This window comes from Kitasatospora sp. NPDC048298 (assembly GCF_043201465.1).
Lineage (GTDB): Bacteria > Actinomycetota > Actinomycetes > Streptomycetales > Streptomycetaceae > Kitasatospora.
Map to the genome: position 1 here is coordinate 53927 of NZ_JBICYZ010000022.1, position 56221 is coordinate 110147.

The window sequence follows — 56221 nt, forward strand, 5'->3', positions numbered from 1 at the left end:
GCCAGACCGGCGGCCGCTACCGCCAGGACTGCTCCGGCCTCGTCTCCATGGCCTGGGAACTGACGAGCAGCCCCACCACGTACGGCATCCCCTCGTACTCGACCGCGATCAGCAAGCTCGACCTGCGCCCCGGCGACGTCCTCAACAGCAGCGAACACGTCGTCATATTCGCCGGCTGGCGCGACAAGGCCGCGGGCACCTTCAACTACTACCAGGAGAGCAGCCGCAGCCGGCCGACGAACTACAACACCGACGGCAACATCTACGGCTCCACGCTCTCCACCCACGCGATGAGCAGCTACACCGCCTACCGGTACAAGAACATCACCGACGACGTCGCGCCCAACCCCACGCCCTCCTCGCCGTCGACGGTCCACGTCAGCGTCGCAGACGCGGACGGCGCCCTGCGCAGCACCGACGGCGACTACGCGGGCCCTGGCTGGTCCGGCTCCTGGGCGCCGCTGGGCGGCTCCGGCCTCAAGGCGCTCACCAGCGCGGTCACCGGCAACACCATGCACGTCTACGCCCTCGGCTCCACCGGGCGGGTGTACACGATGGACGCGGACTACAACACCGGCCAGTGGAGCGGGACTTGGCAGGAGATCCCCGGCAACATCTCCGGCGCCACCGCCCTCACCGCCGCCGCCACCGGCAACCGCGTCCACCTGAGCATCGTGGACGCGGACGGGGGCCTGCGCAGCACGGACGGCGAGTACGGCGGGGCCGGCTGGTCCGGCTCCTGGGCGCCGCTGGGCGGCTCCGGCCTCAAGGCGCTCACCAGCGCGGTCACCGGCAACACCATGCACGTCTACGCCCTCGGCTCCACCGGGCGGGTGTACACGATGGACGCGGACTACAACACCGGCCAGTGGAGCGGGACTTGGCAGGAGATCCCCGGCAACATCTCCGGCGCCACCGCCCTCACCGCCGCCGCCACCGGCAACCGCGTCCACCTGAGCATCGTGGACGCGGACGGGGGCCTGCGCAGCACCGACGGCGACTACGCCGGGCCCGGCTGGTCCGGCTCCTGGGCGCCGCTGGGCGGCTCCGGCCTCACCGCGCTCGCCAGCACGGTGACCGGCAACACCATGCACGTCTACGCCCTCGGCTCCACCGGGCGCGTCTTCACGATGGACGCCGACTACAACACCGGCCAGTGGAGCACCGCCTGGCAGGACGTGCCCGGCGACATCTCCGGCGCCAGGGCCATCACCGCCTCCACCACCCGCTGACCACCGCCCGCTGACCACCGCCCGCTGACCACCACCGCGCCGGGGCGTGTCCGGTCGTCGCTCACCGGACACGCCCCCCCAGCCGCGCGCCCACCCGCCACCCGGCCCCGCCCCCAGCTCCCGGACCCAGGAAGAGCCGCACCCCGTGACCAAGCCGCTCCGCACGCTCCTGCCCACCGTCCTCGCCGCAGCCGTCCTCCTGGCGCCCCTGGCCCTCACCGCCACCCCCGCCCACGCCGCGCTCCAGCCCGACCGCTCCTGCGGCACCGTCACCAACGCCGACACGGCCGCCGCCGCGAGCCTCAACACGGTGCTCACCGGCAAACTCGCCCACGCCATGACCGCCTACCGCGCCTCCTGCGCCCGCGCCATCGTCGCCACGACCCGGGCCCGCGGCCTGCCCGACCAGGCCGCCGTCATCGCCGTCACCACCGCCATCGTCGAGTCCGAACTGCGCAACAACCCGAACGTCCTGGACCACACCAGCGTCGGCCTCTTCCAGCAGCAGACCTGGTGGGGCAGTTTCGAGGAGCGCCTCGACCCGGCCTACTCCACCAACGCCTTCCTCGACGCGATGCTCCGCGCCTACCCCAACGGCGGCTGGAAGACCCAGCCGGTGGGCGTCGTCTGCCAGAAGGTCCAGGTCTCCGCGTTCCCCGGCGCCTACCAGCCCCAGGCCGCCGACGCCCAGCTCATCGTCGCCGCGATGACGCCCGCCCCCGCACCCGCCCCGGCCTCCAGGGTCCACGTCAGCGCCGTCGACGCGAACGGCGCGCTGCGCGCCACCGACGCCGACTACGCCGGGCCCGGCTGGTCCGGCACGTGGGCGCCGCTGGGCGGCTCCGGCCTCAAGGCGCTCACCAGCGCCGTCACCGGCGACACCATGCACGTCTTCGCCCTCGGCTCCACCGGGCGGGTGTACACGATGGACGCCGACTACAACACCGGCCAGTGGAGCAGCGGTTGGCAGGAGGTGCCCGGCGGCGCCGAAGGCGCCACCGCCCTGAGCGCCACCACCATCGGCAACCGAATCCACCTGAACATCGTCGGCTCGGACGGCGCCCTTCACGCCACCGACGGCGACTACGCGGGCCCCGGCTGGTCCGGCTCCTGGGCACCCCTGGGCGGCTCCGGCCTCACCGCCCTCGCCAGCGCGGCCACCGGGGACACCATGCACGTCTTCGCTCTGGGCTCCACCGGGCGCGTCTACACGATGGACGCCGACTACGGCACCGGTCAGTGGAGCACCGGCTGGCAGGACGTCCCCGGCGGCGCCGAAGGCGCCACCGCCCTCACCGCCTCCACCACCGGGAACTGGGTACACCTGAGCATCGTCGGCTCGGACGGCGCCCTGCACGCCACGGACGGGGAGTACGGCGGGGCCGGCTGGTCCGGTACGTGGGTGCCGATGGGCGGCTCCGGCCTCACGGCCCTCGCCAGCACCGTCACCGGAAACACCATGCACGTCTACGCCCTCGGCTCCACCGGGCGGGTGTACACGATGGACGCCGACTACACCACCGGCCGGTGGAACGGCGGTTGGCAGGACGTGCCCGGCGGCCTCGAAGGCGCCACCGCCCTCACCGCCTCCACCACCCGCTGACCACCACCACAGCGAAGCCGGCGCCCCTCTTCCCCTCCCGAGGAAGAGGGGCGCCCACACAACCGGGCACCGGCACCGGCACCGGCACCGGCACCGGCGGCCAAGCGGCCGCCGGCCCGCCGGCGCGTCAGGACGCGTGGATGCCCTGCCCCGGCGTCAGGATCCCCGCCGGGTCCCAGCGCCGCTTGGCCGCCACCACCCGATCCCACAGCCCCCCGTAGTGACGCTGCCAGTCCGCCCGCGTCATCCCCGGCACCGCCCCGATCAGGTACCGCTTGCCGCCCAGCTCCACCGCCAGGTCGTACAGCAGCCGGTTGCGCTCCAGCATCGCCGCCGTGTCCGCCCCCGGCCCCGGGAACGCCAGCAGGTCGAAGTGCCAGCCCACCTCCTCCTGCCCCGGCAGCACCGCCAGCGGCGCCCGCACCTTCGAGCGCAGGTACGGGTAGAACAGCAGCAGCCCCGCCCCCAGGTCCGCCGCCGTCAGCACCTCCGCGGCCCGCGCCATGAACGCCCGCGCCGACGCCGCCGGCAGGAACACGCTCAGCCACGGCTTGGGCAGCGCCCAGAACCCCGCCGCCCGCAGGTACCCGGAGAAGCCGTCCACCCGGTACGCGTACTCCCGCCAGCTCTGCTCCACCACCTCCGTCTCCACCGGGACGAGCCCCGCCAGCAGCGCCGCCCGGTCCACCTGCTGCCCGGCGTCCGCGAACGCCACCAGCTCCGCCTTGTAACGCCAACGCGAACCGTCCGCGCTGCGCACCACGTCACCGACCTGGAAGTCGAAACGCCGCCGGGCCAGCACCTTCTCCTGGTCCGCGAGGTAGGCGTCCAGGTCGTCGTAGTACAGCGAGAACACGTGGGCGCGCTCGCGCACCTTCACCAGGGCGAGGGTGACGCGCACGATCACGCCGACCTGGCCGCCGCCGGCCAGCACCGCCTCGAACAGCTCCCGGTTGCGGGTGGGGGAGGCCGTCACCAGCTCGCCGGTGCCGGTCACCACGTCCAGCTCCAGCACGTTGTCGACCTGCATGCCGTAGCGCTGCACACCGCCGCCGATGCCGCCCACGCTCAGCGTGCCGCCCACCGACAGGTGCAGGTAGTCGGTGAGCACCGGCGGCACCCAGCCCGCCGCCAGGCCCGCCTCGGTCACCTGCGCCCACGTCGCCCCGGCCTCCACCACGGCACGCCCCGCGCTCACCGACACGACCTTGGACAGGCCGCGGGCGTCGATGGCCACGCCGCCGCGCGGGTTGGCCTGGCCGAAGCTGGAGTGCGACTCCAGCCCCTCCTCGCCCAGCTGCGCGAGGTCCCCGCTCTGCCCGTTGACGGCCACCGGGATGCGGTGGCGGCGGGCGAAGGCGACCAACTGCTGCACGTCGCGCACCGAACCGGGGCGCAGCACCGCCCGGGGCGCGGCGGTGACCAGGTGCCCGAAGTCGCCGGAGAAGCGTTCCAGGCCCTGGCCCTGCAGGGTCACCGTGCCGTCCAGGGCGGGCAGTCGGGCGATGTCGGGTACGGCTCCGTCGTCGGCTTCGGTGGCCCACGCGGCGGTGGCGGTGTTCCAGCCGATGACGGCGGTGACGGCCCCGGCGCCGGCGGAGGCGAGGAGGGCGCGGCGCGACAGCCCTGAGCTGCTCATATCAGGTCTTCTCCGATCAGTCGTCAAATAAAGGATTGTCGTTTGTACCGCACCCTCCGGGTGATCACCTACTGCCCTGCACAGATGTTCTGCTGCTCCCTCAGCGCGGCGAGGCCGTGGAACACGGCGTCCACGACCATCGGCGCGTACGGGTCGCGGTCGTTGTCCATCCACGCGGTCGCGGCCGCGGCCTCCTCCAGCAGGGCCAGCCGCGCCGCGGGGAGGTCGGCGACCAGCGGTGAGCGGCCGGCGCCCAGCAGCGTGTGGACGAGCTTGTGGGCGTACACGCGCGGGCTGACCGCGAACAGCGTCCGGTACACCCACAGCGCGTCCTCGCCGCTCAGGATCCACTCGTCGCTCAGCAGCAGCCGCACCCGCGCCCTCGTCACCAGGTCCTCGTGCACGCGCATCGCCCGTCCCCCTCTTTCGTCGTTCCTCCGGCCCCCCTGCGCCCGTGCGCGGGCAGCACGCCGTGCGCGCCGGACGCCCGCAAGGGGCGGCGGCGCGGTGGGCGCAAGGGGGGATGAGCCACGAGTCTGCGGGCGCGCGCCCCCGCGCGGCAAGGCGAAAACGGGGTGTGCTGGGTCCTACCGCGGCCCTTGCGCGAGCTGGCAGGATGGGGGTCGGCACCCTCCCGGCGGGCGCCGCGCGGGCAGGCCCTAGCCTGGGCCCCATGTTCGTACTGGAGCTGACGTACACCGCCGACCTGGAGTCGGTCGAGGCCGTGCTGCCGCAGCACGTGCAGTGGCTGCGGGAGCACTACGCGGCGGGCACCTTCCTCGCCTCCGGGCGCAAGGTGCCGCGCGACGGCGGGGTGATCATCGCGGTGGGCGAGGACCGGGCCTTCGTCGAGGCGCTGGTGGCCACCGACCCGTTCGTGCGGGCCGGGTTGACCGAGTACCGGGTGACGGAGTTCCTCGCCACCACCACCGCCGAGGAGTTGGCGGCCCACCGCCAGCAGCTGCCCGCCTGACGCCCCTTCCGGCGGCCTGCATCGAGCCCGGCCCGGCGCCTGCCTCAAGCCCGTTCCGGCCGCCTGCCTCAAGCCCGTTCCGGCCGCCTGCCTCAAGCCCGCTTCGGCCGCTTGTCCCAAGCCCGTTCCGGCGCCTGCCTCAAGCCCGCCTGAAGGCCGCCTCAAGGCTGTCCGAGGCCGTCCGTCCCCGCCCGTGAGCGGTGTCCCGGGCCGCTCGCGCGGTTCGGGGCACGGTCGCGTTCTGGCTACGATCGGTGAGCGCGGAGCGACGACGTATCGCGAGTACCGACTTTCGGCGGGAGAAGACGGATGGCACACGCACGGGCCGGGCAGCCGGCGCAGCCAGGCGACCTGGTGGACGTGGCAAGGCTGGTGACGGCGTACTACGCGCTGAACCCGGACCCGCAGGAGCCCGGGCAGCGGGTGTCGTTCGGGACCTCGGGGCACCGCGGCTCCTCGCTGGACGCGGCCTTCAACCAGGACCACATCGCCGCGACCACGCAGGCGATCTGCGAGTACCGGGCCGAACAGGGCGTCGCGGGCCCGCTGTTCCTCGGCGCCGACACCCACGCCCTGTCCGAGCCCGCCAAGGTCACCGCCCTGGAGGTGCTGGCCGCCAACGGCGTGCAGGTGCTGATCGACGCCGCCGACGGCTACACCCCCACCCCGGCGGTCTCGCACGCCATCCTCGCCCACAACCGGCGCAGCCCCCGGGCACTGGCCGACGGCATCGTGGTCACCCCCTCGCACAACCCGCCGCGCGACGGCGGCTTCAAGTACAACCCGCCCAGCGGCGGCCCGGCCGGCTCCCAGGCCACCGGCTGGATCCAGGACCGCGCCAACGAACTGATCCGCGAGGGCATGCGCGGCGTCAAGAAGGTCCCCTACGCGCGGGCGCTGGCCGCCGCCACCACCGGGCGCCACGACTACCTCACCGCCTACGTCGAGGACCTGCCCTCCGTCCTGGACCTGGACGCGGTGCGCGACGCGGGCCTGCGCATCGGCGCCGACCCGCTGGGCGGCGCCTCGGTGGCCTACTGGGCGCGCATCGCCGACACCCACCGCCTGGACCTGACCGTCGTCAACCCGGTGACCGACCCGACCTGGCGGTTCATGACGCTGGACCGGGACGGGAAGATCCGCATGGACTGCTCCTCCCCGGCCGCGATGGCCTCCCTCATCGGCCGCAGGGACGAGTACGCCATCGCCACCGGCAACGACGCCGACGCCGACCGGCACGGCATCGTCACCCCCGACGGCGGCCTGATGAACCCCAACCACTACCTGGCCGTCGCCGTCGACTACCTCTACCGCCACCGCACCGACTGGCCCGGCGACGCGGGCGTCGGCAAGACCCTCGTCTCCTCCTCGATGCTCGACCGCGTCGCCGCCGACCTCCACCGCCCCCTGGTCGAGGTCCCGGTCGGCTTCAAGTGGTTCGTCGACGGCCTCCTCGAGGGCTCGATCGGCTTCGGCGGCGAGGAGAGCGCCGGCGCCTCCTTCCTGCGCCGCGACGGCGGGGTGTGGACCACCGACAAGGACGGCATCCTGCTCGCCCTGCTCGCCTCCGAGATCACCGCCGTCACCGGCGCCACCCCCAGCGCCCACTACCGCGAGCTGACCGAGCGCCACGGCGCCCCCTCCTACGCCCGCGTCGACGCCCCCGCCGACCGCGAGCAGAAGGCCCGCCTGGCCCGACTGTCCCCCGAACGGGTCGGCGCCGGCGAGATCGCCGGGGAGAAGATCACCGCCGTCCTCGCCAAGGCCCCCGGCAACGGCGCCCTCATCGGCGGCATCAAGGTCTGCACCGAGAACGCCTGGTTCGCCGCCCGTCCCTCCGGCACCGAGGACGTCTACAAGATCTACGCCGAGTCCTTCCACGGCGACGAACACCTCGCCCGCGTCCAGGACGAGGCCCGCGCCCTGGTCGGCGAGGTCCTGCGCGGCTGACCCCCCCACCGGCACCGCACGGGTGCCACCGCCACGGAGCGCCACCGCGCCCGGTGCCCCGGTCCGTCCGACGGACCGGGGCACCCGCCCCTTCCGGGCCCCGCCCGTTCAGGCCCCCGCCCCTCTCAGGCGCGCACCGCCCCTTGGCCCGGCGCCGCCGCCCGCACCGGCCGCACGTCCCGGGTCGACGCCGCCGCCACCGCACACGCCACCAGCGCCAGCCCCGCCGCCGCGAGGGGGAACCACCGCCCGCCCAGCACCGCGATCGCCGCCGACCCCGCCACACCCCCCGCCGCCGTCCCCAGGTACAGCGCACTGCTGTTCAACGAGATCAGCAGCGGCGCGTTCACCGGATCGATCGACGCCAGCCGGTGCGGCAGCGCCACCGACACCGCCCACCCCGCCAACGGCACCACCAGCGCGTACCCCAGCGCCCCCGGCATGCTGCGCCCCAGCCACGGCAGCGCGGCGAACGCGCCCGCGGCCACCGCCGAGCCGGCCAGCAGCACCCGCCGCACCCCGATCCGGTCCACCAGGCGCCCGCCCAGCCAGCTGCCCGCCACCGACATCACGCCGCAGGTCAGCAGGACGACGCTCAGCCGGTCGGCGTCGCCGCCGGTGGCGCCCGAGACGGCGGTGGCCAGGTAGATGTAGACGCTCTGGAAGGCGAGGAAGAACACCAGCGTGGTGGCCGCGGCGCCCAGCACCCGGGGCCGGCCCAGCGGCGCCAGGCGAGCGCGCAGGGTGGGCGCGGCGGTGGGGGCGGGCAGGTCGCGCAGCAGCAGCGCCAGGCCGGCCAGCGCCGCCAGGCCCAGCGCGGTGACCAGCCACATCGTCATCCGCCAGTCGGCGCGCCCCACCCAGGTGCCCAGCGGCACGCCGAGCGCGGTGGCCACCGTCATCCCGCCGAGCACCGTCGCCAGCGCCCGGCCGCGCCGCTCGGGGGCGACCAGGGTGGTGGCCACCGCGTTGGCGGTCGGCGTGTAGAGGGCGGCGCCGGCCGCGGCCAGCACGCGGGTGGCCAGCAGCAGCCCGTAGGAGGGGGCGAGGGCGCTGAGCGCGTTGGCCGCGCTGAACACCGCCAGCGCGGTCAGCAGCAGACGCCGGCGCGGCCAGCGGGCGGTGAGCGTGGCCAGCACCGGGGCCAGCAGCGCGTAGCCGAGCGCGAAGACGGTGACCAGCTGGCCGGCGGCCGGCACCGACACCCCCAGGTCGGCGGAGATCGGGCCGAGGATGCCGGCGACGACCATCGAGTCGGTGCCCATGGCGAAGGTGCCGAGGGCGAGCAGGAGCAGACGTACGGGCACGGGAGGGCCCCCCGGGGCGCAAGCGAAAGGATTGTTGGATAGACATGCAACAGTTTGACGCTCGCCAAACACTCGGGCATTGGTGGATGATTGTCAAACCGTCCTGTTCCCCCTGCGGCCCCCGAGGAGCGTGCGCCATGAGCGACGACGAGCGGCTTCCCCAGCCCGCCACCGCCGACATCGACCTCGTCACGGTCCTGCACGCCCTCGGCGACCCCGTGCGCATGACCCTGCTGCTCAGCTACGCCGACGACGGCGAACACTCCTGCGACCCGCGCGGCCTGGGCCTGGAACACCTCCACAAGTCGACCGTCTCCCACCACATGCGGGTACTGCGCGAGGCCGGCGTCACCACCACCCGCGTCGCCGGACGCAACCGCTTCGTCAGCCTGCGCCGCGCCGACCTCGACGCCCGCTTCCCCGGACTGCTCGACGCACTGCTGGCCTCAGGCGACACCCGCGGCAACTCCCGTGCCGTAGCCGCCGGTTGACCCCCTAGGGGGAGAGGCCGCGGGGGTGGCGCCGCAGGCGTAGGCCCGCGGACGTAACCGCCCCCGGGCGGCTCCTGCCGCGGGCGGACGCGCCCGGGCCGGCCCACTGGGCACGGTGGACGCGCACCCGCCGCACCCGCCGCCCCGCCCGCCGAAGGAGCCACGCCCATGACCGCACCCCAGCCCGGCCGCCCGCCCTCCCGCCGCCGCGTCCTCGGCGCACTCGCCCTGGGCGCCGCCGGCGCCGCCACCGCCGCCGGGCCCGCACGCGCCGACACTGCACGCGCCGACACTGCACGCGCCGACACCGCGCCCGCCGGCGCTCCCGCCGGCGCGGCGGGGGAGCCCCGCCTGAGGCTGCCCGCGCCCACCGGCCCGCGCCCCGTCGGCACCACCCTGCTCCACCTGACCGACACCGCCCGCACCGACGCCTGGGCCCCCACCCCGCGCCCGCGCGAACTGCGCGCCCGCCTCTGGTACCCCGCCGAGAACGGCGCCCGGGGCCCGTACGCGCCGTGGATGAGCCCCGCCGAGACCGCCCACCTCCAGGCCGCCTACTTCGGCGTCCCCGACGCCCGCCTCACCTGGCCCACCACCCACGCCCGTCCGGACGCCCCCGCCGACCGCACCCGCCGCCACCCCGTCGTCCTCAACTCCCACGGCTCCGGCGCCGACAGCGCCTTCAACACCGCCCTCGCCGAGGAACTCGCCTCCCACGGCCACGTCGTCGCCGCCGTCGACCACACCTACGACGCCGGCGAGGTCGAATTCCCCGGCCGGCGCCTGGAAGTACGCGACAAGGCCCGCGTCCAGGCGATGACCGACGCCGAGATCGTCGCCTACCGCGCCGCCGACGTCCGCTTCCTCCTCGACCACCTCGCAGGCGGCCCGCTGCCCGCCGGCCTGGACACCGCCCTCGACCTCGACGCCGTCGGCATGTTCGGCCACTCCATGGGCGGCGCCACCACCGCCCAAGCCCTCCACGACGACCCGCGCATCCGCGCCGGCGCCATCCTCGACGGCCCCCTGTTCGGCACCAGCGCCACCGCCGACCAGACCCGCCCCCTGCTGCTGATGGCCTCCGCCTGGGACAGCCCCGCCCGCGACACCATGTGGGACACCCTGTGGCCGCACCTGACCGGCTGGCGCCGACGCCTGACCCTCACCCACTCCGGACACCTGTCCTACTGCGACCTCCAACTGCTCGTCCCCCAGGGCCAGCCCGCCTTCGCCTGGCCCCCCGACCAACTGGAGCACTTCCTCGGCACCGGCGACCCCCGCCGCGCCGTCGCCGCCCAACGCGCCTACCTCACCGCCTACTTCGACCTCCACCTGCGCGCCGTCCCCACCCCGCTGCTGGACGGCCCCACCCCGCACTGGCCCGAGATCCGCTTCGACGCCTGAACAAGCACCGACAAAAGGACCCCCACATGCCGATCCGAGGCGTGCTCTTCGACGTCGACGACACCCTGTTCGACTACTCCGGCTCCGAACAGGCCGGCATCCTCGCCCACCTGCACCACCTCGACCTGCTGCGCCGCCTGCCCGGCCCCCAGGCCGCTGTGGCGCTGTGGCGCGAGGTCACGCGGGAGCAGTACGCGCGCTTCCTGTCCGGCGAACTGACCTTCACCGCACAGCAGCACGAACGCACCCGCCACTTCCTCGCCCGCCTCGGCGAGGACACCGCCGCCATGCCCGACGAGAGGGCCGCCGCCTGGTTCGCCGGCTACACCGCCCACCGCGACGCCGCCCAGGCGGCCTTCCCCGACGCCGCACCCGTCCTCGCCGCCCTCGCCCCCACCCACCGCCTCGGCATCGTCTCCAACTCCTCCACCGCCCAGCAGCGCCGCAAACTCCACGCCACCGGCCTGCTGCACCACTTCGAGGACACCGCCATCGTCTGCTCCGACGAACACGGCGAAGCCAAACCCGCCCCCGGCATCTTCCTCACCGCCTGCGCCCGCCTCGGCCTGCCCCCGCACCAGGTCGCCCACGTCGGCGACAACTACACCCTCGACGCCCTCGCTGCCCTGGACGCCGGCCTCCACCCCTTCTGGCTCGACCGCACCGCCACCCACCCCACCCCGGCCGAGCACGACATCCCCGTCCTGCACACCCTCACCGCTCTGCCCGCCGCCCTCCCCACCTGAGACATCCCCCTCCGCGCGCTTCCTGCGCCGAGCCGCGCCGGAAGCCGGCAGGGCCGACTTCCGGCGCGGGGAGCCGATGGTGCCGGGCTCGTGCGGGGCCGTGGCCGCGCGCCGGGGGTGGCCGGGCGAGTCGGCCGCTCGTGCGGGAAGTCAGCCGGGCAGGCCGAACAGGGCGCGGCAGCCGTCGCTCAGGCCGGTGACGGTGACCGGGGTGCGGGCGTGCTCGGCCCAGGCCTCGGGGGTCAGGCGCAGGCGCCGGGAGACCACCACCCGGCCGTCCAGGACGTCGCGGTCGATGCCGTCGTCGCGGTAGCCGAGCTTGCGGGAGACGGCCAGGGAGGAGTGGTTGTCGGCGAAGGACAGCGAGGTCGCCGACTGCGCGCCCAGCTCCGCGAAGGCCAGGTGGAGCATCGCGGCGCGCATCTCGGTGCCCAGGCCCCTGCCCTGGTGCTCCAGGCCGAGCCAGGAACCGGAGACGATCTCGCGCCGCGCGCCGAACTCCTTGGCCCGCATGTCCTGGATGCCCACCGGGCGCCCCTCGTGGAAGGCGACCAGGTTCAGCTCCCAGTGCTCCGCGCTCCAGCGGCCCAGCCGCGCCCAGTGCAACTGCAGTACGTGCCGGGCGCGTTCGGCGGCCGGCAGCTCGCCCCAGGGCGTCAGGAAGGGACGGTCCTGGGGCAGGTGGACGCCGCGGGCGGCGACGTCGGCCACCTCGGCCAGTTCGTCGTCGGCGGGCAGGCGCAGTTCCAGGCGGGGCGAGGTCACGCGCAGCCCCTGCAGGGGCCAGTGGTCGATGATCATCGGATCAGTGTGCCCACCGGGCCCGCGCCGCGCACCGGCATTTCCGCGTCCCGCACGGCACCGGCCCCACCGGGTGTGACGCAGCGTCACGGGTGGGGCCGTGTCAGGGGGGTTGGGCGTCAGCGGCCGTCGGGGCCGGGGCCGGGGTCGGGGCGGCCGGGGTGGTCGAGGGCGGCGACCTCGCGGACGGCGTCGGCGACGGCGCGGAAGTCCTTCTTCAGGATCGTGTCGTGGGTGGAGGGGACCTTCGCGCTGAGCCTGATGTGCGGGTTGCGCTCGGTCACCGCCGGCACGGCCGCGCGGATCAGTTCCTGCTCGTCGCCCTTGCTGCCCAGCGAGGCCCCCGAGGCGAGCACGTACCGGGTCGGCACGGTGACGGCGTCCAGGACCGGGCCCAGCGCGCCGGCGCTGCCGATCATGCCCAGCTCGATGTTGCACTGCGCCATCTGCCGGGGCGTCATCCGCGGGGTCAGGCCGGTGGGGCGCAGCAGCACCATGAGCGGGTACCACAGGCGGAACTGGCGGTGGATGCGCCGTTCCATTTCCTCGTCGAGCCAGTCGTGCGGCTCGGCGCCCTCCACCAGGACCGCGCCGACGGCGCGCTGCGGGTTGCGGGAGGCCCAGTGCGCGGCGACGAACGCGCCGTAGGACCAGCCCACCGCCAGGGCCCGCCGCACGCCGCGGGCGGCGAGGACGGCGTCGACGTCGCGGACGGCGGCTTCGAAGGAGTAGTCCGCGGAGCGCCGGGACCTGCGGCCGCGGGCCCGCTCGTCGTAGGTGATGTGCCGCAGGTGCGGGCCGAGTTCGCCGATGACGTGGCGCCAGTAGCCCTGGGTGGCGAACTGGCCGTTGAGGTAGACCACGGGCAGGCCGTCTCCGCCGGTGTCGGTGACGGCCAGGGCGGTGTCGTCGACCGGGACCATGCCGGTCCAGGCCTTCGCGGTGGTGGTGCGTGCGGTGTCGGCGGTCAAGGCGTTTCCCCCTGGATGGTGTCGGGTCCGGGCGGGTGTCAGAGGCTGCGGGCGGTGATGTCGCCGTGGGCGGTGGTGGCGCGGACGGCGAGCGCGGGGGTGCCGTCGTTGCGCAGGGCGTTGTCGACGCGGCCGTGGCCGGTGCCGGCGTCCAGGGCGGCGCTGACGCCGGCAGCGGCGCCGACGGTGATGTTCCCGGACCGGGTGCTCAGCTCGACGGTGCCGCGTCGGGCCTCGGTGACGCGGATGTCGCCGCGGGTGGTGGTGATCCGGGCGGGGCCGGTGAGGCGGCCGACCTCGACGTCGCCGTCGACGGCGCTCAGTTCCAGGCTCGCGGCCTCGTCGATCTTGGTGCTGCGGTACGCGCCGTCGAAGGCGACGGCGCCGAGGCGGCCGACGGTGCGCAGTTCGGCGGCGGCGGCCGTGCCCCGGACGGCGGAGCCGGCCGGCACCCGGACGGTGACCTCCAGCGAGCCGGTGGGGCCCACGAGCTGGTGCCCGGCCGCGGCGGTGACGATCCGCAGGACGCCGTCGGCCAGGTCGACGGTGGTCCGCTCGGCGGCCCGCGCGTCCCGGCCGCTGCCGGCCTCGGCGGGCCGGACCTCGACGGTGGTGTCGACGCGTTCGGCGGCGATGAGCCGCACGTGCCCGCCGGGGATGTCCAGGACGACGGTGACGGGGGCGGGGGTGTCGAACTTCTGCACGGTGCTCTCCTGTTGCGCTGCGGTCCATCGGTGTTTCCGACATTGGAAACGCTACGTTGCTTTCAATATCTCGGCAACTGATTCGTTGCATCAAAATGCCATTGCTGCAGGTGGATGGTGGGAAACTGTTGCAACGGGCATGTCCGGTAATGCAACGACGATGGTGAAGATCATTGCAATGAGCGGAAGGTGAACGCTATGGTGGGCGCGACGGCGCGGGAACCACCCGCCCACCCACCACCGAGGAGGAACGCGATGCCGGGAGGCAGGCTCACCCAGCAGGAACGCCAGCAGATCGCGCTCGGGCTGGCCGACAGCCTCCCCTACGCCGAGATCGCCCGGCGCCTGGAACGCCCCACCTCGACCGTCACCCGCGAGGTCATGCGCAACGGCGGCCCGCTCGCCTACCGTGCCGACCTGGCCCACCGCGCCACCGAACACCGTGCCCGGCGCCGCCCCACCGCCCCCGGCGGGCCGACCTCCGCCGCACGCCCGCACGGGCGCGACGACGAGGCCGTCGCCGCCTACGAGGAACGGCTCACCACCGTCCTCATGGGCTCGGGCCTGAACCGGATGGCGGCCCGGGTGGTCACCTGCCTGTCCACCACCGACGCGGGCAGTCTCACCGCCGCCGAACTCGCCGGGCGCCTGCAGGTCAGCCCGGCCTCCATCTCCAAGGCCATCGCCTTCCTGGAGAGCCAGAGCCTGGTACGCCGCGAACGCGACGAACGCCGCCGCGACCGCTACATCGTCGACGACGAGCTCTACTACCAGGCGGTCATCGCCAGCGCCCGCGCCAACGACCGGGTCATCGAGGCCGCCCGCGAGGGCGTCGCCGTCCTCGGCCCCGACACCCCCGCCGCCGTCCGCCTGGAGAACATCGCCCGCTTCCTCGACTTCATCAGCGAGAGCATCGTGCGCGCCGCCGAACAGGCCCGCGAGGTCCTCCACACCAAACCCGCCACGGCAGCCGAGGACACCCCGGAGTAGGAAGTCGGCGGGTCCGACTTCCCACTCCGCGCCCGGGGTTCAGGCCGCCCGACGCGGCGCGGCCCTCTCGGCCGTCCGGATCCGCCGCCGGCCGTCCGCGCGGGCCTCCGGCCTCCGGGCGGCGGTGCGCCCGGGCACCGTGCCCAGGCGCGTACGCCGAGCAGCGCGGTATCGATCGCCCCGTGGCCCCCGCCGGGCACCGACTCCCGTACGGCGGCGGCCACATCGGGCACCGGACGCGAACTCCTGGAGGGCGGCTCGTCGGTCCGGTCCGGTCCGGCCTGGCCCGGGCGGCCGTCAGGCCAGGGCGGCGGCCAGGCGTTCGGGCAGGGTGGCGTACGGGCGGCAGTCGACCACGGGCAGGGCGTGGGCGCGGGCCTGGTCGGCGAGCCAGGTGCTGTAGCGGGCGCTGACGGCGGCGCGTTCGGGCTGGGGTCCGCAATCCGGCTCGCGGTCGGCGTAGTTGGCGCCGATGCGCCGCGGGTCGTCCTCGTGCAGGAAGACCGCGCGCACGCGCCGGCCCTGCCCGGCGGCCTCGGCGGCGGCGCGGGCGGCGGCGGCCGGGGTGAGGTAGTCGCCCTCCACGATCGCGGGCACGTCGACGGTGAGCCGGTTGCGCACGACGCCGAGCAGCGCCTCGTCCAGGGCGCGGGCGGTGGCGATCTGCAGTTCCAGGACGCGGTCGGCGGGCAGCGCGTCGGGGTCGGGCACGGCGGCGAAGTGGTGCAGGCCCGGGTGGCCGGCGGGGGTGGTGGCGGCCTGCAGGGCGGCCACGACGTCGTCGAACTCGACCACGAACGCGCCGTGCCGGGCGGACAGCAGGGCGGCGGCGCGGCTCTTGCCGAGGCCGGACGCACCGCCGATCAGCAGGACGTCCCACGGGCTTTCGTCGGTATGCATACCGGCACGGTAGACGGTCCGGGGCGCCGGCCGGCCCCGAGGGGCGGGGGAGACGGCGGGGCCGAGCGGGTCAGGTGCGGTCGCGGGCGGCGCAGCGGCGCACCGCCCAGGGCAGGACGAACCACAGCACGGCGAAGATCAGCGCGATCGCGCAGGTGATCGGCACCGCCGGCACCGGGCCGAGGACGACGTCCAGGACCAGCAGCACGGCCCCGGTCAGCGCGCAGGCGAGCAGCAGCAGGCCCACCTGGGCGATGCGGACCGAGACGGTGACGATCCGTTGCTTGCCGGGGTGGTGGTACAGGCCGCGGTGCAACGCGACCGGGGTGGCCAGCACGGCCGCGGCGACGACCGACAGCAGCAGGGTGGCGACGTAGATGTCCTGCTGGGCGTCGGTGAGCTGGGTGAAGCGCGGGGTGAAGGCGACACCGAGCAGGAAGGCGAAGACGATCTGCACACCGGTCTGGAGCACCCGCAGCTCCTGGAGCATCTCCACCAGGCGCCGGTCGGCCCGCACCTCCGGATTCTCCCAGCCGGGCGGGGGAGCGGGGGAGGGCGTCGGGGCGTCCGGCGGCGGGGGCGGTGCGCTGTTCATGCGTCAGCTTCTCACGGCCCGCCGTCCCCGCCGCGGGTGCCGCCGACGCAACCGCCGCCGTCCCCGGTGTCGCCGCCGGAGCCGTCCAGGCGGTGCTGCCAGGCGGTGAGCAGACCCCGCAGGGCGGCGGCCTCCTGCGGGCTCAGGTGGGCCAGCAGCCGGTGCTCGTTGCGGATGTGGGCGGTGAACGCCTCGTCGAACAGCCGCCGCCCGGCGTCGGTCAGGGCCACCACACGCCCGCGCCGGTCGTCCACGGCGGGACGCCGGGTGACCAGCCCGGCACGCTCCAGACGATCGACCCGCTTGGTCATCGCCCCCGTGGTCACCATCGTGTGCGCGGCCAGCTCGCCCGGGGCCCGCTCGTACGGGGCGCCGGCGCGACGCAGCGCGGCGAGCACGTCGAACTCGCCCTCGCCCAGCCCGTAGCGCTGGTAGACGAGCGTCAGCTCGGCCGTCAGACGGGCGGCGAGGCGGTGCAGACGCCCGATGACGGCCAACGGGGAGACGTCCAGGTCGGGGCGCTCACGCCGCCACGCGGCCTGGATCCGGGCGACGTGGTCCGCGTGCGGCTCCGCGTACGGGGCCTCGCGGGGCTCCGCGTGCCGGTCCTCGTGGGGGTCCTCGTGCTGGTCGGGCTCCATGGACACCACCCTACCCACAATCGCTTCCCAGGAAGCTATATTGCCTTCCATGGAAGCCAACCCTCGGTGGTGGGTGCTGCTCACCGCCCTCGCCCCCGTCGCCTGGGGCGCCAACTACTGGGTCACCCACGCCCACCTGCCCGCCGACCGCCCGCTGTGGGGCGCCGCCCTGCGCGCCCTGCCCGCCGGCCTGCTGCTGCTCGCCCTCGCCCGCCGCCGCCCGCACGGCGCCTGGTGGTGGCGCAGCGCCCTGCTCGGCCTGCTCAACACCGCCGCCTTCTTCGTCCTGCTCTACCTCGCCTCCCAACTGCTGCCCACCAGCGCCGCCGCCACCGTCATGGCCGCCTCCCCACTGGCCATGCTGCTCACCGCCTGGGCCCTGGCCGGCCAGCGCCCGCGCCGGGCGCACCTGGCGGGGTCGGTGGTGGGCCTGGCCGGGGTCGCGCTGGCACTGGCCGGGCCCGGGGAGGGGATCGGCTGGGCCGGGCTGGCGGCCTCCGCGGCGGCGATGCTGGTCTCCTCCGTCGGCTACGTGCTGGCCGCCCGCTGGCGCGAGGGCGCCGACCCGCTCGCCGCCACCGCCTGGCAGCTGACCGCGGGCGCCCTGGTGCTGCTGCCGCTCGCCGCCGCCGTCGAGGGCGCACCCCCGCCCGCGGACGCACCCACCCTGCTCGCCTTCGGCTACAGCACCGTCGTCGCCACCGCGCTCGCCTTCACCTGCTGGTTCGCCGGACTGCGCCACCTGCCGGCCGGCACGGTCGGCCTGCTCGGACTGCTCAACCCGCTCACCGGCGTCCTGCTGGGCGCCGCGCTGGACGGCGATCCCTTCGGGGTGCGCCAGGGCGCGGGACTGGCCCTGGTGGCCGCCGGAATCCTGCTCGGCCGCCCGCGCGCCCGCGCCGCCGGGCCCGAACCCGCACCCGCCGCCGGGCCTGATCCCGCCGAGGGGCGGGACGGGTGCGGGTCCCGAGGCCTTGATCTCAAGTCGACTTGAACTCCTAGTCTCCGTGGTGCGCGGCCGAACCGGCCGCGGCCCGCACCGCGATCCCGGGGAGCCCCGCCATGACCACCGCCATGACCACCGCCACGCCCGGCGCCGCCGCGCCCACCGCCGCGGACTTCGCCGCTCTCGAGCAGCGGGTCCGGGTCCTCACCGACCGAGCCGACATCACCGGCCTCATCGACGGCTACCTGCTCAGCCTCGATGCGGTGCCCGGCGGCGGCGGGCGGTTCGACGAGGCATGGGCGCGGCGCCACTTCACCCCCGACGTGCGGATCACCTCGCCGGTGGGGGAGCACGAGGGGATCGACGGGCTGGCCGAGTCCGAGCAGGCCACCCTCGGCAAGTTCGAGCGGACCCAGCACGTGGGCGCCAACTACATGATCGACCTGGACGGGGACCGGGCCGCGGTGCGCTGGAACGCCGTCATGGCCCACGTCCACCTCGCCTCGACCCAGCGGGCGCGCGGCGAGGAGCCCGGCGGCCACTTCGACGTCGGCGGCACGTTCACCGGCGAGGCGGTGCGCACCCCCGACGGCTGGCGCCTGCGCAGCCTCGACGTGCGGGCCGTGTGGACGACCGGCAAGGGCCCGCTCACCCCGACCCCGAAGGCCGAGGCGACCCTGCGCGACCTCGCCGGCGGGCAGTGACGGCAGGCAGTGACGCCGGGCGGTGACGCCGGCCCGGATACCGGCCCGGATACCGGCCCGGAGACCGGCTGGGCACCGGCACCGCGCTTGCCCGCCGGCCCGGACGCGTGATCGGATGGCGTGAGCATCGCGTGCCGGTGACGGACCGCGTCAGGCATGGAGGTGCGCAACCGAAGGGACCGCCCCCCGTGGCCTCCCGCCCCACCGGCCGTACGGCCGCCCTCAGCCTGCAACTCGCCCGCGCGCACCAGGACTTGCGCCGCCGCCTCGCCGACCTGCGCGCCGGCCTCGGCCGCCCCCGCCGCCCGGACGGCCATGACGACCCGCTCCTCGCCCACTGCCTGGCCTTCTGCACCGCCCTGACCCACCACCACCAGGGCGAGGACACCGGCCTGTTCGCCCAACTCCTGCGCGAACGGCCCGACCTGGCACCCACCATCGGCAAACTCGTCGAGGACCACGGCTTCATCACCCACATCCTCATCCGGGTGCGCGACCTCGCCGACCAGGCCGCCGCCACCACCCCCGCCGAGGCGGCCCCCGCCACCGACCTGGAGGCCGTCGGACGCGAACTCGACGGTCTCGCCGCCATCATGGAATCCCACTTCGCGTACGAGGAACGCGCCATCGGCGCCGCCCTGGACGCCGGGGCGGGCGACGACGGCTGGTCCGAGGCGGTGCTGCGCTTCCGGGCGCCGTAAAACCCGTCGCCCCGTACGGCCCGCCTTCCCTACACTCGCCACGCGGCCGCGCCCCGAGGTGCGGCCAAACCGCGACGACCGCGACGACGACAGCAACGAGGAGAGGGGGCGGGCGGCCATGCCGAAGCGCAGTGCCGCCGCCCCCTCTCCCGCGTCGCGGTACGAGGTGATTTTGGTGTCCCGTCCCTCCCGGTGCCCGCTGCGCGGCCGGCACCGGAGCAGTGCCGCCACCGTCTGACACCCGAAGCGCCCCGCCACGTTCTCGCACGAGCCGGCCATGGCACCGGACATGACGGACCATCAGCAGCGGTACTGCACGATCGCGCGCCCACCCCAGAAGCGAACCGCCTCGAAAGGCACCCGGGCCATGCGCACCCACACCACCACCGCCGCGAACACCACCGCCAGCACCGCGAACGACACCATCGCCGCCGTCCGCAACCTCGGCATCCTCGCCCACGTCGACGCCGGCAAGACCACCGTCACCGAGCGGATCCTCTACCTCACCGGCACCACCCACAAGCGCGGCGAGGTCCACGACGGCACCACCGTCACCGACTGCCACCCCCAGGAACGCGAACGCGGCATCACCATCTTCGCCGCCACCGTCACCTGCGCCTGGGCCGGGCATCGGATCAACCTCATCGACACCCCCGGCCACGTCGACTTCGCCGACGAGGTCGAACGCTCCCTGCGCGTGCTCGACGGCGCCGTGGCGGTGTTCGACGCGGTCGCCGGCGTCGAGCCGCAGAGCGAGTCGGTGTGGCGCCAGGCCGAACGCCACGGCGTGCCGCGCATCGCCTTCGTCAACAAGCTCGACCGCGCCGGCGCCGACCTGGACACCGCCGTCGACGCCATCCGCGAACGCCTGCACCCGCACCCGCTGGCCGTCCAACTACCCATCGGCACCGAGGAGTCGTTCACCGGCGTCGTCGACCTCGTGCGCCTGCGCGCCCTCACCTGGCACGACGACGGAACCCCGCACGAGGGCCCGGTCCCCGCCCACCTGGAGGCCGAGGCCGCCGAGCGCCGCCACGCCCTGGCGCAGGCGGTGGCCGAACTGCACCCCGACGCCCTGGAGGAGTTCTGCGCCGACGCCACCCTGAGCGCCGCCACCCTCACCACCGCCCTGCGCGACCTCACCCGCACCGGCGAGGCCGTCGTGGTGCTGTGCGGCTCCGCCTACCGCAACCGCGGCATCGAACCGCTCCTGGACGCCGCCGTCGCCTACCTGCCCTCCCCGCTCGACGTCCCGCCCACCCGCTCCGCCGACGGCACCCAGCAGCGCGAGGCCGACCCCCGACAGCCCCTGACCGCCCTGGCGTTCAAGGTCACCGCCGCCCCCACCGGGCGCCTGACCCACCTGCGCCTGTACGCCGGAACCCTGCACAAGGGAGACACCGTGCTCGACACCACCACCGGCCGCCACGAACGCGTCGCCCGCATCCTCACCGACCCGGCCGGCCGCCACACCGAGACCGACGAGGCGCGCGCCGGCGACATCGTCGCCGTCGCCGGCCCCAAGCACACCCGCGTCGGCGCCACCCTGTGCGACGCCGATCACCCCATCGTCCTGGAGGCCCCCGTGAGCGCCGAACCGGTCGTCACCGTCGCCGTCGAGGCCCGCCGCGCCGCCGACACCGACAAGCTCGCCACCGCCCTCGCCCGCCTCGCCGAGGAGGACCCCGCGCTGCGCGTGGCCACCGACCCCGAGACCGGCCAGCGCACCCTGTCCGGCCTGGGCGAACTGCACCTGGAGGTCGCGGTGGAGAAGATCCGGCGCGAGAGCGGCGTCGAAGCCGTCGTCGGGCGCCCGCGCGTCGCCCTGCGCGAGGCCCTCCTCCAGGGCGTCACCGGCTTCACCTACCGGCACGCCAAACAGGACGGCGGCGCCGGCCAGTTCGCCCACCTCGTCCTCGACGTCCACCCCCTGCCGGCGGGCACCGAGGAGGACTTCGCGTTCACCTCCACCGTCACCGGCGGACGGGTGCCGCGCGAGTACGTCCAGGCCGTCGAGGCCGGCTGCCGCGACGCCCTGACCGACGGCCCGCTCGGCGGGCACCCGGTCACCGGCGTCGCCGTCACCCTCACCGACGGCGCCACCCACCCCAAGGACTCCTCCGAACTCGCCTTCCGCACCGCCGCCCGCCTCGGCGTGCGCGCGGCCCTGCGCGCCTCGCGCATGCACCTGCTCGAACCGCTCGCCGAGGTGAGCGTCACCGTGCCCGAGGACGCCCTGGGCACCGTCCTCGGCGACCTCGCCGCCCGCCGCGGCCACATCCGGGCCACCGAACCCGGCCCCGCCACCGCCACCGCCCAGGTCAGCGCCCTGGTCCCGCTCGCCGAACTCTTCGGCTACGCGGGCCGCCTGCGCGGCCGCACCCAGGGCCGCGGCACCTTCACCACCCGCCCGGCCGGCTACGCCCCCGCCCCGGCCGGCTGACCCGCACCGCCCGGCCCTCCCCCCGAGGAGGGCCGGGCGGCACCCCGGCGCCCGCTACAGCGCCCCGGCGTCGGCCGCCGCCCACGCCGACGGGTACAGCGGCCGCCAGCCCAGCTCCCGGCGCGCCGCCTCCGTGGACACCTGGCCCTCCCACGGGTCGAACGCCTCCGCGGCCGAACCGCCAGGATGGGCAAGCCCGTTGAGCGCATACAGGTCCCAGGCCGTCAGCGGCGCGTCGTCGCCCACGTTGTACGTGCGCCCCTCGATGCCGGGCACCGCCACCGCGCGCCACAGCGCCCGTGCCACGTCCGCGTGGTGCACGACCGCCAGACGCCGGTGCGCGGGCCAGCCGGCCGCCCAGCGCAGCGACTGCGCCAGGTGCGGATCACCCTCCCCGTACACGAACGCCAACCGCGCCACCACCAGCGGCAGTTCACCGCCCAGGGCACGCAGTCCCGCCTCGGCCCGCGCCTTGGACGCCGCGTACACCCCCCACGCCGGATCCGGCGCGAGCCGGTCGCCCTCCACCGCGGGGCGCCCCAGCCCCCGCCCGTACACCAGGTTCGTACTGGTGTGGACGAACCGCGCCACCCCGGCCCGCGCCGCCTGACGGCCCAGCGCCACCGCCGCATCCCGGTTGACCGCCCACGCGGCCTCGTCCGACACCCCCCGCAGCGCCGCCGCCACGTTCAGCACCACCTCGGCCCCCTCCAGCGCCCGCGCCCGGTCCGCCTCCTCGCACAGGTCGCCGACCACCACCTCCACCCCGGCATCCGCCAGGGCCGCCGCCTTCGCCGCGTCACGCGCCAGCACCCGCACCGACGAGCCGTCCGCCGCCGCCCACCGCACCAGCCGCGGCACCAGCCGGCTGCCCACCGAACCGGTCGCACCCGTCACCAGGATCCTCGCCATCGCCCGTCCCCTCCAAGGAAGTCGACCTCCTCCGACCCCCGCCACCCTGCCCGCCCACCGCCCGCGGCGGCAGAGACCTCCCCAACCAGGGACCGCCGATCCCTGGCTGCGCCCAGCCCGGCGGGCCATGCTGGACACATGATCGACCGACCGGCACTGGCCGACTTCCTCACCCGCGCCCGCGCCCGGCTCACCCCCGCCGACCTGGGACTGCCACCCGGAGCCCGACGGCGCACACCCGGGCTGCGCCGGGAGGAGGTGGCGCAGGTGGCCGGGCTGTCGGTGGACTACTACGCCCGCCTGGAACAGCGGCGCGGGCCCCAGCCCTCACCGCAGCTGCTCGCCGCGCTGGCACGGGCGCTCCGGCTCACCCAGGACGAACGCGACCACCTCTTCCACCTCGCCGGACACGAACCGCCGCACCGCCACGGGCCGCTCGGACACGTACGCCCCGGACTACTGCTGATCCTCGACCGCCTGCACGACACACCCGCCCAGGTCGTCTCCGACCTCGGCGACGTCCTCGCCCAGAACCCGATGGCCGCCGCCGTCTTCGGCGACCTCTCCGCCCGGGCGCCCCGGGAACGCAACCTGCTGCTGCGCTGGTTCACCGAACCGGACACCCGCGCCCTGTTCCCGCCCGAGGACCACCACGACCTCGCCCGCGCCCACGTCGCCTCCCTGCGCGCCGCCCGCACCGCCCGCCCCGGCGACCGCAGAGCCGCCCAGCTGCTCGAACAACTCCTCGCCACCGGCGAGGAGTTCACCGCCTGCTGGGAACGCCACGAGGTCGCCCGCCGGCGCAGCGGCCGCAAACGGCTGCTGCACCCCGTGGTGGGCCCGATGGAGCTGGAGTGCGAGGTGCTGGCCGCCGCCGGCGACGGCCAGCTGCTGCTCGTGCACACCGCCGCGCCCGGCAGCGACTCCGCCTCCCGCCTGGAACTGCTGCGCGCCGTCGGCGCCCCCGTACCCGCCTGAACCCCCGCGCCCGCCCGAACCGCCGCCCCGCTGCGCCCGTGCCCGGGCCGGGGCCCGTAGGCTGGGCCGGGCCGCCGGTGGCACAGACCGTCACCAGTGGGGCGGAACACGACAGAAACGGGCAGGCAGGGGCACATGCAGTTCGACGACCAGGGCGACCTCGACACCTCGCAGGTGGACGACCGGCGTGGCATCCCCGGCGGGAAGCTCGCCATCGGCGGCGGGGCCGTGGGCCTGATCGCGGTGCTGGTCGCGGTCGTCCTCGGCGTCGACCCGCAGCTGCTGGGCCTGTCCTCCGGCTCCGGCTCCTCCGCCGACTCCTCCGGCAGCCGCACCGGCGGCGAGGCGCAGCAGGCCTGCAAGACCGGGGCGGACGCCAACAAGCGCCAGGACTGCCGGATCGTGGCGGTCACCAACAGCCTCCAGGAGTTCTGGCGCACCGAACTGCCGCGCGCCGCCAAGATCCCGTACAAGAACGCCGAGACGGTGCTGTTCACCGCTCAGGTCTCCACCGCCTGCGGGCCGGCGACCTCCTCGGTGGGCCCGTTCTACTGCCCCGGCGACAAGAAGGCCTACTTCGACCTCGGGTTCTTCAAGGACCTGTCCGCCCGCTTCGGCGCCAAGGGCGGCCCGTTCGCCGAGTCCTACGTCGTCGCCCACGAGTACGGCCACCACATCCAGACCCTCACCGGCGCCATGCAGAAGGTCGGGGGCGACCGCCAGGGCGCCTCCAGCGGCTCGGTGCGCCTGGAACTGCAGGCCGACTGCTACGCCGGGGTGTGGGCGCACCACGCGACCACCACCCCGCAGCCCTCCACCGGCCGTCCGCTGATCGCCTCGCTCACCGACCAGGACATCGCCCAGGGCCTGGACGCGGCCGCGGCGGTCGGCGACGACCGGATCCAGCAGCAGGCCACCGGCCGGATCAACCCGGAGGCCTGGACGCACGGCTCCGCCGAGCAGCGCAAGGCCTGGTTCACCACCGGCTACCGCAGCGGCGACTTCGCCCAGTGCGACACCTTCTCGGCCGCCAAGCTGTAGGGCCCCGGGGCCCCGGTCAGAAGCCCCCGCCTGCCTGACCGCCCGCCGTACCGTCCGCCGGCCCGTCCGCCGCGCCCCGCGTCCAGTCCCAGCCGGCGATCGCCTCGCGCAGCAGGCGGGCGGCGGCGGGCAGGCGCACCTGCGCGTCCCAGAACAGGGTCAGGGAGCGCCGGCAGTCCGGGCTGTCGACGCCGACCCACACCAGCGGCAGGCGGGTGGCGGTGCGCCGGGCGACGTCGGGCACCAGGCCGATGCCCAGGCCCGCGCTGATCAGCTCGGCGATGGCGCCCGCCTCGTCGCTCTCGCACACGATCCGCGGCACCAGGCCGCGGGCGGCGAACAGCTGGTCCAGCAGGCGGCGCTGCCAGTGCCCGGGGCGGGCGGCGATGAACGGCCGCCCGGCGAGCTCCTCGATGCCCACCCGGGCGCCCTGGCGGGCGCGCCCGGCCAGCGGGTCGCCCACCGGGACGGCCAGCCCCACCTCTTCCTCCAGCAGCAGCACCGACTCCAGGCCCTCGGCGGTGACGGGCTGGGAGGCGACGGCGAGGTCGACGTCCTGGGAGCGCAGCCGCCGCGCCATCTCCCGCGCGGGCAGCTGGTGCAGCTCGATCTCCACCCCCGGGTGGGCGCACTTGAACGCCGCCAGCGGCCCGCTGAAGGCCAGGAACGTCTCCGAGGCCAGCCGCACCGTGCCCGGCCCCTGCCCGGCGGCCTCGGCCACCGCCCGCCGGCCCGCCTCCAGTTCGCCGAGCGAACGCTCCACGTAGCCGCGGAACAGGTGCCCGGCCGCGTTCAGCCGCAGCCGCCCGCCGCGCTCGAACAGCGGGGTGCCCAGCTCGGCCTCCAGCCGGGCGATGGAGCGGCTCAACGACGGCTGGGCGACGCGCAGTTCCTCGGCCGCCCGGCTCAGGTGCTCCAGCCGCGCCACCACCAGGAACTGCCCGAGCGTGTTCAGGTCCACCGACGCCCCCATGCCCCACGCGTCATAACGCCATAGCGATATTGATCTTAGACACGATAGCCGCACGGTCATAGCGTCATGGGCAGGGCCGCACACCGCCGAACCGCGCGGCCCGACGCCAGCCAGTGTGAGGAAGGACGCCCATGGCCATCGCCGCCGACAGGACCCCTCCCGAGCCCGCGGCCCGGTCTGCGGCCCGGTCCGCCACGGGGGAGCGGACCGGGCCCGCCGGACACACCCTGCGCGCCCTGGCCGCCGTCCACACCGCCGCCGTCTTCGGCCAGCCCGTCTTCGCCGGCGTCTACCTCAGCGGCGACTACGACGCCCTGAACTGGCACGCCGCCGGCGCCGACGCCGTCACCACCCTCGGCTACCTGCAGCTGATCGCCGCCCTCGTCCTGTGGGCCCGGCTGCGCCGCGGCTGGCCGGCCGCCGCGACCCTCGCCGTCGCCGCCGCCGAGACCGCGCAGTACTTCGCCGGCCTCGACGGCGCCCTGTGGCTGCACCTGCCGCTCGGCGTGGCCACCATCGCCGCCACCGTCGTCCTCACCATCGCCCTGTGGCGCACCCCGCTGCCCGCGCGCCGCCGCCCCGCCCCCACGGAGGACGACCGTGCCTGAACCCCGCCTCCGCCGCGACGGTTTGACGAGGCGTCAGATTCTCGGCCTCGGCGGCGCGTTCGGCCTGCTCACCACCACCGGCCTCGCCACCGCCGCCACCCTCGCCCGCCGCCCCGCCACCACCGGCGCCCACCTGCGCAGCACCGCCCAACTGCCCCCGCCCCACCGGGTACCGCTGCCGATACCCGCCGTCCTCAAGCCCGTCGCCACCGACGGCACCGGCGACCGCTACGAGATCGTCCAGCGCGAGACCGCCGCCGAGATCCTGCCCGGCCTCACCACCCGCCTGTGGACCTACGGCGGCACCTTCCCCGGCCCCACCATCGAGGCCCGCCGCGGCCGCCCCGTGACCGTCACCCACCGCAACGAACTGCCCGTGCCCACCGTCGTCCACCTGCACGGCGGCCGCACCCCCGCCGCCTCCGACGGCTACCCCACCGACCTCGTCCTGCCCGCCACCTGGCCCCAGACCCCCGCCCACAGCATGCCCGGCATGGACGGCATGAGCGGCGGCGCTATGGCCGACCCCCGCGCCGTCACCAGCCGCCTGACCCGCGACTACACCTTCCCCAACGACCAGCGCCCCACCCTGCTCTGGTACCACGACCACCGCATGGACTTCACCGCCCCCGCCATCTGGCGCGGCCTCGCCGGCCTGCACATCGTGCGCGACGACGCAGAGGACGCCCTCGGCCTGCCCGCCGGCCCCCGCGAGATCCCCCTGATGATCGCCGACCGCGCCTTCACCGCGGACGGCGCCCTCACCTACCCCTCCCTCGACCCCACCCTGCGCGAGCGCCCCGGCGTCACCGAACCCCACCTCGCCGGCGTCCTCGGCGACGTCATCCTCGTCAACGGCGCCCCCTGGCCCGTCCACGAGACCGACGCCGCCCGCCACCGCCTGCGCCTGCTCAACGCCTCCAACGCCCGCCACTACGAACTCGAGGCCCGCACCGAGGACGGCCGCCGCCTCGACCTCGTCCGGATCGGCTCCGACCAGGGCCTGCTCACCGCCCCCGTCACCCACCGGAGCCTGCCCCTGGCCCCCGCCGAACGCCACGACCTCGTCGTCGACTTCACCACCGCCCCCGTCGGCTCCCTCGTACGCCTCGTCAACCGCCTCGGCACCGGCCGCACCCGCGACGTCATGGCCTTCCGCATCACCCGCCGCCCCGCCGCCGACGACAGCCGCATCCCGCCCACCCTCTCCACCGACCTGCCCGACTGGCACCGCCAGGACGCCGTCCGCACCCGCGACTTCGCCTTCCGCGCCGGCCGCACGAACGGCGGCCACGGCTGGCTCATCGGCGGCCGCCCCTTCGACCCCGCCCGCACCGACGTCACCGTCCCCCTCGGCGACACCGAGATCTGGCGCCTGATCGCCGACGTCCACCACCCCGTCCACCTCCACCTCGTCGGCTTCCGCATCCTCAGCCGCGCCGGAAAACCCCCACTGCCCCACGACGCCGGCCTCAAGGACACCGTCTCGCTGCGCCCGGGGGAGTCGGTGGAGATCATCACCCGCTTCGACGGCTACCGCGGCCGGTACCTGTTCCACTGCCACAACGCCGAGCACGAGGACATGGGGATGATGGCCAACCTCGAAGTCGTCTGACCGCCCGGCACCCCGCCTGACACGGCCAGGGGGCGCCTTGACCTGCCCATTGCGCACACCCCGCCCGCGGGCCGTGCGCGGGCCCGGTGGGCGGGGCGGGACGACGGCCGGACCCCGCCCGGCCACGGGGGAAAGCCCGGAACATGACGGTTCATCCGCTTCGGGGCGAAGTGCCGGACCTTCACGGGTCTCCCATCAGATGCTCACTCTGCTGCCGGAATCCCGACCCCCGCAGTACGGGGTGGTCCACTCCAATTCCCTTCGCACACCCCCGAGCCGCGAAAGGCCACCACCCCCATGACCCGCCCCGCCGACCGACCCACGCCCGACCGGATGCTGCGCGAGGCCGCCGCCCGCCTGGACCGGCGCCGCTTCCTGACCGTCACCTCGGCCGCCGCCGCGCTCGCCTTCAGCGTCAACCTGCCCTCCGCGCACGCCGCCGACAACGAGATCGCCCCGCGCGCCATCGGCGACAACCCCTTCACCCTCGGCGTGGCCTCCGGCGACGCCACCTCCGAGGCCGTCGTGCTCTGGACCCGCCTGGCCCCGCGCCCCCTGGAGCCCGGCTCCGGCATGCCGCCCGCCGGCTCCGTCAAGGTCGGCTGGGAGATCGCCCGCGACGACAAGTTCCGCCGCGTCGAGCGCCGCGGCACCGCCCGCGCCCACGCCGAGTTCAACTACGCCGTCCACGTCGACGCCGACGGCCTCGACGCCGCCCGCACGTACTGGTACCGCTTCACCGTCGGCTCCTGGACCAGCCCCGTCGGCCGCACCCGCACCGCCCCGCCGCGCGGCAAGAAGCTCGACAGCGCCCGCATCGCCTTCGTCTCCTGCCAGGCCTACGAGGACGGCTACTTCACCGCCTACCGCCACCTCGCGAACGAGGACCTCGACGCCGTCTTCCACGTCGGCGACTACATCTACGAGTACGGCATCGACGCCGTCGGCGGCGACCGCAAGTACACCGACCGCACCCTGGCGGCCCACTTCAACCACGAGACCACCACCCTCGAGGACTACCGGCTGCGCTACTCCCTCTACAAGACCGACCCCGACCTCCAGGCCGCCCACGCCGCCCACCCCTGGTACGTCACCTGGGACGACCACGAGGTGGAGAACAACTACGCCGCCGGCATCCCCGAGAAGAACCAGGACCCGGCCCCCTTCGTCGCCCGCCGCGCCGCCGCCTACCGCGCCTACTGGGAGAACCAGCCGCTGCGCATGCCCCAGCCCAACGGCACCGACCTGACCCTCTACCGGCGCGTCCACTTCGGCCGCCTCGCCCAGTTCGACATCCTCGACACCCGCCAGTACCGCGACGACCAGGCCAACGGCGACGGCTGGCAGTACCCCACCCCCGAGTCCGACGACCCCAAGCGCACCCTGATGGGCGCCACCCAGGAACGCTGGTTCGCCGACGGGTTGCGCCACTCCAAGGCCACCTGGAACGTGATCCCCCAGCAGGTCGTCTTCTCCCGCCGCAAGAACACCACCGCCGAGCGCTCCAAGCTCTCCATGGACGCCTGGGACGGCTACCCCGCCGCCCGCGAGCGCTTCCTGCAGACCGTCGACCAGGCCGGCGTCGAGAACCTCGTCCTGCTCACCGGCGACGTGCACGTCGCCTACGCCCTGGACGTCAAGCGCAACTTCGACGACCCCACCTCCCGCACCGTGGGCGTGGAGTTCGTCGGCACCTCGATCAGCAGCGACGGCGACGGCGAGGAGAAGCCGTCCAACTGGAACAACCTCATGTCCGCCAACGCGCACATGAAGTTCTACGACGGGCGCCGCGGCTACACCGTGCTCACCCTGGACCAGCACCGCGCCCGCGCCGACTACCGGGTGGTCTCCCACATCACCCGCCCCGGCGGCACCCTGTCCACCGCCGCCTCCTTCACCACCGAGGCCGGCAACCCGGGCATCCGCCCCGCCTGACGCGGCAGACGCCCTGCCGCTGCCGCCGGCCCCTCAAAAGGCCGGCGGCAGCGGCGGGGCGCGGCGCTCACACACCCGGGGCTCAGGCACCCCCAGGGCGGGCGCGGCCGACGACGACCGCGGCCTGCTCCGGGTGCTCCTCCAGCCACGCGCCCAGATGCTCCCGGACGGCCTCGGCGACGCAGCCGCGCACCGCGGCGTTGCCGAGCACGGAGCGGGTGGAGCCCTCGAACTTGGGATCGTCGAGCTTCACCGACACCACCGCCGTCAGACCCGCGCCGACCGGCGGGGCCGGCAGGAGCCGCCGGCGCGCGTAGGCGTCGAGCGCGGCCGCCACGCCCTCGCGCAGGCCCGTCTCGTGGCTGCCGCCGGTGGTGGGGTGGCTGTTGGCGAAGCCGCGCACCCGCTCCTCGCCGCCGTCGCGCCACCGCAGGGCCACCTCCAGCGTTCCCGCCATCCGCGGGTCCTCGGCCTCGAAGCCGATGGTGTCCGTGACGGCGGGCGCCGCGTGCTCGCCCTCGCCCTTGCCGTCGCCGTCGAGGAGGGCGACGAACTCCCGCGCCCCGCCGCCGGGGAACCGGAAGCGGACCGACCGTACGCCGTCCGGGTGGCGCTCGTCGGCCAGTGAGACATCCAAGTCCCGGTTCAACAGCGCCAGTTCGCGGAAGCGGTCGGCCAGGGCATCGAACGAGAACCGCGTGGTCTCGAAGATCCCGGCGTCCGGCCAGAAGGTGATGACGGTCCCGCTGCCGGTGGCCGGGCCCGTGTCGGTGAGCGGGGTGAGAGCGGCGCCGCGCGCGTACTCCTGCTCCCGGCGCACGCCCCCGCGCCGCACCTCGGCCGTCATCCGGCTCGAAAGGGCGTTGACGACGAACGGGCCCACGCCCGCCCCGTGGGGCGCCACGCTGTGGCGGCCGCGGGGCCCCGCCGCGGAGTCCATGCGGGTCAGCAGGGCCTCCGGGTCGGCCTCGCCAGGCCCGTCGTCGGCCACGCGCACCCCGCCGTCGGGCAGCAGGGTGATCTCGACGCGGCCGGCGCGGCCCGCCAGGACCTCGTCCACCGCCCGGTCGGCGACCTCGAACACCGTGTGGTGCAGGCCGCGTTCACCGGTCGAGCCGATGTACATCCCGGGCCGCTTCCTGACGGCTTCCCACCCCTCCAGTACCTCGATGCGGATGCCGTCGTACGGGTTGGTGTCCAGGCTCACGAGGTCCCCTCCAGAAGGTGGCCGGCGGAGCTCCACAGCCTAGGCGAATTTCCGCATAACACCAGGTCAATGCCTGTTTGCCGAGGGCGTGGGCGGCCGCGTGAGCGCCTGCCCCGGGGCGGCGGCCCCGGCTGCCTCCGGCCTGTGCCGCGGTGCGCCCGGGCCCCCGCCGAAGCCCCGTACGGGGCCGTTTCACGACCCCCCGGGGGTGCCCGATTCCACTTTTTTCCGCGCAGCCCCCGCCGGGGCTCGGCCCACCGCGTCCGGGGCCCGGACTCCGTTGCAGAGCGGCGCGGCGCGCCCGTCGACGGGGCCCCGGTACGTCCGGCCCCGCCCGTCACCCGGGTCTCACCCGCCCCCGTCCGGGCGCACGACGCTGAGGCTGCCGTAGGCCCGCAGGGCGCCGGCCGGGTCGCCGGGGTTGCCCCGCAGGGCGGAGTCCAGGAAGGCGAGGGTGGCCGCGGCGACGACGCGCGGGCCCTCGGTGCGGCCCAGGGAGCCGACGAGCGAGGGCACCGGCGGCAGGTACAGGGGGCCGTCCATGAAGGTGAGGTGGGCGGCGCCGGGGACGGTGAGCCGGTAGCTCGTCGCGGTGCCGGAGGCGAGCGCCTCGGTGAGGCGGGGCAGGTAGCGCGGGTCGGTCGCCGGGGTGAGCGCCTGGGTGAGCGCGAGCACCGGCCGGCCGAGGGCGGGGGAGGCGGGGCCGTGGGGGAAGCCGTCCAGGTCGACGACGGCCTGGAAGCGGTGGTCCTGACGGGCCGCCTGCAGGGCGGCCGCGCCGCCCATGGAGTGGCCGGCCACCGCGGCCCGGCCGGTGTCCAGGCGCCCGGTCAGCGGGTCGGCGCCCTCGCCCCGGTCCAGGGCCTCCAGCCGGCCCAGGACGAAGCCGAGGTCGGCGGCCCTCACCGCCGTCCAGCCGGCCGCCAGCTCCTCGTCCTTGTCGCGGTCGCCGCTGGAGGAGGTCTCGGAGGTGAGCGTCCGGCCGTCGGCGAGGACGACGGCCGCGGAGTCGTACGGGTGGTCGAGGGCGGCGACGACGTAGCCGTGGCTGGCCAACTCCTCCGCCCAGGCGGTGTTCTGGGTGCGCACCCCGCCCGATCCGGGAGAGAACATCACCACCGGGAACCGCCCGCCCCCGCCGTCCACCGGGGCGTCGAGGACCGAGCGGCTGCGGGCCCGCGCGACACCGTCCATCAGGAAGCCCGGCAGGCCGACGCCGCCGGCCAGCGCCCCGGCGACGGTGCGCGCCTCCTGCCGGGTGCGTCCGAGGTACTGGGCCCGCCGCGCGCCCGCGGGGCTCCTGCGCGCCGGGTACCAGAGCTGGACCACGACCGTGCGCCGGTCGTCCGGATCGGCGGTGAAGGTCTCGGGGCGGCCCTGGTCGGTCCACTGCACCACGCGGGTGCCCACCGCGAAGCCGCCCGACGGCTCGGGGAACACGGGCACGGGGAAGGCCCAGGCAGCCAGCGGGCCCGCGGCGATCAACCCGGCGCAGGCCGCCGATCCCGGCAGCGCCAGCCACCAGCGGGCCCGCCACGCCGGCCGCCCGCGGCGGCGCCGCAGCGGGCGCAGCAGGGGCAGGAGCGCGAACGGCAGCGCGAGCGCGGCGCCGGCCAGCACCGGCAGCAGCTGCCAGCGGATCCCCGTCACGCCCAGCGCGACGGCGCACGGCACGAGGACCGCCACCGCCGCGATCGTGGCGCGCGGACGGGCGGCGGGCGCAAGCCAGCGCGCCGCCACCAGCGCGAGGGCGCCCAGCAGGGCGAGGATCTCCAGGGAGGACACGGGCAGTCCCGCGGTGTTCTCGGTCACCCGGCCATGCTCGGCGCCGGGCACGCGCCGCCGCATCGCCCACCGGAGGCCGCCGCACTGCGACCGGGGGCGCAGCGTACGGCAGGGCCCGTACGACCACGGCGGCACCCGGGCACGCCGCGGCGGCGGCCGGGCTGCGACCACGGGAGGTGGCCGGGCTCCTCCTGCGGTCGTACCCCGGCACTGTGCGTTCCGACGGTGGGATCATGTGCCGCGCGCTCCCGCGGCCTACCGTGACAGAGCCGCGGTACGTGCCGGGCGGCGCGCGCGGCGTACGGTCCCCGTACCCGGCCGGCCCGGGGCCGGCTGTTCGCGGCGGCCGGCCCGGTGGGGGCGGCCGTGAGCCATGACGCCGAATCGACAGGGACGTGTGATGACCGAGGCGGCCGCCGAACCCGGCCAGGCCCACCAGCCCCATCAGGCCCACCGGGCGCGCCGGTTACACCGCTGGGACCGGACACGGGCACGGGCGAGGGCGCGCTGGGCGAGGACGGCCTCACGGCTGACGGGCCGTGCCGACCGGGCCCTCGCCCGCGCGGCGCGCCCGGTGGCGGCGGCCGGGCGCCGGGCCTCCCGGCTGCCGCCCGCGGTGTGGGAGGCGCTGCTGCCCGCGCTCCTGCTCCTCAACGCCGTCACCACCCGCGCGCCGCACGAGCTGCCGGCGGCCACCGCCCTGACCGCCGCTCTCGTCCTGCCCCTGCCGTGGCGGCGCCGGGCCCCGCTGGCCGTGTTCGGCGCGGTGGCGGCCGCGGCCCTCGTCCAGTGGCTGATGGGCATCCAACTCCCCGCGGACATCGCCCTGTTGGTGGCCCTCTACGCCGTGGCCGCGCGCACCGGCCGGCGCGGCACGCTCCTCGCCGCGGCCGTCACACAGACGGGCGTCCTGCTGGCCTGCCTGCGCTGGGCACCGGACGGCGCGTTCCTGACCCCCCTCGTCGCCCTCACCGCCACGACCGTCGCCGCCGCCGTCCTCGGCGTGAACGCCCGCACCACACGCGCCTACCTCGCCGCCCTGGAGGAACGCGCCGCACGCCTGGAACGGGACCGCGAACAGCGGGCACGACTGGCCGTCGCCGAGGAACGCGCCCGCATCACCCGGGAGATGCACGACATCGTCACCCACAACCTGTCCGTCATGGTCGCGCTCACCGACGCCGCCCTCTACGCGCAGCACCGCTCACCCGACCGGGCCACCACCGCGATGCTCCGCATCTCCGAGACCGGCCGGCAGGCCCTGACCGACATGCGGCGCTCCCTGGGCGTCCTGCGCACCGATGAACCCGACGAGCAGCGCCACCCACTGCCCGGCATCGCCCAACTCCGGGACCTCGCCGACCAGATGGGCGCTGCTGGACTGCCCACCCGCCTCGACGTCCACGGCGGCCACACCCACATCCCCGCCACCGCGGGGCTCACCGTCTACCGCCTGGTCCAGGAAGCCCTGACCAACACCCTCAAACACGCACCCGCCGGCACCCGCGCGAGGGTGCGCCTTTGGTGCACGACCGCGGCCGTCACCGTGGACGTCACCGACGACGGCCCCCACCCGCCACACCCCGCACCCGCCCCCGCCCCGGCCTCCGCGCCCGCCTGCGCACCCTCCGGCGGCCACGGCATCCCCGGCATGCGCGAACGCGCCGCCGCCTACGGCGGGACACTGCGCGCCGGCCCCCGGCCCGGCGGCGGCTGGGCGGTCCACACCCGCCTCCTCCTCGACCCCCACGACCCCGTCGACCCCGCCGACCCCCTCGACAGCGGCGCGGCGGTGCCCGCATGACGATCCGCATCCTGATCGCCGACGACGAGGCACTGCTGCGCATGGCCTTCGCCACCGTCCTGGAAGCCCAGCCCGACATGGCCCCGGTCGGCGAGGCCGCCGACGGCGCCCAGGCCGTCCACCTCGCCCGGCAGCTGCGCCCCGACGTCGTCCTCATGGACGTCCGGATGCCCGGCACCGACGGGATCGAGGCGACCCGCCAGGTCGTCAGCGCCTGCCCGGGCAGCAGGGTGCTGATCCTCACCACCTTCGACCTCGACGAGTACGCCTTCGCCGGCCTCAACGCCGGGGCCTCGGGCTTCCTGCTGAAGAACACCAGGCCCGAGGAACTGCTCACCGCGATCCGCAACGTCGCCGCCGGCGACGCGGTGATCTCCCCGCGGATCACCCGCCGCCTGCTGGAGAACGTCCGCCCGCACCTGCCCGGCGGCCGCAGCGCCGAGAACGACGAGCGGCTGGCCCGGCTCAGCGCCCGCGAACGCGAGGTGCTCGTCCAGGTGGGCCGCGGCCTGTCCAACGCCGAGATCGCGGCCGCCCTGTACCTCGCGGAGGCGACCGTGAAGTCCCACCTGGGACGGATCCTGCACAAGCTCGACCTGCGCGACCGGATCCAGGCCGTGGTCTTCGCCTACGAGAGCCGCCTCGTCCACCCGGCCTGACCGACCCGGCGGACGCGGGCGGGCCGCAGCACCGAGCGGCCCGCCGTGCACCGGAAGTCGACCCCGCCGACTTCCTGTGCACGGCGCGGCCCGCAGCGCCGGGGTCAGGGCAGCAGGGCGCGTTCGGCGCGGCTGGCGGCGATCCGCTCACGCGCCAGCGCCCGGGCGCGCCCGCCGTCGCCGTCGCCGCCGAGCCGGGCGAGGATCGCCGCCAGCGGCCTGATCCGCCCCCAGCCGCCCCAGTGGCCCTCGGGGATCTGCGTGGGGAAGACCCAGACGCGGCCGGCATCGCGCGGCCAGGCGCCGTCCTCGGCGTCCAGGATCGCCTCGGTGACCTCGGCGATGACACCGGCCCGCTTCCGCTCGTCGAGCTGCCCCTCGGGCACCGACGGCACGACCTTGTAGCGGGGCGCGTCCGCGGGCTCTCCGCCGACGAACACGGCCGCCGGCCGGTGCAGGAACAGCCACGACACGGACCGGGCCACCGGATCGGCGGGGTCGAACCCCTCGTGGCGGATCAGGATCTCCGTGATCCGCTCCATCAGCGCCGCCTCCGCATCGGGCCGCAGCGCACCGTCGGGAACGTACACGTCGAGCATGGGCATGGCCGAACCCCCTGTGGGTTTAGTTTTTAAACTCAGACGCCGACCGGAGGCTACCGCCGCTGAGTACAGTTCGTAAACCCAGACCGTTAGGCTCGCACCCATGGAGACACGGCGGATCGACCCGGTGAACTGCTCGGTGGCACGCGCCCTCTCGGTGGTGGGGGAACGCTGGTCCCTGCTGATCGTCCGCGAGGCACTCGACGGTGCCCACCGCTTCGGCGAGTTCCACACCCGCCTCGGCATCGCCAAGAACCTCCTCGCCAACCGACTCGACACCCTGGTCACCGCCGGAGTCCTGCGCCGCGTCCCCTACCGCGAACCCGGAGACCGCCGGCGCTACGCCTACGAGCTCACCGACCAGGGCCACGCGCTGCGCCCGACCCTCATCGCGCTCCTGGAGTGGGGCGACACCTACCTCGCCGACCCCCAGGGCCCGTCGGTCGTCGTCCGCCACCGGCCCGCCGACGACACGAGCCCGTGCGACGCCCCGGTCAGGGTCGTCCTGGAGTGCGCCGCGGGGCACGGCCACCTCGCCCCCCACGACGTCCGCCGCACCCCGGGACCGGGCGCGATCACCGCGTCCGACGCCGGAGCGAGCTGAGCGTCGCCGACCGGGTGGAGGCGGTCGCGCCCCGCGTCGGACGGCCGGCATCCGGCGCCCGTCTCCGGCCGCCGAACCGATCACGTCACCGGGCCGCCCGTCACGCCTTGGGCGACTCGTAGACGGCGGCGGCCATCGCTCCCAGTTGCCTGTTGGCCTTGAGCGCGAGGTCGATGGCATCGCTCACGGAGCCACTGGGCACCGGAATGTTGTTCACGTACATCGCGAAGGCGTAGCGGTGGCCGTCCTTCGCGTCGATGTAGCCCGCGAGTGCCTTGGTGCCGAGGGCCAGCTTGCCCTGGTAGGAACTGACCAGGGTGCCGGTCTTCGCGCGGATGTGTCCCGCGGCGGGATCGGTGCGCCCGATGACGTCGGCCAGCGAACCGTCGACGCCCATGCTCGGCATGGAGTCGTAGAAGACGTCGAAGTCGTCCTGTCGTGCCAGGTGCCGCAGCAACGCCACCTGGGCGCTCGGCGTCGCCTTGTCGCCGGGCAGGCCCTGGGCGTCGACGAGGCTCACCGCCTGCGGATCCACGCCCGCGCGCGTGAGGAACTCCTTCTCGATCCTCATGCCGTCGGCATAGGTTCGCTGCCCGTTGTGTGCTGCCATCAGCGGCGGCAGGAGGTTCGCCCCGAGATTGTGGCTGACCTTGTTGATCAGCTTGGCGTACTCCTTGAAGGGCGGGGACGTGTAGGTCGCCGACACGGGCATCGAGTTCACTTCCGCCGACGCGGGCAGCTTGCTGTCGGGGTTCGCTCCCAGCGCGGGGGCGGACACGCTGACGCCGTTTCTGGCGAGTGCCTCGATGAGGACGGTGCGGGCGAACGCCGCCGGGTCGGGAACCTGGTAGGTCGTCACGAAGGGGGCCTTCGCGTCCGCGGGTACGGAACCCCGCACCCGGATGTGACCGGGGCTCACGCTTTCGGTCGTGACCGTCGGCTTGCTTCCGGCGGGCGTGGTGGTCACCTGCGCGTCGACGCCGAAGGCGGCCGTCTTCGGGCGCCAGTCGACCTTGGCCGGCTCGCCGGGTGCGCCCGGCGTGACGAGCACGTCGATCAGGTTGTCGTTGACGATGGTCGGAGTGATGGGGACCCCGCCGATCGACACCGGATCCCAGAGCCGGTTGTCGATCACCACGTCGCCGTCGACATGGCGGATTCCGCTGGCCGCGACCTGTCGGGCCAGTTCGTCGACACCCGCCAGCGGATCCTCTTCGGTGACGGTCGCCATGCCGGGTACGGCGTTGGCGTCGTAGTGGTCGAAGTCGGGGACGTCCAGTCCGCCTGACGCGGTGGTCCGCCCGCCGAGTGCCAGATCGCCGCTCCCGACCATGATGAGGTCGCCGGAGAGCCGCCCGTCCGCGGAGACCGTACCGGAGTGCACGACGGGCGTACGGAAGCGGTGGTCGTCACCCAGGACGTCGAGCGCGGCACTGACGGCGAAGGTCTTGGCCGTCGAACCGGTCATGAACTGGGAATCGGCGCTCTTGGACTGGACGACCTTCCCCGTCCGCAGATCGGCGACCTGCAGGCCCCACTGGCCCGAGGACCACGGTGCGGTACTCATGAGCTTCTGCAGGCCGGCGCTCACCCGGGTGGCACCCGGTGCCGCAGAGGCCGAGTCGTCCGTGGAGTCGTGGGAGCACGCCGTCATCGCCACGGCGGCCGTCATCGAAGCGGCGAGTGCCAGGGCCGCGCGCCGCCGCACCCGAGGTGCCCTGATTCCGGAGGGGGAGTTGCTTGACATTCGTTCTTTCCTGTTCGACTTTCGCGCTCGATCGAACGCTTCCGGCGTGGCTGCCGCGCGGCGGCAAGGGTCCAAGAGACGGGCCCTAGGACTTCCCGCCCGTGCCGATGGCGATGCTGCCGTTACGGGTCCGGACGGCCACGGAATGGCCGCTCGCGTCGTCCTTCGCGACGTTCACGGTGACGTCGCCCTTCTTCGCGGCCGTGCGGACCGCGTACGTCGATTCCGGCAGGCCCAGCTCGACGTTGCCGTCCCTGCTCTGCACGTCGACCAGGTCGGGCACGGCGGCCAGGCCCAGGCCGACGTCGCCGTTGCGCGACGTGACGCTGACGGACCGGGCGGAGATCCCGTCGCCCTTGATGCTTCCGTCGCCGCCTTCCAGGGCCAGCCTGGCGCCGTGGAGGTCCGACAGCCGCACGTCGCCGCCGCCGGTCCTGGCCGAGAAGTCGGCGGTGAAGCCGGTGGCCTCGATGCGCCCCTTGCCGCTCTCGGCGGTGACGGCGACGGCGCGCGGCACCTTGACGGTGTACTTCGCGGCGCAGTCCACCGAGATCCCCGTGCAGTCCAGCGAGAGGGTGAGAGTGCCGCCTTCGAGCTGCCAGCCGGACCCCACCGACCCGCCCGCCTTCCTGCCGCTGACCCGTCGTTCCACCTGAACGCCCTCGACGTCGGCGGCCACCAGCGCGAGGTCGGCGGAACCGGACTTGACGGTCAGGCTGCCACCGCCGAAATCGAAGGATTTCGATTCCACGGTCGCGTCGGCCGACGCGCCGTCCGTGGTGCAGGCCGTGGCGGCGAGGCCGAGGAGCGCGGCTCCGCCGAGAGTGAGAAGCGTGCGCGGTGTCAGTTCCATCGAATTCTTCCTTCGCCAACGAACCAGTGGTGTGGATTCCGGTGCCCGGTCACGAGCGCAGCGCCCGGACCGCGACCGTGCGCGACACCCGGGCCGCCTGCAGGACCAGCGCGAGGCAGGTGGTGACCAGCGTCCCGGCGGCGAGCGCCCCGAGCGTGGCCCAGGGAAGGCCCGCCAGGACCCGCAGGACGTCGGTCCGCGCTCCCACGGCGATGGTCAGACTCGACACGGCGACGAACACCGCGCCGAAGACGATCGCCGTCCCCGCGTAGATCGCCCCCTCGTAGACCATCGACCGGGTGACCACGCCCGGCCGCGCACCGGCCACCGTCACGACGGCGCTGTCCCGGGCGCGCTCCCGCCCGACGAGGGCGATCACGGCGAGGCCCCCGACCCAGGACACGACGAAGACCCAGCCCAGCACGACCAGGACGTCGTCCAGCCCGGCGCTGCCTCCGGGCATGACGTCCCCCATCACCATGAAGAGGCCGACGAACGACAGGGAGAGCGCGAAGGGCAGCACCGTGGTGACGCTCCTCGTTGCGCGGGCCCGGCACGACTGCACGGCGAGGTGCCAGGCGACGCCGCGCGAGGGCACCAGCGCCGTCCAGAGCCTCATCAGCGGAGTGAGGACCCACGGCCCCATCAGCAGCAGCAGGCAGACGAGGAAGAGGTTCCCGGCGAACGCGAAGGCCGTGCGCTGCGCGAGTCCGCCCGCGAGTTCGAGGCCCAGGCCGGGGATCCACATCCCGACCACACCGGCGAGCAGGCACAGGGCGAGGACACAGCGGACGACGCCCGGGCGCGCCGGGGCATCGGAGTGGTCCCGGAAGGCGCGCATCTCCGGCGTCCTGGCGGCCCGCCGGGTGACGCCCCAGCCCCCGAGCAGGCACGGAACCATGCCGAACAGCACGCTCACGCCGACGTACCAGAACCGGAACCCGACCGAGGCCCCGTGCAGGTCGAGGCCCGTCCCCTTCCACTGCGCGAGGGCGACATCCGCGACCAGCAGGGCGAGCGGTGCGGCCAGTGCGCCGGCCAGCGCGCCCAGCACCACCAGCTCGGTGCGCAGGATGCGCCTGACCCGGTGGCGCGGAATCCCGAGGATCACCCACAGGGCGTGCTCGCGCCGCTGGGTCGTCAACGTCAGACCGACCGCGGAGGCGACGATGCCCACGGCGGCGAGCACGGTGAAGAAGACGATGTTGCCGCCGAGGGCGATCGACGCGGAGACCATCCGCGCGTCACCCGCCGCCCGCGCCGCCGAGACGGCGCTGAACATCGCGATGGCCGAGCCCGCCGAGCACGCCGCGCCGACCGTGGCGCACAGCAGCGTCCACCACCACATCGACGCCTGCAGGCGGATGTCCGACAGTACGAGCCGGATCACGACTCCTCCCCGCCCGCCTCGTCCGCCGACTGCGCCGCGAGGACGGCGTCGCCCACCGCACGGGAGTCGCCACCGGGGATGACGGCGTGCACCCGCCCGGACCCCATCACCACGACCCGGTCGGCCCGCGCGGCCGCATGGGGGTCGTGCGTGACCATGAGCACCGTGCTCCCCTGCGCGGGCAGCGCCTGCAGCCAGTCGAGCACCACATGACCCGACTTGAGGTCGAGCGCGCCCGTCGGCTCGTCGGCGAAGACGATCCGCGGCTGGTTCGCCACCACCCGGGCCACCGCGACGCGCTGGCGCTCGCCACCGGAGAGGCGGTCGGGGCGCCGCCGCGCGTGCTTGGCGATGCCGAGGCGCGCCATGGCGTCCTCGACCCGCGCCCTGGGCACCCGGCGGCCGGCCAGCCGCGCCGGCAGGGCGATGTTGTCCTCGACGGTCAGCGAGCTGACGAGGTTGTACTCCTGGAAGACGAAGCCGATGTTCTCGCTGCGGAACGCGGCCTGCCTGCGGGGGCTGAGCGAGCGGACGTCCGTCCCGAGGATCTCGACGGACCCCGCGGTCGACTGCTCCAGGCCGGCCGTGCAGAGCAGGAGCGTCGACTTGCCCGAACCGGAGGGGCCGACGACGGCGGTCAGCCGGCCTTCGGCGATGTCCAGGTCGATGTCGTGCAGGACGCGCGTCGTCTCGCCCCGGCGGCCGGGAATGGGGAAGTCCGTCCGAAGACCGCGCAAACGAATGCACGGCACGGAATCGGTAGTGGAGAAAGGCATGAATCAAGGCAACCAGGTCCGGGTGGGGGAGCGCACGGGAGCCTGTACTGGGATTGGAGGTAGACCTGGCTCTACCTCTCGACCGATACGAACTGTGCGAAAATATTGATCATGGCGCAGATTCATGTTGCCCGGAGGCTGCTGACCGAATCCGCCGCCGCGGCCGCCTTTCCGATTCTCCTGATTTCCGTTCTCGCCGCGCCGGTCTCGGTTCCGGTGGTGGCCGAACTGGACCGCTCCAGGGCGCAGTGGTGCGGCGTCCGGACGATGCCCCTGCGACCCGCCGACCGCAGCTGGGCACAGTGGGTGGCCGGCCGGCTGCACGCACGGTCGGTGTGGAGGACCGACCTCCCCGTGTTCGTCACCGCCACGCTCCTGTCCGCGCTGTCGCTGCTGGTGGGATTCTTCGGATTCGTCGGTGCTCTCGCGCTGGTTTTCTCCCCCGTCTTCTGGGGTTTCGGCATCGCCGCGAAAGTCGGCCCGTTCACCCCGGCCTCCCTGTCGGAATCCCTCCTTGCGGTGCCCGCGGGAATCGCCCTCGGCGCGATCACCGCGGGCGCGCTGGCCGGCATCTCCCTGCTCCGCGACCTGCTCCTGCGGGCCTTCTCGGGGAGCCGGAACCCCGACCTGCTCGCGAAACTGGAGGAACTCCGTACCAGCCGGGCCTCGCTGACGGCGGCCTTCGAGAACGAGCGCCGACGCATCGAACGCGACCTGCACGACGGCGCCCAGCAGGAACTCGTCGCCCTCGTCATGCGCCTGGGCATCCTGGAAGCCGCGGCCTCGGCCACGGCGGCCACGGCGGCCACGGCGGCGCCGGCCACCGACCAGGAACGGATCGTCCAGCTGGCCCGCCAGGCCCAGGCCCAGGCGGAGCGCGCGCTCGAACGGCTGAGGGAGACGGTGCGCGACATCCACCCCAGCGAACTGAGCGACCTCGGCCTCATTGCCGCCGTCCGGGAACTGGTGGCGAGATCACCGCTGCGGGTCGAACTGACCGGCACCGGTACGGACACCTGGATCTCCTCGCCGGTCGCCGCGGCCGTGTACTTCACGGTCTCCGAGGCCCTGACGAACATCGCCAAGCACGCGGGCGTCGCAAGCGCCCGGATCGACCTGCGGTGCACCGAGAACGGCGTCCGCGTCCGGGTGCGCGACGACGGCGCCGGCGGCGCGCTGATCAGCACCGGATCCGGGCTCTCCGGGCTGCGCGAGCGCATGCGGAGCGTCGGTGGAAACCTCGAAATCATCAGCCCGCCGGGCGGCGGAACGGAGGTCGTGGCATCCGCCCCGGCCCAACCCCCGTGGTGACGGAAATCGACCGGGAAATCGACGGGGAAAAGCTTGAACAGGGAAAAACGATGGGAAATCGATCGTGAGAATCATCCTGGCGGACGACAGCCTGCTGATACGCGCCGGAATCCGGGAGATCCTGGTCTCCAGTGCCCACGACGTGATCCGCGAATGCGAGGACGCTGACGAACTGGTCGCCGCCGTCGACGAGCTCGCCGCCGCCGGAGCCGCCCCCGACCTGGTGATCACGGACGTCCGCATGCCGCCCGGGAACACCGATGACGGGCTCCGGGCCGCGATCGACATCCGGTCGCGGCACCAGGACCTGCCGGTCCTGGTCCTCTCCGCCTACGTCACGGGCCCGTACGTGCGCGAGCTCCTGAACGGCCCGGGCGCCGACGGGGCCGTCGGCTACCTGCTCAAGGAGAAGGTGGGCCGCGTGGCCGACTTCCTGCGGGTCGTCGAGACGGTCTCCGGCGGCGGAGTGGTGATCGACCCCGAGGTGGTCCGCCACGTCACCCGCGCCGACCCGCCCCGGGGCCCGCTCACCCGGCTCACCGCCCGCGAACAGGAGGTGCTCGCCCTCATGGCCGAAGGCCGCTCCAACGCGGAGATCGCGGCACAGCTGGTCCTCTCGGGCGCCGCCGTGAGCAAACACGTGGCGAACGTCTTCGTGAAACTCGGCATGCCCCCCGGCGAGGACAACCGCAGGGTGAAGGCCATCCTGACCTGGTTCGAATACAACCAGTAGCGCTCTGCCGGGTCGGGGCCGGTCTTGGCCCGGCTGTCGGTCGGTGGCAGATCGGGCATGTTCCCAAAAGATGGGTGGGCCCGGCGGCTGATTCGCCAGGGTCCACCCATCCGCCATTCACCCGTTACAGCTGGACCGGGAACTCGCCCGCCTTGACGGCGTCGAGGAAGTGCTGGAAAGCCGCGGGGGTGAACTCCAGGACGGGGCCGCGCCGATGCTGCTTGGTGTCGCGCACCGGGATGGTGCCGGCCGGGGTCACTCCGACCTCGACGCAGTCACCGCCGTTGTTGGAGTATGAGGACTTGGCCCAGCTGTAGCCGCCCTGGTCGAGAGTGGTGCCGTCGTGCATGGTCATCCTCTCCGTGGTCCCCAACTCGGCTTGTTCGTCAGGGTTGCCTGCAAGTATGACCGTGTCGCTGCGGGGTTGAGCCGCCTGGACATGAGGACCTCGAACTGGTGGTTGCGGCAGGTGAGATTCGCGAGACGGTCCGCGAACGCCAGGTTCTGTTCGGCGTAGACGACTCCATCGCCAGGCAGGTCGCTGAACAAGTAGGCAGCGAAGGAACAGAGCGCGGGCCCGGGCCGTGAACGGTCCGGGCCCGCGGATGCCGGGCCGGGGGCTCAGACCTCGCCGAATTCGCCGGAGCGAACGGCGACGACGAAGTTCGACCAGGCGTCGACAGGGAAGGCCAGGGTGGGGCCCTCGGGGTCCTTCGAGTCACGAACAGGGACGACGCCGGGCGTGCCATCGGATACCTCGATGCACTGCCCGCCGTTGCTGCTGTAGCTGGACTTGAACCAGTCGAGGGTCATATCGCCTCCGTAGCTCGCGGATCATCGCCACCGAGTCCGCCTGCGAAAGGGCATATGTGTTTGTAGCTGATAGTAGGCCGCCAACGCGGCTGTCACTGTGCTGGTGCCCCGCTCCAGCCGGTCCACATGATGCGTCAGACGTCACCGAACTCGCCGGAGCGAACGGCGACGACGAAGTTCGACCAGGCGTCGACCGGGAAAGCCAGGACGGGGCCCTCGGGGTCCTTGGAGTCACGGACGGGAACCTGGCTGGAGGACCCGATCGCCACCTCGACGCATTGTCCCTGCTGGGCGCTGTACGAGCTCTTGCGCCAAGCGACGCTGTATAGGTCAGCCATGTTCAAAACCCTTCCGCACTTCTCGAATGAACTCGATGCTCGCTGCCCGGGACAACGCCTCGACCTGGAGGTGATCGTACTCACTGGCCCACGCGGCCAGTGTCTCCGGATCGCGTTCGAGGAAGCCCCGCTTCTGCGTCTCCCCGTAGCCAACCATGGCCCTGTTTGGCGTGGTCAGCAACGTAATTGGGTGGGCAAACGGCCTGAGTTCGCCCAGTGAGAACGGGCTGACCTGAAGAAGCATGCGAGGTCGAGTCGCAAGCATCTCCAGGTGCTGCAGCTGCTCGACCATGACTTCGCGGCTGCCGATAGCCCGCCGCAACGCCCCTTCGTCTATGACCACATGGATGAGTGGTGCGGGATCGCGTGCGAGGACTCGCTGCCTGTGGAGCAGCAGCTCGGTTCGCTCGTCGGCCTGTTGCTGCGTCGAGGCGCCCCGGCCGACCAGCGCCCCCTGGTACGCGCGGATGTACGCGGGGGTCTGCAGGAGGCTCGGAACGATGTTGATCTCGAACAACCGCATTGCTACAGCCTTCGATTCATCGCGCAGATACTCCTCGAAGCCCTCGAACAGGATGCGCTGGCCTGACTTGCCCCACTCCGCCAGGAACTGCTGACCTGAGCCAAAGGCCCTGTCAAGTTCAGTTGCAATCCGCCGTGTTGCTTTCCTCCGGCCATTTTCAAGGGCAGAGATGTGTGACGACGTGCACCCAACCAGCTCCGCCAGGTGCTCCTGCGTCCAGCCCCGCTGCTCACGCGACGTGCGGAGAAACGCCCCGAACTCGGCAGCAGGGGAGGCCTGGGGGTCAAGTTCACGCTTGTTCAAGGCAATTCGCCCTACCAATCAAACGGTGCAGACAAGTTGAACAGCTCCGAAGTCTAGAGGACAGTGGGCGCGCTGGGTAGCCGCGTCACTACGGATCGGAGTGGCGTCGTGACGCGCAAGCCCCCACCAGGCGCCGAAGGCGCCCACCCGAAGCCGACCGGACCCGTCAAGCCTCGCGCCCCTTTCGCACGCCCCTCCGCCCCCTTCGAGGTACTCCCATGCTCACTGCCCGGCGTCCCCGCATGTTCGTCGCCCGCCTCGACTCCTGCGTCGAATCCACGCCCCTGGCCCGCTACATGCTCCGTGCCTACCTCTCCGGGCTGCCCTCGGGCGAACGGTACGGCGACACCGCCGAACTGCTCCTCGGGGAGCTGTTCGCCAACGCCGTGCAGCACTCGGACGCGCCCGACGACCGGCACATCGAAGTCCGCTTCTCCCTCGTCAGCTCCCGCCTCCGACTCGAAGTCCACGACGCCGGCTCCGGGTGCCCCGCCCTTCACGTGCCGACCCCGGACGACGAGCACGGGCGCGGACTGTTCCTCGTCAACAGGCTCGCCGAACGCTGGGGCTGCACCTCCCTCCCCGGCGGCATCGGCAAGTTCGTCTGGGCCCACATCGCCCCCGCCCCCGCCCCGGCCCTCGTCACCGTCTGAAAGCCCGAGCCCCCATGAACCTCGCCACCCTCGCCCGCCACACCCTCTCCCGCGGCGCGACCCCCGCCGCCACCTACGCCCTGCTCGCCCGCCTCGGCCACCAGCCCCTGCCCGTCGCGCGCGCCGTTTGCCTGGCCCTCGACATCCCCCACGCCGAGACCACCCGCCGCCTGGCCGACTGCCACGACGCCCTCCTCGCCGACCCCCGGCCGAACTCCGAAGCCGACACCGGTGAACTCCTCGAAGCCCTCGGCGTTTTCGACGTCCCGGTCGCCCTCACCCCCACCGAACTCACCGTCGTCGACCTCTTCCTGGTCGCGATCGAGGCCCTGGGCGGGATCCGGCCCGGCCATCAGCACGGCCTGACGCGCTGGTTCACCACCGGCAACCTCACCGCCGCGTACCTCTCCCTCGCCGCCACCCACCCCCTGCCCCGCACCGGCGACCCGGCCCAGTACTGGACCACCCTCACCACCGCCGGCGAACTCCTCACCACCACCCCCAACCCCGACCCCCGCCTCAAGTACGCCCTCACCCACTGCCGCACCCAAGCCACCCGCACCTGAACCCCGCGCACAGGAAGTCGACCCCGCCGACTTCCCGCGCGGCGGGGGTTGGTGGGGCGGTGGCCGGGTGGGGTGGGTTGTGCGGGCTGCTCGCACCTGAACCCCCGCACAGGAAGTCGACTCCGCCGACTTCCTGTGCGGCGGGGGTTGGTGGGGCGGTGGTCGGGTTGCGCGGGCCGCTCCGGCCGAGCGGCCCGCGCCTGAAGGTCTGTGTCGTGCACCGGAAGTCGGCCCTGCCGACTTCCTGTGCAGCGCGGCAGGAGCCGGCCACGCGCTGCCGCCGCGCGTCGGCGCGCAGCGCCCGAGGGGACACGCCGTTGAGCGGACGGCGGCCGAAGCGGCTGCCTGTGTGCGACCACCGGGCCCCGCATGGCCGCCCCGGGCCGGTCGCCGCCCGGGACGGATGGTCCACGGTGGGCACCGGTCCTGCGTGACAGGTTGTGAGAGCCTGGCCCGGTGCTGCACGACGGACCAGATGACCCGACAGCGGCCCGACCGCAGTGGTGGGCCGCGTACCTGACCCGGCACTGCGCGGTCGCCGACACGGAGCGCGAGCTGGTCACGGGGTGGTTCGGCACCGACGTCGCCGAGGCCGACGCCGCCTGGGAGACGGCGATGCTGGAGGGACTGGAGGCGCGTCTGCCGTTCGGGGGCGGGCACACGGTGCTGCTGTACAGCTGCGACCTGCCGACGGACTGGGGAACGGAGTACCTCGTCCTCCACCCCGGCTGGGGCCGGGTGCGGGGCCGTCTCGCCGCCGTCGACACCCGCTTCCCGGAGCCGGAACGCCAGCAGGGGCCGGGCCTGTCCTGGCGGGAGCTGGTCCACCTCGCCGACACGCCGGACCACGCTGCGCCCGGTGTCCACGACCCGTCTGTGCGGCTGCTGCTCCTCCTACCGACGCTCGGCGACGCCCGCCTTCCGCCGGACGCCGCCGAGGTGGTGCGGGCGGCGCTGGTCGCCGTCGGGATTCCGCCACAGAACGCGGCGCGCCTCGCGGCCTTCGTCCTGCGGCACCTGCTCTGGGCACCCGCCCGCTGGAGCGCACCGCAAGGCCGCCGGCGATGGGGCCGGCCCTGGGCGGCGGGGCGCAAGCGCGCCTTCGCCGGGATCCTCCACTGTGATGCCCCGGGAAGCCCGCGCTTCGCCCAGCAGCTCGCCCACGGCATCACACCCGCGCAGAGCAGGCAGCTCGCCCGCGCGCTCGGGACCTGGCAGCCGCAGTGACGGCCGCTCAGCCCACCGGGTAGGCCGGGTGGGCGGCGAGGTTCCGTCTCGGCCGGCTGTACAACCGCATTTCGGTGGCCCTGAACCCACCCGCGCACAGGAAGTCGACCCCGCCGACTTCTCGTGCGCGGTGGCTGATTGGGGTGGGTTGTTCGGGCCGTTCGTGCCTGAAGGCCTGTGGCCCGTACGCGGGAAGTCGACCTCGCCGACTTCCCGCGCGTTCCGGCGGTGGGTTGGGAGAGCGTTGCCTGGGCTTGTGGTGTCCGGGTGGTCGGGCTATCGCGTGGGAAGTCGAGCCTGTCGACTTTCTGTGCGTGGGGGTTGGTTGGGGTTGGGCGGTCCGTGCCTGAGGGCCTGTGTCGTGCGCGCGAGAAGTCGACGCCGCCGACTTCTCGTGCGCGCTGCCTGGGCTTGTGCTGTGCGGGTGGCCGGGCCATGGCGCAGGACGTCGACCGGGCCGACTCCTGTGCGCGGGGGCTGGTTGGGGTGGGGTGTTCGGGGCCGTTGCTCCACGCCGACGGAAACAGCGGTGCGCCGGGGCAACCGGTCCGTCCCCGGGACTGCCCCGGCGGCTCTGGTCTGGGCGCCCCCGGCCCGGTAGGCAGGAGCGAGACGAGCCGAAGGCCGCCATCGGATGGGGAGCGCATGCACGACCGCAGCAGGGCCAGGACGACCGGCGCCGCCACCACCAGCCGCGAACCGGCCCGGCAGCCAACCGGGCCACGGGCGGCGTCCGCAGCGCCCTGGAGCCCCATGGCCCAGCAGGCGGCCGCCGGGAACCGGGCCGTCGTGCAGATGCTGCGCCGGGCCGGCCAGGGGCACGACGAGCTGCCCGAGGTGCAGCGTTCCGCCGTCCACGACGTGCTGCGCGCCCCCGGGCGGCCCCTGGACGAGGCCGTGCGCGCCGACATGGAGGCCCGGTTCGGCGCCGACTTCTCCGACGTGCGGATCCACAGCGGCCCGGCGGCCCGGTCCTCCGCGGCGGAGGTGGGGGCCCTGGCGTACACCTCGGGCAGCCACGTCGTCGTCGGCGCGGGCGGCGCGGACCGGCACACCCTGGCCCATGAGCTCGCGCACGTGATCCAGCAGCGCCGGGGCGCCGTCGCCGGGACCGACAACGGGGCCGGCCTGAAGGTCTCCGACCCCGCGGACCGGTTCGAACGGGAGGCCGAGGCCACCGCGCGGCGCGTCATGGCCGGGCACTCGGACGAAGCGCACGACCACGGCGCCCCCGTACGCGACGCGCGGCCCGGCGAACCGGCCGCCGCCGTGCAGCGGATCGTCAAGATCACGCCCGGCATGTACGCGCGGGGCGTGGGCGCCACCGACGAACAGCCGCTGACCGTGCCCCAGCTCGTGCGGTACCTGGCGATCGCCGTGCAGGACGAGGTGAACCGCGCCCACAAGCTCGACCCCCAGGGCGGGTTCAAGGCGAGGCTCACCGCGATCAGGGAGCGGCTCAAGCCGGCCACCCTCGACGTGCCCGAGGCCCTGCGGCTGACCACCGCGCTCGTCACCGCCGTGAACACCTTCCTGGAGACCCAGCAGGCCTACGTCTCCGACCACAACCCGCCGGACCACGAGGACGGGCCGGGCGCCATGGTGCCGGTGCCGAACGCGGACACCCGGTACGCGACCGAGCCGAACACCGCCGACACCGGCTACTACCACACCTCCCTGTCCGGGAACACGGAGCCGTACTGGGGCAACGACGACACGATGCGGGACAAGACCGCCCGCTCGCTCGGCCCGGTCGTCGCCGGGGGACAGGCCCGGCAGGAGCAGCCCCGGCTGCAGAACCACCCACGGGGCGGGGCGAACCTGCCGCTGAAGAAGCTGACGCTGAGGCAGGCCGTCGAGATGCTGCCGCGCCCGCTGCTCAACCTGATCTTCGACGTGCGCTACCAGCTGGAGGACCCGGACCCCGGGCAGCAGCGGCCGGTGATCGACGAGCGGAGCCCGGCGCAGCAGGCGGTGCGCGACAAGAGCCCCAACCAGCCGGGGACGCTGCGCAGTTGGCACCAGGACGACTACGGCCGGCTGCCCGACAACGGCTTCGACCCGGCGGCCGTGCCCGCGCACGCGGCGCCGCTGCACGCCCACTACGGCGCCAACTCGCAGTCCGGCGCGGGCTCCTCGGTCCAGAACGCGGCCACGGCCCCGCGCGGCTTCGCCGAGTACACCGGTACGGGCAGCGACTGGGAGCACAACGTCAAGGTGGTGCTGGACTACGTCAACAAGCGCGTCTACCTCACCCTGACGCACTACCAGTACTGGGCGCTGATCCCGCCCGAGAACGCCGGCGGGCCGTACCGGTTCTGGCAGGGGCCTGGCCAGAACCTGCAGGCCGCCCAGGGGGATCTGGCCAAGGAGCCGGACGGTGCGCGGGGGATCATGATGAGCCCCTGGCTGGAGATCACCTTCGCCTGAACAGGCCCCCGGCACGCACCGAGGCCCCCGGCACGCACCGAGGCCCCCGGCGCGCGCCGGGGGCCCTGCGGTGCGTGCCAGGGCTATCCGCGCCCGGTGGCGCGGGTGCGGCGGGTGAGGGAGTCGAGGACGACGGCGGCGAGCAGGACGGCGCCGGTGATCATGTACTGGATGGCCTGGGCGGCGTGGACCATGTCCAGGCCGGTGGTGATGGACTGGATGACGAGGATGCCCAGCAGCGCGGACCAGGTCTTGCCGCGCCCGCCGAAGAGGCTGGTGCCGCCGATGACGGCCGCGGCGATCGCGCTCATCAGCACGTTGCCGCTGCCCAGTTGCTTGTCGGCGGAGCCCTGCTGGGAGGCGTAGAACAGGCCGCCCAGGCCGGCCAGGAAGGCGGAGAGCACGAAGACGGAGATCCGCACCCGGGCGACGTTGACGCCCGCGCGCCGGGCCGCCTCGACGCCGCCGCCCACCGCGAAGACCTGCCGGCCGTAGCGGGTGCGGCGCAGCACGAAGTCGGTGGCGAGGACGGCGCCGAGCAGGACGACCAGGGACAGCGGCAGGCCGCGGTCCTGGTTGAGGGCGTAGGCGGTGGCCAGGCACAGCACCGCCAGCGCCCCGGCGCGGATGGCGCTGTCGGCGGCGGGGGCCGCGGTGAGGCCGGCGGCGCGGCGGCGGCGGGCGGTGCGCAGGCGGGCGGCCAGGTAGAGGGCGGGGGCGAGGATCGCCAGGGCCCAGGCGTAGGCGATGTCGCCGTCGCCGAGGAAGGTGCTGTCCAGGCTCGCGACGATGCCGTCGTGGTGGTTGTTGACGGTGCCGCCGTCGCCGAGGACGTACTCCTGCAGGCCGCTCCAGGCGAGCATCCCGGCGAGGGTGACGACGAAGGCGGGCACGCCGACGCGGGCGAAGAACAGGCCGTGCAGCAGCCCCATGACGCAGGCCGCGCCGAGGGCGGCGAGGATGGCCACCCACTCGCTCCAGCCCTGACGCACCGTCAGGACCGCGGCGGCGGCGGCGCTCGCGCCGGCGACCGAGCCGAGGGAGAGGTCGATCTCGCCGAGGATCAGCACGAAGACGACGCCGACGGCGATCAGTCCGGGGCCGGCGATGAAGCGGGTGATGTTGGTGAGGTTGTCGGCCTGCAGGAAGTGGTGGGTGACGGACTGGAAGACGACGGCGATGACGACCAGGCCGACGACGACGGGCAGCGAGCCGAGCTCGCCGGAGGCCAGGCGCCGACGGGCGGCCTGCAGTTGGCCGGCCAGGCCCGGCGCGGTCTGCTGCAGCCGCGGGTCGGCGGCGGCAGTGGCGGGGGCGGTGGGACCGGCGGGACCGGCGGTGGGGCTGGCGGGTGCGTCGGGGGCGCTCACAGGGCCTCGGCCTCCTCGGTGTGCTCGGTGGTGCGGCGGGCCCGGCGGGCGTGGGCGTTGTCGGTGGCGCCGGTGATCGCGGCGACGATCTGCTCCTGGGTGGTGCCCGCCACCGGGAAGACGCCGTTGTTGCGGCCCAGGCGCAGCACGGCGACGGTGTCGGCCACCGCCCGTACGTCGGCCATGTTGTGGCTGACCAGCACGACGGCCAGGCCCCGCTCGCGCAGCCGCTCCACCAGGTCGAGGACCTGGGCGGTCTGCTCGACGCCGAGGGCCGCGGTGGGCTCGTCCAGGACGACCAGGGCCGGCTCGCCGACCAGGGCACGGGCGATGGCCACCACCTGCCGCTGCCCGCCGGACAGCGCGGCCACGGGGGTGCGCACGTCGGGGATGCGGATGGCGAGGGTGTCCAGCAGCCGGCGGGCCTGCTGCTCCATGGCGACCTCGTCGAGCAGGCCGCGGCGGCGCTTCTCGCGGCCGAGGAAGAGGTTGGCGATGACGTCGAGGTTGTCGCACAGGGCGAGGTCCTGGTAGACGGTCGCGATGCCGAGGGCGGTGGCGTCCTGGGGTCTGGCCAGGCGTACCGCCTCGCCGTGCCAGGCGAGGGTGCCCTCGTCCACGGGGTGGACGCCGGCGATGGTCTTGACGAGGGTGGACTTGCCGGCGCCGTTGTCGCCGACGAGGGCGAGCACCTCGCCGGCGTGGACGGCGAGGTCGACGTCGGTGAGGGCCTGGACGGCGCCGAAGCGCTTGGAGACCGAGCGCAGCTGCAGGACGGGTACGCCTGTCACGGGAACAACCACCTTGGGGGAGCGGCGACTTGATCGGCTGCTGGAGCGGCCGCTTGAAGGGATGCCTCAGCGGCTGCCAGGGCGGGCTGCCTGGGCGGCTACTTGAGGCCGGCCGCGGCGCACGCGGCGGCGTAGTCGGCGGTGCAGACGTCGGAGGCCTTGTAGAGGCCGTCGGCCAGGACGGTGGCGGCGATGTTGTCCTTGGTGACGACCTTGGCGTCCAGCAGCTTGGCCGGGATGTTCTTGTCGGTGCCGCTGTCGACGCTCGCGGTGGCGACGGCCTTGACGTCCTTACCCTGCAGCAGGGCCACGGCCAGTTCGGCGGCGGTCTCGGCGAGCGGGCGGTAGGCCTTGTAGATGGTGTACGCCTGGTCGCCGTTGACGATGCGCTGGATCGCGTCCAGGCCGGCGTCCTGGCCGCCGACGGGGACCTTGATGCCGGCGCCCTTGAGCTGGGTGATGATGGCCGCGGCCATGCCGTCGTTGGCGGAGTAGACGCCCTGGAAGCCGTTCTTGCCGAACTCGGTGACGGCGGCGGAGATCTTCTGCCCGGCGATGGTGGCGTCCCACTGCCCGGACTGCTCGTAGACGACCTTCTTGATCTTGCCGTCGAGGACCTTGTGCGCGCCGGACTTGAACTGCGCGGAGTTCGGGTCGGCCTCGTCGCCGTCGATCATGACGATGTTCGCCTCGGCGGCCTGCGCGCCGAGCGCGTCCAGCAGGGCCTGGCCCTGGAGTTCGCCGACCTTCTCGTTGTCGAAGGAGGTGTACGCGGCGACCGGCCCGCTCGCGAGGCGGTCGTAGGCGACGACCTTGACGCCCTTGGCGGCGGCCTCCTGCACCCAGCCCTGGGTGGACTCGGCGTTGTACGGGTCCAGGATGATCACCTTGACGCCCTGGGTGAGCAGGGTGTCGAACTGCTGCTTCTGCTTGGCGGCGCTGCCCTCGGCGTTGTTGTACAGCACCTTGCACTGCGCGCACAGGGACTTGACCTTGGCCTCGATGAACGGGCGGTCGAAGGACTCGTAGCGCACCGAGGAGGCGTTCTCGGGCAGCAGCAGGCCGATGGCGTTCGGGTCGCCGGCGGAGGTGGACTCGCTCTTGGCGCCGCCGGCCTTGCCGCAGGCGGCGGTCATGGACAGGGTCAGCGCGAGGCCCACGGCGGAGACGAGGGCGCGACGCAGGACGGCGTTCATACGGTTGGCCTCTCCCTGGGGTCGCCGCGGCGTTGCGGCGGGGTGGGGGGAGTCAACCCTGGACGCGTACATGACGTCAATAAGTAAAACCAGCCTCCCGGGAATCCACCACTATTCGTTATCTTCGTGAACACGCCTCGGCAACCGGGCGGCAAGCGGCACGGCATGACGGAGCGCCCGCCGCTCCCCTCGTGCGGCGGGCACCCCGACCCTGCGACCCGACGAAACGTCAGGGCCGGTCGAGCGTGATCGAGTTGATCGGACCCAGGTCGTAGTACACGCCCTTGCCCGCCGGGATGTCGTAGACGCAGTCGCCGCCGCCCGAACCGCGGCACAGGTGGGCGTGCGCCCCGCCGGTCTGGTTGTTGAGCACCCAGTGGTTGCCGTACTGGCCGCTCAGGTTGTGCGCGCCGTAGCTCCAGTAGACGTCGCTGGGCGAGGACGCCGGGTCCTGGTTCTGCGGGTAGACGCAGACCGCCCCGGACGGGCAGCCCGCCCAGGAACCGTCCGCGGCGCCGGCGCCGCCGACCCCCGTCGTGGTCAGGGCGGCGACGGCCACGGCCAGGACGGCGACGGCACGGGTGATCCTGCGCATGGTGGTTCTCCCTTGACTGGTACGAGGACGGACGATCCGCCCCTCCACTGCCCGCCAGCCTAGGAATCCGGTGCCCGCAGCGGTCCCTGACATCCGACAGGGGCGCGCCTGCTTGCCCGACGGCACAGCAGGCGCGCCCCCGGTACGTCGCCCAGTCGTCCACCGGCTCACCGGCGTTGTACGCGTCCTTCACGTCCTCCTCGTTGAAGTACGCCGTCAGCGACGGGTGCGCACCCCGAGGTCCAGGCGCGCGTCACCCTCGGGTGAGCGCAGGTTCGGTCCGCTGAGGTGGTGCGACAAGACGGCCTCCGGATGTCGAGTGCTTCGCGCGTGCTCCGTGCGCGTCCGCGTGGACCCCCGCCCCCCACCGGCCATTGCTAACACGCCCGCCCGCCCCCGGCCCGCCCCGCTGCGCCACCCGGGCGAGGACGGCACGGCGGGGCACGGGGCCGGGGGCGGGCGGGCTTCGACGGGCCCAGGCGGGCGTCAGGAGGCCCGCGGTGCCTGCGGCCCCAGCAGCACCGGCAACGCGCGGTGCCCGTTGGAGATCAGCGAGTCGACTGGCTCCAGCCGCGCCCCGGGAGCGAGGGCGACGTCCGGGAAGCGCTCGAACAGCCGGCGCAGCGCCGTGCGCCCCTCCAGACGGGCCAGCGGCGCGCCGAGGCAGAAGTGCACGCCGTGCCCGAACGCGAGATGGTCCTTGGCCGGCCGCGTGACGTCGAAGTCGGCGCCGCTGTCGCCGTAGCGCGCCGGGTGGCGCCCGGCGGCCGCGTAGGCGGCGAGGATCGCCTCGCCCTTGCGCACCGTCACCCCGCCGGGCAGCTCGACGTCCTCCACCGCGTAGCGCATCGGCAGGTGCGCCACCGGCGCGTCGCGGCGCAGCGCCTCCTCGACCACGTCGTCCCAGCCGGCCTTGCCCGCGCGTACCAGGGCGAGCTGGTCGGGGTGGGTGAGCAGGTCCGTGATGCCGTTGTCGATCAGGTTCACGGTGGTCTCGTAGCCGGCCGAGACGATCAGGAGCAGGGTGTCGCGCAGCTCCTCCTCGCTCAGCGCGCCGGCGGCGCCGTCGCTCTCGGCGTCGCGGGCGGCGATCAGCGCCGAGGTCATGTCCTCGCCCGGCTCACGGCGCTTGGCGGCGATCAGCTCCTCCAGCAGGGCCAGGAACGCGGTGACGGTGGCCGCCGACTCCTCGGGGGACAGGACGGTGGAGAACACCTTGTCGACCATGCTCCGGAAGGTGCCGGTGATCTCGTCGGGCAGGCCCAGCAGCCGGGAGATGACCTGGATCGGCAGCGGGTAGGCCAGGCGGTCGCGCAGGTCCACCACCTCGCCGGGGGCGGCCGCGGCCAGGCCGTCCAGCAGGGCGTCGGTCAGCTCCTCGACACCGGCGGTCATGGTCGCCACCTGGCGGGCGGTGAAGGCGCCGCCCACCAGCCGGCGCAGCCGCCGGTGGTCGGCGCCGTGCGCGTTGAACATGTTGTGCGCGCTCACCCAGATCGCCAGCGGCCAGGTCCGCACCACCTCGGCGAACTCCGGCCAGTGCTGCGAGCCGTCCTTGGAGATGCGCGGGTCCTTCGTCAGCTCCTCCAGCAGCTCCGGGTCGGACACCGACCAGGCCCGCACACCCAGGATGTCCACGGGCGTGGCCGACCCGCGCGCGGACAGCTCGGCGCTCTCGGCGTCGCGGGCGCGGCCGGTCGGGTCCAGTACGAGACGCTCCACGGGCTCCTGCTGCGACACGGGTTCCTCCACTCGACACGGCGACGGCGGTGCGCGGCCGTACGCCGCGCACCGGGAGACGAGGATGCTCGCCCGCGCCGGGCCGCGTCGAGAGGGCGTGCCCCGCCCGGCTCGCGCCCGGCTCACACCCGCAGGCCGTCCGCCTCCCGGACCCGCCCCGCCCGGCTCACACCCGCAGGCCGTCCGCCTCCCGGACGCGCGGCGGCAGCGCCACCGCGACCGTGGCGCGCTCGAACAGGGCGCCGCTGCGGCTGCCGGCCACCGTACGCACCCAACGCCAGCCCCGTGCACGGTAGTAGGCGTGCAGGGCCGCGTTGTCGCTCCACACGTTCACCCGCAGCAGCCCGGCACCCGCCCGCGCGGCCCGCCAGGCCGCCCAGTCACCCAGCCGGGCGCCGATGC

At 74.1% G+C, this 56221-nt stretch carries 54 protein-coding genes (2 of these 54 cut by a window edge); 26 read left to right on the top strand and 28 right to left on the bottom strand.

What is annotated here, in order from left to right:
- A protein-coding gene (locus ACGF0D_RS18310) for a hypothetical protein (RefSeq protein WP_392917333.1) crosses the window boundary here: on the top strand, nt 1-1232 show its 3' portion. It extends 268 nt beyond the left edge of the window; the window shows 1232 of its 1500 coding nt (coding positions 269-1500); its start codon lies beyond the left edge, outside the window; its stop codon occupies nt 1230-1232.
- Between the two features lie 145 nt (nt 1233-1377).
- Nucleotides 1378-2835: a hypothetical protein gene (locus tag ACGF0D_RS18315; protein WP_392917335.1), complete on the top strand. Its 1458-nt coding sequence runs from the start codon at nt 1378-1380 to the stop codon at nt 2833-2835.
- A 127-nt stretch (nt 2836-2962) separates the two neighbouring features.
- Here the strand turns inward: ACGF0D_RS18315 and ACGF0D_RS18320 are convergent, their stop codons facing one another.
- Nucleotides 2963-4474: an FAD-binding protein gene (locus ACGF0D_RS18320; protein ID WP_392917338.1), complete on the bottom strand. Its 1512-nt coding sequence runs from the start codon at nt 4472-4474 to the stop codon at nt 2963-2965.
- 68 nt (nt 4475-4542) lie between these two features.
- Nucleotides 4543-4884, bottom strand: coding sequence for a hypothetical protein (locus ACGF0D_RS18325; protein WP_392917339.1), 342 nt, complete (start codon nt 4882-4884; stop codon nt 4543-4545).
- Between the two features lie 263 nt (nt 4885-5147).
- Between ACGF0D_RS18325 and ACGF0D_RS18330 the strand changes: the two genes are divergently transcribed.
- Nucleotides 5148-5447 carry a YciI family protein gene (locus tag ACGF0D_RS18330; RefSeq protein ID WP_392917342.1) on the top strand — a complete coding sequence of 100 codons (300 nt, stop codon included), beginning with the start codon at nt 5148-5150 and terminating at the stop codon, nt 5445-5447.
- A gap of 309 nt (nt 5448-5756) precedes the next feature.
- Nucleotides 5757-7397 carry a phosphoglucomutase (alpha-D-glucose-1,6-bisphosphate-dependent) gene (pgm, locus tag ACGF0D_RS18335; protein WP_392917344.1) on the top strand — a complete coding sequence of 547 codons (1641 nt, stop codon included), beginning with the start codon at nt 5757-5759 and terminating at the stop codon, nt 7395-7397.
- Nucleotides 7398-7522: 125 nt separating this feature from the next.
- Here the strand turns inward: pgm and ACGF0D_RS18340 are convergent, their stop codons facing one another.
- On the bottom strand, nt 7523-8704 hold the full coding sequence (locus ACGF0D_RS18340; protein ID WP_392917347.1) for an MFS transporter: 1182 nt from the start codon (nt 8702-8704) through the stop codon (nt 7523-7525).
- A gap of 137 nt (nt 8705-8841) precedes the next feature.
- On the opposite strand from ACGF0D_RS18340, the gene ACGF0D_RS18345 reads away from it, so the two are divergent.
- The 3 genes from ACGF0D_RS18345 to ACGF0D_RS18355 all read left to right on the top strand — a co-directional run bounded on the left by ACGF0D_RS18345 (nt 8842) and on the right by ACGF0D_RS18355 (nt 11345).
- Entirely contained in the window at nt 8842-9195 is a 354-nt protein-coding gene (locus ACGF0D_RS18345) for an ArsR/SmtB family transcription factor (protein WP_392917348.1), read from the top strand.
- Nucleotides 9196-9363: 168 nt separating this feature from the next.
- Entirely contained in the window at nt 9364-10599 is a 1236-nt protein-coding gene (locus ACGF0D_RS18350; RefSeq protein ID WP_392917351.1) for an alpha/beta hydrolase family protein, read from the top strand.
- Between the two features lie 26 nt (nt 10600-10625).
- Nucleotides 10626-11345 carry an HAD family hydrolase gene (locus tag ACGF0D_RS18355; protein WP_392917354.1) on the top strand — a complete coding sequence of 240 codons (720 nt, stop codon included), beginning with the start codon at nt 10626-10628 and terminating at the stop codon, nt 11343-11345.
- 150 nt (nt 11346-11495) lie between these two features.
- On the opposite strand, the gene ACGF0D_RS18360 is transcribed toward ACGF0D_RS18355, so the two are convergent.
- The 3 genes from ACGF0D_RS18360 to ACGF0D_RS18370 form a co-directional block, all read right to left on the bottom strand.
- Complete coding sequence (locus ACGF0D_RS18360; protein ID WP_392879160.1) at nt 11496-12146, bottom strand: GNAT family N-acetyltransferase; 651 nt, start codon at nt 12144-12146, stop codon at nt 11496-11498.
- Between the two features lie 119 nt (nt 12147-12265).
- On the bottom strand, nt 12266-13117 hold the full coding sequence (locus ACGF0D_RS18365; RefSeq protein WP_392917357.1) for an alpha/beta fold hydrolase: 852 nt from the start codon (nt 13115-13117) through the stop codon (nt 12266-12268).
- 38 nt (nt 13118-13155) lie between these two features.
- On the bottom strand, nt 13156-13821 hold the full coding sequence (locus ACGF0D_RS18370) for a DUF4097 family beta strand repeat-containing protein (protein ID WP_392917359.1): 666 nt from the start codon (nt 13819-13821) through the stop codon (nt 13156-13158).
- A 255-nt stretch (nt 13822-14076) separates the two neighbouring features.
- Between ACGF0D_RS18370 and ACGF0D_RS18375 the strand changes: the two genes are divergently transcribed.
- The gene (locus ACGF0D_RS18375; protein WP_392917362.1) at nt 14077-14811 is read left to right on the top strand and encodes a helix-turn-helix domain-containing protein; all 735 of its coding nucleotides are present in this window, start codon (nt 14077-14079) and stop codon (nt 14809-14811) included.
- Nucleotides 14812-15108: 297 nt separating this feature from the next.
- Here the strand turns inward: ACGF0D_RS18375 and ACGF0D_RS18380 are convergent, their stop codons facing one another.
- From ACGF0D_RS18380 to ACGF0D_RS18390, 3 genes are all read right to left on the bottom strand, one after another.
- A complete protein-coding gene (locus ACGF0D_RS18380) occupies nt 15109-15711 on the bottom strand; it encodes an AAA family ATPase (RefSeq protein ID WP_392879170.1) in 603 nt (200 codons plus the stop codon).
- A gap of 70 nt (nt 15712-15781) precedes the next feature.
- Entirely contained in the window at nt 15782-16306 is a 525-nt protein-coding gene (locus ACGF0D_RS18385) for a DUF6328 family protein (protein WP_392917365.1), read from the bottom strand.
- An 11-nt stretch (nt 16307-16317) separates the two neighbouring features.
- On the bottom strand, nt 16318-16947 hold the full coding sequence (locus ACGF0D_RS18390) for a MarR family winged helix-turn-helix transcriptional regulator (protein WP_392917367.1): 630 nt from the start codon (nt 16945-16947) through the stop codon (nt 16318-16320).
- A gap of 49 nt (nt 16948-16996) precedes the next feature.
- Between ACGF0D_RS18390 and ACGF0D_RS18395 the strand changes: the two genes are divergently transcribed.
- The 4 genes from ACGF0D_RS18395 to fusA all read left to right on the top strand — a co-directional run bounded on the left by ACGF0D_RS18395 (nt 16997) and on the right by fusA (nt 21741).
- Entirely contained in the window at nt 16997-17941 is a 945-nt protein-coding gene (locus ACGF0D_RS18395; RefSeq protein ID WP_392917370.1) for a DMT family transporter, read from the top strand.
- Between the two features lie 68 nt (nt 17942-18009).
- Nucleotides 18010-18597 carry a nuclear transport factor 2 family protein gene (locus tag ACGF0D_RS18400; RefSeq protein WP_392917373.1) on the top strand — a complete coding sequence of 196 codons (588 nt, stop codon included), beginning with the start codon at nt 18010-18012 and terminating at the stop codon, nt 18595-18597.
- Between the two features lie 188 nt (nt 18598-18785).
- Entirely contained in the window at nt 18786-19298 is a 513-nt protein-coding gene (locus ACGF0D_RS18405) for a hemerythrin domain-containing protein (RefSeq protein WP_392917376.1), read from the top strand.
- 367 nt (nt 19299-19665) lie between these two features.
- Complete coding sequence (gene fusA, locus ACGF0D_RS18410) at nt 19666-21741, top strand: elongation factor G (RefSeq protein ID WP_392917378.1); 2076 nt, start codon at nt 19666-19668, stop codon at nt 21739-21741.
- Nucleotides 21742-21795: 54 nt separating this feature from the next.
- Here fusA and ACGF0D_RS18415 read toward each other — a convergent pair whose 3' ends face one another.
- Complete coding sequence (locus ACGF0D_RS18415; RefSeq protein ID WP_392917380.1) at nt 21796-22653, bottom strand: NAD-dependent epimerase/dehydratase family protein; 858 nt, start codon at nt 22651-22653, stop codon at nt 21796-21798.
- A gap of 141 nt (nt 22654-22794) precedes the next feature.
- Here ACGF0D_RS18415 and ACGF0D_RS18420 point away from each other — a divergent pair, with 141 nt between their 5' ends.
- A complete protein-coding gene (locus ACGF0D_RS18420; RefSeq protein WP_392917492.1) occupies nt 22795-23631 on the top strand; it encodes a helix-turn-helix transcriptional regulator in 837 nt (278 codons plus the stop codon).
- A 135-nt stretch (nt 23632-23766) separates the two neighbouring features.
- Nucleotides 23767-24672 (top strand): neutral zinc metallopeptidase, encoded by a 906-nt coding sequence (locus ACGF0D_RS18425; RefSeq protein ID WP_392917383.1) that lies wholly within the window; start codon nt 23767-23769, stop codon nt 24670-24672.
- A gap of 16 nt (nt 24673-24688) precedes the next feature.
- Here the strand turns inward: ACGF0D_RS18425 and ACGF0D_RS18430 are convergent, their stop codons facing one another.
- Nucleotides 24689-25633: a LysR family transcriptional regulator gene (locus ACGF0D_RS18430; protein ID WP_392917386.1), complete on the bottom strand. Its 945-nt coding sequence runs from the start codon at nt 25631-25633 to the stop codon at nt 24689-24691.
- Nucleotides 25634-25776: 143 nt separating this feature from the next.
- Between ACGF0D_RS18430 and ACGF0D_RS18435 the strand changes: the two genes are divergently transcribed.
- The 3 genes from ACGF0D_RS18435 (at nt 25777) to ACGF0D_RS18445 (ending at nt 29803) form a co-directional block, all read left to right on the top strand.
- Nucleotides 25777-26253, top strand: a complete 477-nt coding sequence (locus tag ACGF0D_RS18435; RefSeq protein ID WP_392917388.1) for a hypothetical protein — start codon at nt 25777-25779, stop codon at nt 26251-26253.
- Complete coding sequence (locus ACGF0D_RS18440; RefSeq protein ID WP_392917389.1) at nt 26246-27868, top strand: multicopper oxidase family protein; 1623 nt, start codon at nt 26246-26248, stop codon at nt 27866-27868. Before ACGF0D_RS18435 ends, ACGF0D_RS18440 begins: the two co-directional genes overlap by 8 nt.
- 297 nt (nt 27869-28165) lie before the next feature.
- Nucleotides 28166-29803, top strand: coding sequence for an alkaline phosphatase D family protein (locus ACGF0D_RS18445; protein WP_392917392.1), 1638 nt, complete (start codon nt 28166-28168; stop codon nt 29801-29803).
- Nucleotides 29804-29885: 82 nt separating this feature from the next.
- Here the strand turns inward: ACGF0D_RS18445 and ACGF0D_RS18450 are convergent, their stop codons facing one another.
- Together ACGF0D_RS18450 and ACGF0D_RS18455 are read right to left on the bottom strand one after the other, a co-directional pair.
- On the bottom strand, nt 29886-31010 hold the full coding sequence (locus tag ACGF0D_RS18450) for an ATP-binding protein (protein ID WP_392917394.1): 1125 nt from the start codon (nt 31008-31010) through the stop codon (nt 29886-29888).
- Between the two features lie 348 nt (nt 31011-31358).
- Entirely contained in the window at nt 31359-32858 is a 1500-nt protein-coding gene (locus ACGF0D_RS18455; protein ID WP_392917397.1) for an alpha/beta hydrolase family protein, read from the bottom strand.
- A 337-nt stretch (nt 32859-33195) separates the two neighbouring features.
- Here ACGF0D_RS18455 and ACGF0D_RS18460 point away from each other — a divergent pair, with 337 nt between their 5' ends.
- Both ACGF0D_RS18460 and ACGF0D_RS18465 read left to right on the top strand, forming a co-directional pair.
- Nucleotides 33196-34599 (top strand): sensor histidine kinase, encoded by a 1404-nt coding sequence (locus ACGF0D_RS18460; RefSeq protein ID WP_392917400.1) that lies wholly within the window; start codon nt 33196-33198, stop codon nt 34597-34599.
- A complete protein-coding gene (locus ACGF0D_RS18465; protein ID WP_392879205.1) occupies nt 34596-35258 on the top strand; it encodes a response regulator in 663 nt (220 codons plus the stop codon). The genes ACGF0D_RS18460 and ACGF0D_RS18465 overlap by 4 nt, the downstream gene beginning before the upstream one ends.
- A 104-nt stretch (nt 35259-35362) precedes the next feature.
- Here the strand turns inward: ACGF0D_RS18465 and ACGF0D_RS18470 are convergent, their stop codons facing one another.
- Nucleotides 35363-35863 (bottom strand): hypothetical protein, encoded by a 501-nt coding sequence (locus ACGF0D_RS18470; protein WP_392917402.1) that lies wholly within the window; start codon nt 35861-35863, stop codon nt 35363-35365.
- Between the two features lie 100 nt (nt 35864-35963).
- Between ACGF0D_RS18470 and ACGF0D_RS18475 the strand changes: the two genes are divergently transcribed.
- Nucleotides 35964-36464 (top strand): winged helix-turn-helix transcriptional regulator, encoded by a 501-nt coding sequence (locus ACGF0D_RS18475; protein ID WP_392917405.1) that lies wholly within the window; start codon nt 35964-35966, stop codon nt 36462-36464.
- Between the two features lie 100 nt (nt 36465-36564).
- Here ACGF0D_RS18475 and dacB read toward each other — a convergent pair whose 3' ends face one another.
- The 4 genes from dacB to ACGF0D_RS18495 are packed head-to-tail and all read right to left on the bottom strand — an operon-like array spanning nt 36565 to nt 41191.
- Nucleotides 36565-38286, bottom strand: a complete 1722-nt coding sequence (dacB, locus tag ACGF0D_RS18480; protein ID WP_392917408.1) for a D-alanyl-D-alanine carboxypeptidase/D-alanyl-D-alanine-endopeptidase — start codon at nt 38284-38286, stop codon at nt 36565-36567.
- Nucleotides 38287-38296: 10 nt separating this feature from the next.
- Nucleotides 38297-39064 (bottom strand): DUF4097 family beta strand repeat-containing protein, encoded by a 768-nt coding sequence (locus ACGF0D_RS18485; RefSeq protein ID WP_392917410.1) that lies wholly within the window; start codon nt 39062-39064, stop codon nt 38297-38299.
- Nucleotides 39065-39113: 49 nt separating this feature from the next.
- Nucleotides 39114-40454, bottom strand: coding sequence for an FtsX-like permease family protein (locus tag ACGF0D_RS18490; protein ID WP_392917413.1), 1341 nt, complete (start codon nt 40452-40454; stop codon nt 39114-39116).
- Complete coding sequence (locus ACGF0D_RS18495; protein ID WP_392879221.1) at nt 40451-41191, bottom strand: ABC transporter ATP-binding protein; 741 nt, start codon at nt 41189-41191, stop codon at nt 40451-40453. Before ACGF0D_RS18495 ends, ACGF0D_RS18490 begins: the two co-directional genes overlap by 4 nt.
- A gap of 150 nt (nt 41192-41341) precedes the next feature.
- Between ACGF0D_RS18495 and ACGF0D_RS18500 the strand changes: the two genes are divergently transcribed.
- Nucleotides 41342-42541, top strand: coding sequence for a sensor histidine kinase (locus ACGF0D_RS18500; protein ID WP_392917416.1), 1200 nt, complete (start codon nt 41342-41344; stop codon nt 42539-42541).
- Nucleotides 42542-42602: 61 nt separating this feature from the next.
- Nucleotides 42603-43274 (top strand): response regulator, encoded by a 672-nt coding sequence (locus ACGF0D_RS18505; RefSeq protein ID WP_392879674.1) that lies wholly within the window; start codon nt 42603-42605, stop codon nt 43272-43274.
- 124 nt (nt 43275-43398) lie between these two features.
- Here ACGF0D_RS18505 and ACGF0D_RS18510 read toward each other — a convergent pair whose 3' ends face one another.
- The 4 genes from ACGF0D_RS18510 to ACGF0D_RS18525 form a co-directional block, all read right to left on the bottom strand.
- Complete coding sequence (locus tag ACGF0D_RS18510; protein ID WP_392917419.1) at nt 43399-43629, bottom strand: DUF397 domain-containing protein; 231 nt, start codon at nt 43627-43629, stop codon at nt 43399-43401.
- Between the two features lie 266 nt (nt 43630-43895).
- Nucleotides 43896-44087 (bottom strand): DUF397 domain-containing protein, encoded by a 192-nt coding sequence (locus ACGF0D_RS18515; protein ID WP_392917422.1) that lies wholly within the window; start codon nt 44085-44087, stop codon nt 43896-43898.
- Between the two features lie 134 nt (nt 44088-44221).
- Nucleotides 44222-44425 (bottom strand): DUF397 domain-containing protein, encoded by a 204-nt coding sequence (locus tag ACGF0D_RS18520; protein ID WP_392917425.1) that lies wholly within the window; start codon nt 44423-44425, stop codon nt 44222-44224.
- A complete protein-coding gene (locus ACGF0D_RS18525) occupies nt 44418-45251 on the bottom strand; it encodes a Scr1 family TA system antitoxin-like transcriptional regulator (RefSeq protein ID WP_392917428.1) in 834 nt (277 codons plus the stop codon). Before ACGF0D_RS18525 ends, ACGF0D_RS18520 begins: the two co-directional genes overlap by 8 nt.
- 218 nt (nt 45252-45469) lie before the next feature.
- Here ACGF0D_RS18525 and ACGF0D_RS18530 point away from each other — a divergent pair, with 218 nt between their 5' ends.
- The 4 genes from ACGF0D_RS18530 to ACGF0D_RS18545 all read left to right on the top strand — a co-directional run bounded on the left by ACGF0D_RS18530 (nt 45470) and on the right by ACGF0D_RS18545 (nt 50127).
- Complete coding sequence (locus tag ACGF0D_RS18530) at nt 45470-45904, top strand: ATP-binding protein (protein ID WP_392917431.1); 435 nt, start codon at nt 45470-45472, stop codon at nt 45902-45904.
- Nucleotides 45905-45918: 14 nt separating this feature from the next.
- Nucleotides 45919-46470: a hypothetical protein gene (locus ACGF0D_RS18535; RefSeq protein ID WP_392917433.1), complete on the top strand. Its 552-nt coding sequence runs from the start codon at nt 45919-45921 to the stop codon at nt 46468-46470.
- A 456-nt stretch (nt 46471-46926) separates the two neighbouring features.
- Complete coding sequence (locus ACGF0D_RS18540; protein ID WP_392917436.1) at nt 46927-47697, top strand: hypothetical protein; 771 nt, start codon at nt 46927-46929, stop codon at nt 47695-47697.
- Nucleotides 47698-48450: 753 nt separating this feature from the next.
- On the top strand, nt 48451-50127 hold the full coding sequence (locus tag ACGF0D_RS18545) for a DUF4157 domain-containing protein (RefSeq protein WP_392917439.1): 1677 nt from the start codon (nt 48451-48453) through the stop codon (nt 50125-50127).
- An 83-nt stretch (nt 50128-50210) separates the two neighbouring features.
- On the opposite strand, the gene ACGF0D_RS18550 is transcribed toward ACGF0D_RS18545, so the two are convergent.
- The 6 genes from ACGF0D_RS18550 to ACGF0D_RS18575 all read right to left on the bottom strand — a co-directional run.
- On the bottom strand, nt 50211-51497 hold the full coding sequence (locus ACGF0D_RS18550) for a sugar ABC transporter permease (RefSeq protein WP_392917442.1): 1287 nt from the start codon (nt 51495-51497) through the stop codon (nt 50211-50213).
- Nucleotides 51494-52288 (bottom strand): ATP-binding cassette domain-containing protein, encoded by a 795-nt coding sequence (locus tag ACGF0D_RS18555; protein ID WP_392917445.1) that lies wholly within the window; start codon nt 52286-52288, stop codon nt 51494-51496. Before ACGF0D_RS18555 ends, ACGF0D_RS18550 begins: the two co-directional genes overlap by 4 nt.
- Before the next feature lie 98 nt (nt 52289-52386).
- Nucleotides 52387-53484: a sugar ABC transporter substrate-binding protein gene (locus tag ACGF0D_RS18560; RefSeq protein WP_392917448.1), complete on the bottom strand. Its 1098-nt coding sequence runs from the start codon at nt 53482-53484 to the stop codon at nt 52387-52389.
- Between the two features lie 229 nt (nt 53485-53713).
- Nucleotides 53714-54079 carry a hypothetical protein gene (locus ACGF0D_RS18565; RefSeq protein ID WP_392917451.1) on the bottom strand — a complete coding sequence of 122 codons (366 nt, stop codon included), beginning with the start codon at nt 54077-54079 and terminating at the stop codon, nt 53714-53716.
- A gap of 486 nt (nt 54080-54565) precedes the next feature.
- A complete protein-coding gene (locus ACGF0D_RS18570) occupies nt 54566-55819 on the bottom strand; it encodes a cytochrome P450 (protein ID WP_392917453.1) in 1254 nt (417 codons plus the stop codon).
- Nucleotides 55820-55985: 166 nt separating this feature from the next.
- Nucleotides 55986-56221, bottom strand: the 3' portion of a protein-coding gene (locus tag ACGF0D_RS18575) for a GNAT family N-acetyltransferase (protein ID WP_392917456.1). The gene runs 352 nt beyond the window's last position; the window shows 236 of its 588 coding nt (coding positions 353-588); the start codon falls outside the window, past its right edge — the gene reads right to left on this strand; the stop codon is at nt 55986-55988.

Excerpts from the sequence above, each read along its gene's own strand:
- ACGF0D_RS18320 (WP_392917338.1), bottom strand. The coding sequence starts at position 4,474 with ATGAGCAGCTCAGGGCTGTCGCGCCGCGCCCTCCTCGCCTCCGCCGGC.
- ACGF0D_RS18325 (WP_392917339.1), bottom strand. The coding sequence starts at position 4,884 with ATGCGCGTGCACGAGGACCTGGTGACGAGGGCGCGGGTGCGGCTGCTG.
- ACGF0D_RS18330 (WP_392917342.1), top strand. The coding sequence starts at position 5,148 with ATGTTCGTACTGGAGCTGACGTACACCGCCGACCTGGAGTCGGTCGAG.
- pgm (WP_392917344.1), top strand. The coding sequence starts at position 5,757 with ATGGCACACGCACGGGCCGGGCAGCCGGCGCAGCCAGGCGACCTGGTG.
- ACGF0D_RS18345 (WP_392917348.1), top strand. The coding sequence starts at position 8,842 with ATGAGCGACGACGAGCGGCTTCCCCAGCCCGCCACCGCCGACATCGAC.
- ACGF0D_RS18350 (WP_392917351.1), top strand. The coding sequence starts at position 9,364 with ATGACCGCACCCCAGCCCGGCCGCCCGCCCTCCCGCCGCCGCGTCCTC.
- ACGF0D_RS18355 (WP_392917354.1), top strand. The coding sequence starts at position 10,626 with ATGCCGATCCGAGGCGTGCTCTTCGACGTCGACGACACCCTGTTCGAC.
- ACGF0D_RS18360 (WP_392879160.1), bottom strand. The coding sequence starts at position 12,146 with ATGATCATCGACCACTGGCCCCTGCAGGGGCTGCGCGTGACCTCGCCC.
- ACGF0D_RS18375 (WP_392917362.1), top strand. The coding sequence starts at position 14,077 with ATGCCGGGAGGCAGGCTCACCCAGCAGGAACGCCAGCAGATCGCGCTC.
- ACGF0D_RS18380 (WP_392879170.1), bottom strand. The coding sequence starts at position 15,711 with ATGCATACCGACGAAAGCCCGTGGGACGTCCTGCTGATCGGCGGTGCG.
- ACGF0D_RS18385 (WP_392917365.1), bottom strand. The coding sequence starts at position 16,306 with ATGAACAGCGCACCGCCCCCGCCGCCGGACGCCCCGACGCCCTCCCCC.
- ACGF0D_RS18390 (WP_392917367.1), bottom strand. The coding sequence starts at position 16,947 with ATGGAGCCCGACCAGCACGAGGACCCCCACGAGGACCGGCACGCGGAG.
- ACGF0D_RS18395 (WP_392917370.1), top strand. The coding sequence starts at position 16,997 with ATGGAAGCCAACCCTCGGTGGTGGGTGCTGCTCACCGCCCTCGCCCCC.
- ACGF0D_RS18400 (WP_392917373.1), top strand. The coding sequence starts at position 18,010 with ATGACCACCGCCATGACCACCGCCACGCCCGGCGCCGCCGCGCCCACC.
- fusA (WP_392917378.1), top strand. The coding sequence starts at position 19,666 with ATGCGCACCCACACCACCACCGCCGCGAACACCACCGCCAGCACCGCG.
- ACGF0D_RS18415 (WP_392917380.1), bottom strand. The coding sequence starts at position 22,653 with ATGGCGAGGATCCTGGTGACGGGTGCGACCGGTTCGGTGGGCAGCCGG.
- ACGF0D_RS18425 (WP_392917383.1), top strand. The coding sequence starts at position 23,767 with ATGCAGTTCGACGACCAGGGCGACCTCGACACCTCGCAGGTGGACGAC.
- ACGF0D_RS18435 (WP_392917388.1), top strand. The coding sequence starts at position 25,777 with ATGGCCATCGCCGCCGACAGGACCCCTCCCGAGCCCGCGGCCCGGTCT.
- ACGF0D_RS18445 (WP_392917392.1), top strand. The coding sequence starts at position 28,166 with ATGACCCGCCCCGCCGACCGACCCACGCCCGACCGGATGCTGCGCGAG.
- ACGF0D_RS18455 (WP_392917397.1), bottom strand. The coding sequence starts at position 32,858 with ATGCGGCGGCGCGTGCCCGGCGCCGAGCATGGCCGGGTGACCGAGAAC.
- ACGF0D_RS18460 (WP_392917400.1), top strand. The coding sequence starts at position 33,196 with ATGACCGAGGCGGCCGCCGAACCCGGCCAGGCCCACCAGCCCCATCAG.
- ACGF0D_RS18465 (WP_392879205.1), top strand. The coding sequence starts at position 34,596 with ATGACGATCCGCATCCTGATCGCCGACGACGAGGCACTGCTGCGCATG.
- ACGF0D_RS18470 (WP_392917402.1), bottom strand. The coding sequence starts at position 35,863 with ATGCCCATGCTCGACGTGTACGTTCCCGACGGTGCGCTGCGGCCCGAT.
- ACGF0D_RS18475 (WP_392917405.1), top strand. The coding sequence starts at position 35,964 with ATGGAGACACGGCGGATCGACCCGGTGAACTGCTCGGTGGCACGCGCC.
- ACGF0D_RS18485 (WP_392917410.1), bottom strand. The coding sequence starts at position 39,064 with ATGGAACTGACACCGCGCACGCTTCTCACTCTCGGCGGAGCCGCGCTC.
- ACGF0D_RS18500 (WP_392917416.1), top strand. The coding sequence starts at position 41,342 with ATGGCGCAGATTCATGTTGCCCGGAGGCTGCTGACCGAATCCGCCGCC.
- ACGF0D_RS18510 (WP_392917419.1), bottom strand. The coding sequence starts at position 43,629 with ATGACCATGCACGACGGCACCACTCTCGACCAGGGCGGCTACAGCTGG.
- ACGF0D_RS18515 (WP_392917422.1), bottom strand. The coding sequence starts at position 44,087 with ATGACCCTCGACTGGTTCAAGTCCAGCTACAGCAGCAACGGCGGGCAG.
- ACGF0D_RS18520 (WP_392917425.1), bottom strand. The coding sequence starts at position 44,425 with ATGGCTGACCTATACAGCGTCGCTTGGCGCAAGAGCTCGTACAGCGCC.
- ACGF0D_RS18530 (WP_392917431.1), top strand. The coding sequence starts at position 45,470 with ATGCTCACTGCCCGGCGTCCCCGCATGTTCGTCGCCCGCCTCGACTCC.
- ACGF0D_RS18535 (WP_392917433.1), top strand. The coding sequence starts at position 45,919 with ATGAACCTCGCCACCCTCGCCCGCCACACCCTCTCCCGCGGCGCGACC.
- ACGF0D_RS18545 (WP_392917439.1), top strand. The coding sequence starts at position 48,451 with ATGGCCCAGCAGGCGGCCGCCGGGAACCGGGCCGTCGTGCAGATGCTG.
- ACGF0D_RS18560 (WP_392917448.1), bottom strand. The coding sequence starts at position 53,484 with ATGAACGCCGTCCTGCGTCGCGCCCTCGTCTCCGCCGTGGGCCTCGCG.
- ACGF0D_RS18565 (WP_392917451.1), bottom strand. The coding sequence starts at position 54,079 with ATGCGCAGGATCACCCGTGCCGTCGCCGTCCTGGCCGTGGCCGTCGCC.